Here is a 55401-nt window from a genome sequence, read left to right as displayed (position 1 = left end):
CGACTCACGAAAGCCTTTGCCGCCTTGAACTGCCTACCACGCGCGCGCTGGGTGATGTCGCCCGAGAGCACCACCAGATCCGGCTTCAATTGGGAGGCCAGCCGCGCCAGAGCTTCCACCACCTCAGGCACCTCGGTGCCGAAATGCGGATCGGAGATTTGCAGGATGGCGCTCAAGCCGCGACCTCTGCGGTGGTGCCCGGCTTGAGCAGGTACAACGGTTCGGGCATCACGCGAAACCGCAGCGGCGGTTTCATGCGTGCCACCTCGCCGTCGAACGCCACCTTCATGCGTCGCAGTTGCATCATGCGCGGCGGCTTCACCACCATCTCGTCAAACTCGAAGTGCTCGATGCCCTCGGCGTCGCCCAGTGAACCCAGTGCGCCACGAAGCATGAGGCCGAGCATGCCCAGTGTGCCGATGGGCTTGAGCACCACGGCCGTCACTCGGCCCGTGTCGGTGGCGTCGCCATCGTGTTCACCCGACTGCACTCCCAGTTGTTCCAGTTGCAGGCGGTTGTTGCCCACGAACAGCGTGAGCGTGCGCACCTCGCGCTTGACCCCTTCGAGCTCGATGTTCAGCTTCAGGCGGTTGGGTGTGCGCATCAAGGTGGCGAAAGCCGCTCCCAGCGCCACCAGCCGGTTGCGCCCGAAGCGCGATTTCCAGGCCTCGCGGTCTTCCAGCAATTGAGGGTACAGGCCCACACTGGCATTCACGAGAAACACCTGTTCATTGATGGCCCCGACCTGCACCGGCACGGGATTCGCTTCCAGCAGTTGCGCGGTGGCCTTGGCCGCGTCGAGCGGCAGGCCATGCGTGCGGGCAAAGTAGTTGAAGGTGCCGCGTGGAATCACGCCCATGGCGCAGCCCGAGGCGTGCGCGGCCCGGGCCACGGCGTTGATGGTGCCGTCGCCCCCCACGGCCACGATGGCGGAACGCTCGGCCAGCGCCTGCTTGGCGGCCTTCGCTGCCACGCGCGGCAGTTCGCCAGGCTGGCAATAGATGACTTCGCTGGGCCGGCCAGCAAACTTCAGCGTGGACTCGATGGCCTCACGCGTTCCCTCGCCGTCCTGGCTGCCGGAATGGCCGTTGACGATGAAGCGCAGTGTGGCGGTGGGATCGAGATCGGGCGGAGAGGCCATTCGGGCCAGTTTAGCCCGTGCTGTTCGGGCCAGATGCACCCACTTCACGCCTCCTTCGGGTGATTCGCGCCATTTTTCTGGCGCTTGGTGCCTTTTCTCCCCTGGGTTGATCCGCTTTCCTAATCTCGGAACGAGCAAGGTCAGGGCCACTGCGCGTGTCGAAGAAATGCGCTATCCCGAATCCGCTCCTCTCAGATCACCGGAAGAAGGAAACCCCATGAACAGCCCCGCCACCCAGGCCGGCCTCCCGCAGCAGCACGCCACCGAAGCCGGCAGGCACGACACGCCGGCCGTGCTGTCCGCTCAAGAGGCCAGGAAACTGCTCAGCCTGCCCGGTGTCACCTCGTTCCGGCAGGGTGCGGTACTGATCGTGGTGGACGCCCAGGGCAAGCAATACATCGTGCAAGACCTTGAAGCGCAGGCCTCGCCGCCGCAGGCGAGCCCGGACAACGCAGACGGAACCGACGGCACCGACAGCACGGACGACACAGCGCAACGGGCCGGGCAGGAGACGCCCAAAGAGGCCCCGGCCGACTTGCAGGTGGCCGCCGCCAGCGCAGAGGTGGCTTCAGCCACACTGGCTGAAGTTCACATGGCGCAAGCGCCCGCAGACAGCACGCAGCCGGAGGCCAAGTCCGGTGATCAGACCTGCAAGGGCGACGACAACGCCTGCCCCGTGGTGCGGGATTCAGGCTCCGGCTGGGGCCTGGGGCTGGCAGGCGTGGGCCTGGCGGCCGCCATGGGGGGTGGAGGCGGCTCAGGCGGTGGTTCCGGTGGCGGCACACCGGGCGACACCACCCCACCCACCCCACCGAGCGCGCCCGACCTGGCCGCCGAAGACGACAGCGGGACGAGCGACACCGACGACATCACGGTCTACACCACCGGCCTGACCTTCAGCGGCACGGCCGAAGCGGGCGCCACGGTGCAACTGTTTGTCGACCTGGACGAAGACGGCGTGATGGATGAAGGCGAGGAGCTGGGCACGGGCGTGGCCACGGGCGGGACCTACAGCATCGACACCAGCCTGGCACTGGGCAGCCACAAGGTGCGCGCCATTGCCACCGACCTGGCGGGGAATGTCAGCGAGGCCTCGGGCACCACGGTGGTGACGGTGATTCCGGCGATGGGCTTTGTGATCAATGGGCAGTCGGCAGGGGACGCGAGTGGCAGGTCCGTCTCGTCCGCCGGCGACGTGAACGGCGACGGCCTGGCCGATCTGATCGTGGGGGCGGAATATGCAGCAGGTTATGCCGGGCGCAGCTACGTGGTGTTCGGCAAGGCCGACGGCACGGCGGTGGAGCTCTCGGACGTTGCCGCTGGCATGAACGGCTTCGTGATTAACGGGCAGTCAGCGTTGGACTTGAGCGGGAATTCCGTCTCCTCCGCCGGCGATGTGAACGGCGATGGCCTGGCCGACCTGATCGTGGGGGCTTCCCGAAGCGATCCTGCGGGCATGACGGAGGCCGGTCGCAGCTACGTGGTGTTCGGCAAGACGGGCGGCATGCCGGTGGATCTGTCCGACATTGCCGACAACGAGACCGGTGGCTTCGTGATCAACGGGCAGTCAGACTATGACAACAGCGGCATTTCCGTCGCCTCCGCCGGCGACGTGAACGGCGACGGCCTGGCCGACCTGATCGTGGGGGCTTACCGAAGCGATCCTGCGGGCATGACGGAGGCCGGTCGCAGCTACTTGGTGTTTGGCAAGGCGGGCGGCACGCCGGTGGAGCTGTCCGACATTGCCGACAACCAGACCGGCGGCTTCGTGATCAACGGACAGTCAGACGCTGACAACAGCGGCATTTCCGTCGCCTCCGCCGGCGACGTGAACGGCGACGGCCTGGCTGATTTGATTGTGGGGGCTTACCGCGGCGACCCGGCATCAGGAGGTACCGATGCCGGTCGCAGCTACGTCGTCTTCGGCCAGACGAGCGGCACGGCAGTGGAGCTCTCGACCATCGAAGCCGGCACGGGCGGCGGCTTCGTGATCAACGGTCAGTCAGAGGGGGACCAAAGCGGCTATTCCGTCTCCTCCGCCGGCGACGTGAACGGCGACGGCCTGGCGGACCTGATGGTCGGGGCGTATCAAAGCGTCCCAGCTGCAGGCACCCATGCCGGGCGCAGCTACGTGGTGTTCGGCCAGACGGGCGGCACGGCGGTGGAGCTCTCGACCATTGAAGCGGGCACGGGCGGCGGCTTCGTGATTAACGGGCAGTCAGCGAATGACTACAGCGGCTATTCCGTCTCCTCTGCGGGCGACGTGAACGGCGACGGCCTGGCCGATTTGATTGTGGGGGCGCGGTATGCAGAAGGATATGCCGGGCGCAGCTACGTGGTGTTCGGCCAGACGGGCGGCACGGCGGTGGAGCTCTCGGTCATCGAAGCCGGCACGGGCGGCGGCTTCGTGATCAACGGGCAGTCAGACTATGACAACAGTGGCTGGTCCGTCTCCGCCGCCGGCGACGTCAACGGCGACGGCCTGGCCGATCTGATCGTGGGGGCGCCAGGGGGCGCCCCCGCAACGGATCGCGAATATGCCGGCCGCAGTTACGTCATCTTCGGCAAGACCGACACCGCCGCCGTGAACCTGGGCGACGTGGCCCTGGGTGGCGAAGCCGCCCTGCCCTTTGACTTTGCCGGCACCAGCGACCCAGACACCTGGAGCGGCACCACCGAGAGCGAAACCGCCCTGGGCGGCGCAGGCGACGACACCCTCACCGGCAACGGCGGTGCCGACGTGCTCTACGGCGGGGCCGGCAACGACACCCTGGTGCTCAACGCCGACAACATCGCCCACCTCTCCCAAGGCCTCACCGATGGCCGCCTGGCCCGCGTGGACGGCGGCGGCGGCATCGACACCCTGGCCATCGACGGAGAAAACGTCACCCTCGACCTCACCCAGATCGCCAACCAGGCCGCCGGCGACCCCGAGACCGGCAGCCGCATCGCCAGCATCGAGAAGATCAACCTCATCACCGGCAGCGGCAACAACACCCTGAACCTCTCGGTGGGCGACGTGCTCGACATGGCGGGCATGAACCAGTTCAACGACGGCAATGGCTGGACGGGGCTGGGCGCGAGCGTGCAGCGCCACCAGCTGGTGATCGACGGTGATGCGGGCGATAGCGTCACCTCCAGCGGCTGGACCGACACCGGTGGCACCGTGAGCTATGGCGGGCAAACCTATGCGGTCTACAACAGCACGGCGGCCAGCACGCTGGCGCAACTGCTTGTGGATGTGGACATCACCTACACGGCGGTGGTGATGTGAGCAAGCCATGCGGCTCGGCGGGCGCCTGCGGCTCGGCCGTCTGCACGGGCTCCCAGCCATACATCGTGTTCATCCACTGCCAGGGTTCGCGGGACACCCGCTGTCCGGGCGGCCGTCGAGGTGGGCCAGCAGCACCGGGCCCATGGACCGCAGGATCTGCACCGGCAGGCCAGAGGTGAACCGGTATTGCGCGGCGTCGGGCCCCACCACGTAGGCCGTGATGGTGCCGAAGTGGCGGGGCCCGAGGTAGAAAACGAAGGTGGCCGTGCGGTTCATGGCCTGGCCGCTGCGGCCCTTCACCACCACGCGGTTGTCGCCGGTGCCGGTTTTGCCGCCGGGAGACAGGTCTTCGCCGGTCTTGCTCTGGAAGCTGCCGGCCAGCCGCCGTGCCGTGCCCGCTTCCACCACTTCCGAAAGGGCCTTTTTCAGCGTCTGGGCCACCTCGGGGGGCATGACCCTTTCGCCCTCTGCCGGGATGGACCTCAGCTCGGTTTCCCAGGGCGTGCCCTGGGCGAGTTTCAGGTCGGCGATGCGGTGCATGGGACGGCGCACGCCGCCATTGACGATGATGCCCATCAGTTCGGCCAGCGCGGCGGGCCGATCCCCCGAACTCCCAAGCGCGGTGGCCAGCGAGGGCACGAGGTGGCCAAAGGGGTAGCCCAGGCGCGTCCAGCGGCGGTGGATCTCCAGGAAAGCCTCCACTTCGAGCATGGTGTAGATGCGGGTGTCCTGCGCGTCCTTGGCGCGGGTGCGGAAGAGCCATCGGTACACCGCCTGGCGTTCGCCTGCGCTGGCGGCGATGGCTTCGCTCAGGGTAGCCTGGGGATGGCGCAGGCGGTAGGCCACCAGCCAGAGTTCCAGGGGGTGTACCCGGGCCACATAGCCACGATCGGGCAGGTCGAAGGCGTCGAGGGCGAAGCGTTCGTGCAGGGTGGCCACCCGGTCGGTCGGCGGTGCGTTGTCACCCAGGCGCGTGGCCAGGAAAGCGCTCAGTGCCTCCACCGAGGCCTCCGGCTCCAGGTAGCGGAACACCGCGCTCAGCCGATCGGCGTTGGGCGTCAGGCCGTCGAGCAGCATGGCGCGCAGGTCTTGTGGCGTTCGGTTGTCGGTCTTGCGCCAGAAGCGCCGCAGAAAGGCCTGGCCTTCGCGGTCGGCAAAAAGGGCCAGGTAGGCTTCGCGGCGCGGATCGAGGTCGTCTTCCAGCAGCCTGGCCGTGCTGCCGGGCACCTGGTACATGGTGTGGCGCACGATCTCGCGCATGAGGCGCACGAAGGGCAGGTTGATGGAGGCTTGCATGGACTCCCGCAACGAGGGGTTGCGAGCATCGTCCGAGCGGTTGAAGTTGTGAAAGCTGTGCAGGCCGCCGCCGGTGAAGAACTGCTCGCCCGGGTCGGCGGAAAAGCGCCGCTCCATCGCGGCTTCCAGCATGGCACCCAGGCTGGGGTCGTTGGGGCCGCTGAGGTAATCCACCGCCCAGCGGCCCAGGCTGTCCTGCCGGCTGACTTCGGTGGCCCGCAGCGCCGCCGGCGCCAGTCCGTTCAGCCGGCCGTGCAATTCGGCCACCAGCTCCAGATAGGTGGCCAGCACCCGCAGCTTGGCGGTGGAACCCAGTTCCAGCTTGCTGCCTTCGTTGATGTCCAGCGGCTGCTGCGTGGTGTCGGTCTGCACGCGCACCAGATTGCCCTGCGGTGTGCTCTCCACCAGCGTGAAGCTGTAGCGCACCTCGGAGAGGGTGTTGGGCTGCAGCAGTCGATCGCCCATGAGCTGTTGCGAGCTGGCGAAATCGGCATCGCCCAGGCGACCCAGGTACTCGCTCACCGCTTCCTGCAGCTTGCCGTTCAAGGTGGTGCTGGCCTCGGCGTCGAGCCGGTCGAGGTTGTAGAGCGAGGTGCCGAGCATGCCGGCCAGGCGGGTGCGCACGGCGGTCGTGCCCTTGCTGGCGGTGGAGGGCAGCAGCGGCGGGTCTTTCTCCATGTCGCGGAACACGAGCGTCTGCTTAAGCGCGGCATCGCGCCAGGCGGTGTCGATGATGCCGGCGGCAGCCAGCAGGCGCAGGTGGGCGTCTGTGCTCTGGTCCAGGTCCTTGCGGCCCTGCCCGAGGTACCAGGAGGGGCGGCGGTGCGCGATCATCAGTGCCACCGCCTGGCGCAACACCTGGGCCTGGGCCTCGGTGTCGCCTGACGGGCCGGCCTGGCCCGCGAGCAAGGCCTGGGCGCGTTCGAAATCGGTGCCAAACCACACCCACAGGCCATCACCCAGACCGTGCACCTCGCCGTGGCGCGGCGCAGCCGACAGCGGCACCGTGTTCAGGTAGTCGAGCACCAGTTGCCGCCGCGCGGGCATGGTCTGCGTGCCTTGCTGGTAGGCCCGCACCGAGGCCGAAATCATCTGCCGCAGCTTTTCGCGCGCATCGTGCGTGATGCCGCCAGGCGAATGCCGGTATTTCTCGATCTGGGTGGCCAGCGTGCTGCCGCCGTGGGTGTCGATGTCCGGGTCGATCTGGCTGCCCAGTTGCGACATCACGGCACGCGTGAAGCGCACCCAGTCCACCGCTGGATTCATCTCGGGACGTTCGGTGTCGAGCAGGTCTCGGTTCTCGATGAAGAGCAGGGCCTGCACCACCACCGGCGGGAGGTTTTCGAAGTGCTCGAAGCGGCGATAAGGGTAGCGAAAGGCGTGCAGCGTCTCGCGGCTGCAATCCAGCACTGTCAGGCCGGCGTGCGTCTTCTCGCCGTACGGGGCGAACCAGCCGCGTTCCAGATGAACGCGCAGATCGTTGCTGTGGCGAGCCTGCGCGGCGATGTCGAATCCGCGCTCCTGAAGGCGTGCGGCGAAACCCGGAATGGCGGCGTAGCCCAGGCGCTCGTCGAACGGCCCCTCGTTCGGAAAGCGGATGTGTTCCGCCGGCCCAGGGGCCACGTGGTACCTCAGGCTCGCGGCGTAGCCATTGAGTTCGCGCGCTTGCCAGTGGGAGGACTGCACCTCGCGCCACAGCAGCATGGCGCCCGCAGTGCTCAAAGCCAGCAGGACCAGCAGGGCCACGCGCCAGCGGCGGCTCATGCGTTTCGGACGCTGGTAGCCCGGTGGATCGCCCAGACCCGCCGTGAAAGGCTCCTCACCGAATCGGTGTTCGAACATCGTGAATCCCATGGATGCAAAACACCTGAAAATTTCCTTCGCCGGACGCCATCGCGTCTGAGCATTGTCCCGGTCGTCGCGCCTCAGCCGAGCGGGCTCGGGACAGGCGGTTGCGCCCTTCCGACCGACCAGAGCGTATTGTGATGGCTGTCACAAAGCCGGTCGCCCGAACGTCTGATGAACATGCCCACCGACATCTTTCACCGCCTGCGCCCACGCCTGCACGGCATCGCCTATCGCATGCTCGGTTCCTCGGCCGAAGCTGAAGAGGTGGTGCAGGATGCCTGGCTGCGCTGGCATGAGAGTCACCACGACGAGATCGACAATGCCGAAGCCTGGCTGGTCACCATCACCACGCGCCTGGCCATCGACCGCCTGCGCAGCGCAAAGGTGCAGCGTGAGCACTACGTGGGCACGTGGTTGCCCGAGCCGCTGATGACCGAATCGCCGGTCACGCCCGAGCAGCTGCTTGAACGCGCGGACGACGTGTCGGTGGCTTTCCTTGCCCTGCTGGAACGCCTGGCGCCCGAAGCGCGAGCGGCCTTTCTGCTGCGCGAAGTGTTCGACGCCGACTACGGTGAAGTGGCCCAGGCCCTGGGAAAAAGCGAGAGCGCCTGTCGGCAGATCGTGCACCGTGCCAAGGCGCAGCTGCAGGACGAGCGGCCGCGCCACATCGTCTCGCGCGAGGACCAGCTCCGCCTGTTGCGCGGCTTTGCCGAAGCCGCCTCCAGTGGCCGCTTCGACGAGCTCCAGGGCCTGCTGGCCGAAGATGCGCAGCTCATCGGCGACGGCGGTGGCAAGGTGCCCAGCTTCGGCGTGCCCATCGTCGGCGACCGACGCATCGCGCAGCTCTTCTACGCCACCCATCGGCGCTTCGGCGCGGCGGTGCGTTTCGAGGTGGCGGTGCTCAACGGGCAATGGGGGCTGCTGCGCTTCATCGACGGCGGCCTGGAGTCGGCGCAATCGTTCGAGACCGACGGTCAGCGCATCCTGCGCCTGCACGTGCAGCGCAACCCGGACAAGCTCGCGCGCATCGCCGCCGCGCTGGGGCGCGAACTGGCTGTCACAAAACCCGTGTCCTGAGCGTCTTGTGAGGTGTGTATCCCAACCACCTCATCGGAGACCCATGAACACCCCAAGACTTCCCTGGACCGACCTGTCTCCCAAGGCCTACCACGCCATGGCCGCCGTAGGCGCCACCACCGCGGCTTCCTCGCTCGGCCACCTGCTCATGGTGCTGGTGAAAGCCCGCGTTTCCCAGCTCAACGGCTGTGCTTTCTGCGTCGACATGTATGTGCGCGACCTGCGGCAGCACGGCGAGACCTGGCAGCGCATCAGCAGCCTTGTCACCTGGCGCGAAGCCGGGCTTTACAGCGAGCGTGAGTGCGCCGCCCTGGCCTGGGCGGAAACCCTGACCCGTCTGGTGGACCACCAAGTCAGCCACGACGCCGAGTTTGCTGGGCTTCAGGGCCAGTTCAGTGACCAGGAAATTGTTGAACTGAGCTGGACCATCGCGCAAATCAACGCCTGGAACCGCATGGCCATCGGCATGCGCGCGCCCGTGCCGGAAAAAGACATCGTTTGAACCCATCTGGAGAACACCATGAACATCGTGATCATCGGAGGCACCGGCCTCATTGGAAGCCAACTGGCGAATTTGCTGGAACAGGCTGGCCACGCCGTGACCCGCGCCTCGCCTTCGAGCGGCGTCAACGCCGTCACAGGCGAGGGGCTGAGCACTGCCCTGGCCGGTGCGCAGGTGGTGGTGGATGTGACCAATTCCCCGTCGTTCGAGGACGAGGCGGTGATGCACTTCTTCCGCTCGTCCACGCGCAACCTGCTCGACGCTTGCGCTCGGGCCGGCGTGCAGCATTTCGTGGCGCTCTCGGTGGTGGGCTCCGAGCGTGTGCCCGACAGCGGTTACTTTCGCGCCAAGGTGGCGCAGGAGGCGTTGATTCAGGCCGGGCCGGTGCCGTACACCCTGCTGCGCGCCACCCAGTTCTTTGAGTTTCTGATGCCCATCGCCCAGGTGAACACCGATGGCCAGAAGGTGCGCCTGCCATCGGCGCGGCTGCAACCCCTGGCCTCCGCCGACGTGGCCGCCGCCTTGGCCGACCTGGCGGTGCAGCCACCGGTGAACGGCATGCGCGAGGTGGGTGGACCGGAGGCGATTCCGCTGGATGCCCTGATCCGGCGCGTGTTTCAGGCGCGCAAGGACCCGCGAGAGGTGGTGACCGACGAGAATGCGCGCTACTTCGGCTCGCACATTGGCGATGGCACCCTGGTTCCCGGTCCGGGTGCCCGCCTGGGAAAAATCACACTGGCGCAATGGCTCGGGTAGCAGGACGTGCGGCTCAGTACGTGCGGCTCAGTAGTGCGGCTCAGTAGTGCGGTGGCAGCTCGTCGCGGGGGTCGCGCTGCGTGGGGGATTCGCCGATGTCCCCACGCTGGCGCAGCCGGCTCACCTCGCGCAACAGCAGCTCGATCTGGTCCTGCTGGCGCGCGACCTGCTGGTTCAGCGTGTCGAGCAGGTCGTCGGCATAGCTGACCTTGATTTCCAGCTCGGTGAGCCTTTGCTCCACGTGGTGGGCATGGGGAGATGGGGTGGTGTGGGACGTCATGAGGGTATTGGACTCCATGTCGATTCTCGCGGCGACGTCACGCTGGCGCCCTGCAGGGCCTCATTCGGCTGGCGCCGGCAGTCGGGCTCAGCCGCGGCGCTCAGCGAGCGGCGATCGCCGCGTTCCAGGTGGCCACTGCCGCATCCAGGTCGGGTTCGGCCATGAGCGCTCGCACCACACCCACCGAACCCACCCCGCTGGCGAGCACGCCCGGCAAGCGCTGCAGGTCGATGCCGCCGATGGCCACGCGGGGGTAGCTTCGAAGCAGGCGGGCGTAGACACGGAGACGACCAGTGCCCTGCGGTGCGGTGGCCATGAGTTTGAGCGTGGTGGGAAACACCGCGCCCATGGCAATGTAGCTCGGGCTGTGTCGATCGGCGATCAGCATCTCGGCGTAGCCGTGGGTGCTCAGGCCCAGGCGCAGTCCGGCGTTCCGGATCGCGTCCAGGCCCGCCGGCGTCATGGCTTGCAGGTCTTCCTGCCCCAGATGCACGCCATAGGCGCCGGCGTCGATGGCGGCCTGCCAGTGGTCGTTGATGAAAAGGCGTGCGCCGGTGCCCTGCACACCATCCACGGCCGCGCGCACCTCGGCACGAATGGCCGACGCATCGGGAGACTTGAAGCGCAATTGAACCGTCGGCACGCCGGCGTGTGCCATGCGAACGGTCCACGCCGCATCGGGCATCACGGCGTAGAGACCCAGCGCCTGGGGACATTCCGCAAACGCGTCCGCACGCGGGAAGGGCGCCATGCCGAAATCGACCGGATCGTCGGGCCATTGCTCCGGTTCAAATGCGCCTGTGCGCTGCACCTGGCGCGACCACGCGCGCGCCACGCACAGCGCATCGTCGGGCACGAAGCCCAGCGCCTGAGCGGCCTCAAGTGCGGCGGTGAACACCGCGTCACCGGTCTGCACCGACATGGGTTCGGCATGCGGCTGCACCGGCAAGGCCAGGGCATGGCGATGGGCATTGACGATGGCGGCGGCCATCTGCCGGGAGGGCGTGTTGCTGCTCATGGCGTGTGGTGCCAGAAGGGCGTGCCCATCACGGGCGTGCTGGGCTGGGCGCTGTCCTGCGGCTGCATGGCGCCTGAACGGTAGGCGGCGCGGCCCGCGCGCACCGCGTCGGCAAACGCGCCTGCCATGTCCACCGGCGACTGCGCCAGTGCCACGGCGGTGTTGAGCAACACGGCATCGAAACCCCATTCCATCACGGTGCAGGCGTGCGAGGGCAGGCCCAGACCGGCGTCCACGATCAGCGGCACCGCCAGGCGCTCGCGCAGCAGGCGCATGGCATACGGGTTGACGGGACCTCGGCCGGTGCCGATGGGCGCAGCCCATGGCATCACCGCCTGGCAACCCACGTCCACCAGGCGCTGGCACAGCACCAGGTCTTCGGTGCAGTAGGGCAGCACCTTGAAGCCGTCGTTGATGAGTTGGCGCGCGCAGTCGACCAGGTTCAGCGTGTCGGGCTGCAGGCTGTAGTCGTCGCCAATGAGTTCGAGCTTGATCCATGGCGTGCCGAACACCTCACGCGCCATCTGCGCGGTGGTGATGACCTCTTGCGTGCTGTGACAGCCAGCGGTGTTGGGCAACACCGGCACGGCGAGCTCCTGCAGCAGCTTCCAGAAGGCGGCGCCGGCCTCGGGTTGAGCCGCGCCCTGCCGCCGCAGCGAGGCCGTCAGCATGGCGGGTTGCGCACGTTTCACCGCCGCTTCCAGCATGGCAGGCGAGGGGTAGCGCGAGGTGCCGAGCAGCAGGCGGCTGGCGAAGGTCTCGCCGTAGAGCACCAGCGGGTCTTCGTGGGTGAGTGGGGTGGTCATGTCCATGGTGCGGTGTTCTCCTCAGCCCCCGGTGATGGGCGCGATGATCTCGATGCGGTCGCCTTCGGCGAGCCGGTGCTGCGCGTAGGCAGTGCGGGGCACGAACTGCAGATTGACGGCGGCGGCGAACACGGCGGGGGTTTCCCAGGCCTGTACGGCATCGGCCAGCGTGGCGCCATCAGGCAGTTCTCGGGATTCCTGGTTGATGAGCACGTTCATGCGGAAGTTTCCTCTATCGAATCACCGGCAGCCCGAGGGCCGTCGCCAGCGGCGAGTCGTCGTGGTCCACGATCTCCAGCACCGCGTCCAGCACGGCTGGGGCGATCATGAAGCCGTGGCGGTACAGGCCATTGATCGCCATTCTTCGCGGCGCCGGCAGACGCAGCGCGGGCAGGTTGTCGGGCAGGGTGGGGCGCAGCTGCACACCCAGTTCGATGATGCGCGCTTCGCCGAACCCCGGGTGAACGGTGTAGGCCGCGCTCAACAGCTCCAGGGTGGAGCGCACGCTGGCCGGGCTCAGGTCGTCGGATTCGATTTCGGTGGCCCCGATGACGAAGATGCCTCCCGGCTTGGGCGCGATGTAGAGCGGGTAACGTGGATGCACCAGGCGTGTGGGGCGCGAGAGCGTCACGGCGGGCGCGTGAATGCGCGCCACCTCGCCTCGCACCCCGCGCAGTGCCGCCCATTGCGGCTGCGCGCCCAGGCCCCGGCAGTCGAACAGCCAGGCTCCGGGTCCGGGGTCCACCTCGTCGGGCGTGCGCGGCGTGTGCCAGTGAACCTTGATGCCCAATACCTGCATCTGGTGCGCCAGCCCAGTGAGCAACGCCCGGTTGTCGAGCTGCCCTTCGTCGGGCAGGTACAAACCCTGGGCGAAGCGGTGTTCCAGCGCGGGCTCCAGCGCGGCAATGGCGTTGGCGTCGATGCGTTGAGCCCGGGGCAGCGTGGCCAGGGCGTCGCTGGTGCGGGCAAGCTGGCCTGCGAAGCGTTCGGCCTCGGCCGTGTCCTGCCGGTGCCACAGCACCAGTGTGCCGCTTTGCTGGAAAAACACAGGTTGACTCATGGTGGCCAGCAACTGCGGCCAGCGCGTCAGCGCATATTGGCCCATGCGCACCACGGCCAGCTCGGTCACCGCCGATTCGGCCAGCGGCGCGAGCATGGCGGCGGCCACGCGCGCCGCCGCCAGTTCGGCATCGGGGCTTCCCGCGTCGTACACCTCGACCTGGTGCCCGCGCTGCGCCAGCGCGCAGGCCAGCAGCCGGCCCATGAGCCCGGCGCCCAGCACGACCGCCTGAGGTTTCAGCATGCGCGGCCCCCGGCGCTGCGACAATTCGCGCCATGACAAACAACGAACCCTGGCGCTACACCCGCGTGCTGTCCATTGCCGGCTCCGACAGTGGAGGCGGCGCCGGCATCCAGGCCGACCTCAAGACCTTTGCCGCCCTGGGCTGCTACGGCATGACCGCCATCACCGCGCTGACCGCGCAGAACACGCTGGGCGTGAGTGACATCCATGGCGTGCCGCCTGAACTGCTGAGGGCGCAACTGAGCGCGGTGCTCGACGACATTGGCGTGGACGCGGTGAAGATCGGGATGCTGCACACGCCAGAGATCGTGCGCACCGTTGCCTGGGCCCTGAAGCAGTACGGTGTGCGGCGCGTGGTGCTCGACCCGGTGATGGTGGCGACCAGCGGCGACCGCCTGATCGCGCCCGAAACCGTGCAGGTGCTGGTGGACGAACTGTTCCCGCTGGCCACCGTGGTCACGCCCAACCTGGACGAAGCGGCGCTGTTGCTGGGCCGGCCCATCACCCAGGCGGACGAGCTCGAGGTCGCCGCACGCGATCTGATGACGATGGGTGCGGCGGCGGTGCTGCTCAAGGGCGGGCACCTGCCCGGCCATGAAGTGACGGACTGGCTGGTGAGCGGCCCCGGTGCCGCGCTGCGCCTGGCCTCGCCACGCATCGAGAGCCGCAACACGCATGGCACGGGCTGCACGCTGTCCTCGGCCATCGCGGCGCAGCTGGCGCTGGGCGCGCCGCTGGATCGGGCCGTGGTCCTGGCACGTGACTACATCCTGGAGGCCATTGCGCAGGGTGCAGACGTCTGTACCGGCGCCGGCCACGGCCCCTTGAACCACGGGCATGCACCTCTGGTTCAGGGAAAACAGGCGCGGACCTGATCGCATGGTGTTCAGGCGCTGGCCGTGGCCACTCCGGTGGCCCCGCGCGGGCGCGTGAGCGCGGCGAGCACGAAGGTGACGGCCAGGGTGGGCAGCGCCGAGCCGAATTCGGGTGCGAACCTGGCCAGCAGGTGGTAAGTGGCAATGCCCAGCACCCACAGTGCCGCTGCGCTCCAGTCCACCGTGCGGCCCGGCCCCAGGGCGGCGCCCGTGCCCAGGCGGCCCAGGATCACGCCGTAGAGCGGAACGAACACCGAGCTCAGCAGCAACAGGAACGGCTCCAGCGCGTGCATGGGCAGCAGCAGCGCCAGCACAGTGCACAGCGCGGCAAACCCCAGGCCTGCGGCGCGGATGCTCCAGCGCGGACGCAGGCTGTGCACCGACACCGCGCCCGAATGCGCGTCGCCGTAGGCGTTGTCCATCTCGTCGAGCAGGATCAGGCCGAGCGCGATCAAGCCACCCTGCGCGAGCAGCAGCGCCGCCACCAGCGGGGTGCCGGGCTCCACGGTGCTGACCACCAGCACACCCAGCGCATAGCACCAGATATTGGCCAGGGCGTAGCCCAGCCAGGTGCCGCCCAGCGTGGTGGTGGCGCGCTTTCCATGACGCGCGTAGTCGGCCACCAGCGGCAGCCAGGAGACCGGCATGGCGATCACCAGGTCCATGGCGGAGAACAAACCCATGCCGCCGCTGCCCGGGCGGTTCCAGAACGCGTCAAAGCCCTGCGCCTGCAAGCGCGTGCCGAACTGCCAGGTGAGCCACACCAGCGAAGCGATCACCAGCGGCAGGCCGAAGCGGCTCACGAAACGGCGCACCAGCGTGAGCATGGACCCCGCCATGAGCGCGATCAGCACGCCGCCCCAGAGCAGCGTGGCCATCAGCTTGCCACCGGTGCCATCGAGCAGGCCACCGGGTTCGGACCCCAGCGCCTGCTTGAGGATGGCGACCGTGCCCTCCTGCATGATCACCAGCTCGAAGGTGGTCCAGCCAACGAGCTGTGCGATGTTGAGCAGCACCGGCAGCCTGGCGAATGCGCTGCCGTAAGTGGCGTGCATCAGGCCCGCGCTGGCCAGGCCGGTCTGGCAGCCCAGGCGCGCGGTCCAGGCCAGCAGGCCCGCGCCGATGAGCGAGCCCAGCACGATCGCAATCAGCGCGTCGCGCGTGCCCACGGCGGGCACCAGGTAGGCGCCGATCTGCATCACCAGGAGGCCGGTGCCCAGGCTGAACCACAGCGCGGCGTGTTCGTGGAAGTGGAACACCCGGTTGCCGGGCGCGACGGGCGTCAGCGCCTGGTTGGCGGGTGAAGAAGACGGGTGGGACGCCATCAATGTGCTCCATGCAACGTTGAGGCAGGTGGGCTGGGCCGGCGTGCGTCCCGAACGCTCGTTGGCGGTGGAAGGACTGTCCGGCCTGCTTCCCTGCGCGAGGATTACCTCAACAGGTTCAAAGGGACTTTCTCAGTCGCACCCGGGTTCCTGAGTCCCCCGGTGCAACACCCCTAGCGGATGTGCCTTGCGGCAGTGGGCGAGTATACGGTCAGCGCCTGCGCGGTGGGCGGAGAAGCCGCAGGCCGTTGAACACCACCAGCAGGCTCGCGCCCATGTCGGCAAACACCGCCATCCACATCGACGCATTGTCGAACAGCGCCAGCAGCAGGAACACGAACTTGATGCCCAGGGCGAGCGCGATGTTCTGCCACAGCACCGCGTGCGTGCGCCGCGACAGGCGGATGGTCTCGGGCACCTTGCGAAGATCGTCGTTCATGATGAGCACGTCGGCCGCTTCCAAGGCGGTGTCGCTGCCCGCGCCGCCCATGCCAAAGCCGATCGTGGCCGCACTCAGAGCAGGACCATCATTGATGCCATCGCCCACCATGGCCACCGCGCCTCGTGCTCGCAAGGCGTCGATGGTGTCCAGTTTGTCCTGGGGCAACAGGTTGGCGCGCACGTCGGTGATGCCGACCTGTGCGGCGATGCTGCGCGCGGTGGCGGGGTTGTCGCCGGTGAGCATCACGGTGTCGACACCCAGCGCCCGGAGTTCTTCGATGGCGTGCCGGCTGGAGGCCTTGGTCGTGTCGGCCACGGCGAAGAGCGCGAGCACGCCTGTGGCATCCGCAAGCAGCGTGACCGTGCGGCCCAGCGCCTCGTGTGCCTGCAGGCGCGCTTCGAGTTCGGGTGAGCATTGGCCGCGTTCCTCGATCCAGCGGTGGTTGCCCAGCACATGGGCCTGGCCGTCGAGCGTGCCGCGCACGCCACGCCCCGCCTCGGCGCCGAAGCCTTGCACCGCCTGGACTGGCACCTGCAGGCCGAGTGCGATCGCCTGCGAGACCGGGTGGTCCGAGCGGGCCGCCAGGCTTGCCGCCATGCGCAGCACCGCGTCGGCGGGCAGGCGGTTGGACATCACGTCCTGCGCCACCAGGCGGGGCTTGCCCTCGGTCACGGTGCCGGTCTTGTCCACGGCCACGGTCCGCAGCTTGCGCGCCTCCTCCAGGTACACGCCACCTTTGATGAGAATGCCTCGGCGCGCCGCCGCTGCCAGGCCGCTGACCACGGTGACCGGCGTCGAGATCACCAGGGCGCATGGGCAGGCGATCACCAGCAGCACGAGCGCCTTGTAGATGGCGGTGAGCCAAGGCCAGCCCAGCAGCAGCGGCGTGCCGATGGCCACCGCGAGCGCGAGGAAGAACACCGCCGGTGTGTAGATGGCGGCAAAGCGGTCGACGAAACGCTGCGTGGGGGCCCGCTTGCCCTGTGCCTGCTCCACCGCGTGGATGATCCGCGCGAGCACCGTGTCGCTGGCGGGGCGAGTCACCTCGAACACCAGTTCACCCTGCTGGTTGACGGTGCCGGCGAACACCTCGTCGCCCGGGCCTTTGTCGACGGGCATGCTCTCGCCGGTGACGGGCGACTGGTCCACGGCGCTGTGGCCTTCGGTCACGCGACCGTCGAGTGCAAAACGCTCGCCTGGCCGGATGCGCACACCATCGCCCACCGCCACGGCCTTCGCATCGACCAGCAGCCAGCGGCCATCTGGCTGCCGCACGTCGGCTTGCGGTGGTGTGAGCGCGAGCAGACCGGCGATGGCGTTGCGCGCTCGCTCGACCGAGCGGGCCTCGATCAGTTCGGCCAGCGAATACAACGCCATCACCATGGCCGCCTCGGGCCACTGGCCAATGAGGAAGGCGCCCGTGACGGCGACCGCCATGAGCGCGTTGATGTTGAGCTGGCCGCGACGCAATGCCAGGAGGCCCTTGCGGAACACGGCCGTGCCCGCCAGGGCAATGGCCAGTGCGGCCGCGCCCATGCCCACCATCACCCAGGCCGTGGTCTCTGGTGCGAAGAAATGGATGAGCTCGGACAGCAGCGCGACCCCCAGTGCGGCGACCAGGCGCGTGAGGTCGGCGCGTTGCGCGCGCGCCGTGTCGTCGGGGCGCGGGGGTGCCGAGACCTGTTCGGCCCGGAATCCGGCCGCCTCGATGGCAGCCACCACCGGCGGCCATGAGCCAGCCGGTGCGTCCACCGCGAGCAGGCGCGCAGGCAGATCGAAACGCAAACCCCGCACCTGCCCGAAACCTTCCAGCGCGCGTCGGATCCGTCCTTCCTCCACCGGGCAATCCATGTCCGGGATGCGCAGCAGCAAGGCGTCTGAAGTCCAAGGAGGCGCCAGGGGCGACTGGGCAGGGGCGCACGCTCCGCCACCGCAGTGGCTGGCGTGATCGTGTTCTTCGTGATGGGTGGCGGGCATGCAGGTTCTTTCAGGAATGTCGGTATTGAAATCCCTGTAGTGACTCCAGAGTCAAGTGCTTTCGTCAGGTCCAAAAAAAAGAGCCCCGCCATCGGCGGGGCTCTGGGCAGGCTTGTGGGCCGTTCAGGCCAGCGTATCGGCCCAGATGTTGCGCGCCCAGGCCATGGCGTACTGGCCCTCGAGCTCGCTGGCCGCACTGGACAGACCGCCCGAGCCGGGCACCGTGAGCATGGTCTTCTTCTCGGCGTCGTACCTGTGCACGCTGGCCACGTGGACCACGTCCCTGGCGGTCACGAAGCTGTAGCAGGTGTTGGCGTAGATCGGCAGCGCGGGCGGTTCCTTGCCCTGCAACAGCGAGACCACGGCCGCCGCGCAAGTCTTGCCATGCTGGTTGGCCATGTGGCCTGACTTGGGCATGGCCGGCGCGACCTGGATCGAATCGCCCAGCACGTGGATGTTCTTCTGCGCCTTCGATTCGAAGGTGAGGAAGTCCACCTCGCACCAGCGCGCATTGGCCGTGGCCAGGCCGGTCTTCACGGCGATGTCGCCGGCGCGCATGTTGGGTATCACGTTGGCCACGCCGGCCTTGAAGTCATCGTTGAAATCGAACTTCAGCGTGTTGGTGGCGGCGTCCACATCCACCACCTTGTGCTTGGGTCGGTACTCGATCAGGCCCTTGTAGTGCTCGTCCCAGGCCTTCATGAACAGGCCCTTCTTGGAGGTGATGTCGTCGTTGGCATCGAAAACCACCACCTTGCTCCTGGGCTTGGCCACCTTGAAGTAGCTCGCCACCATACAGGCGCGCTCGTAGGGGCCGGGCGGGCAGCGGTAGGGCGCGAGCGGAATGGACAGCGCGTACACGCCGCCATCGGGCATGGCTTCGAGCTGGCGGCGCAGCGCCAGCGTCTGCGGGCCGGCCTTCCAGGCGTGCAGCACCTTGTCGGCGGCGCCCGGCCTGGCCATGCCGGGCATGGAGTCCATCATGAAGTCGATGCCGGGCGAGAGGATCAGTCGGTCGTAGGGCAGTTCGCCTCCGCTGGCCAGCTTGACCGTGCGCTTGGCCGGGTCGATGCTGGCCACCATGTCGCGCACCACTTTCACGCCGTGGCGTTGGCTCAGGTTGTCGTAGGGCGTGGTGATGTCGGCCATGGTCTTGTGGCCACCCAGCACCAGGTTGGAAATGGGGCAGGAGACGAAGGCCGCGTTGGGCTCGACCAGCGTCACCTCGATGCTGTGGTCCGAGAACAGGCGCACGTACTTGGCGGCGGTGGCGCCACCATAGCCGCCTCCCACGACGACGACCTTGGCCCCGCTGCCGGTGGTGGCGCAGCCACCCAGAAGGCCCAGGCCAGCCACGGCCGAGCCGGCACCCAGAGATTGAACGAATTGACGACGTTTCATGGCGTGGGCTCCTTATTTCTTCTGGGCGGCGAAGTAGGTGGCGATCTGCGCCAGCTGATCGTCGGAGTAGCCCTTGGAGAGCTGGTGCATGATGGTCGCGGGCCGCTTGCCGGCCTTGAAATCCAGCAGTTTCTGCAGCAGGTCGTCTTTGGTCTGGCCGGCCAGCGAAATGGCGCCGGGCGCTGCGCGGCCATCGGTGCCGTGGCAGTTGGCGCAGGCAGCGGCCCACACCTTGACCTGATTCACCTGGGCCTGCGCCCCCAGGGCAGCGGCGCACAACACGCCGCCTGCCAGCCATCTGATTGATTTCCCCATCGTGGTCTCCATTGGATTGGTTGTACAGAACTGCGCTGAAAAATGTAGCAGAGCATCCTCTCACGCAGATCAAAAAAAACCGTTCGGGTTTTCACCAATCCGAATATCAGCAATTACTCATATATTCAATGCGTGACCCGTCAACCTCCAGGAAACCACCGTGTCTGAAGATCTGAGCCAAGTGATCGGGCGTGTGCTGCCCGCGCCGGAGAACCACCTGAGCGCCGAGAAACTGGAGCAGGCCCGAAAGGCTCGACGCGGCTTCATGGGCCGGGCGCTGGCCATGGGCGCGGGCGTGGCTTCCGGTGCCGTGGCGGCCACGCGGGCGCTGGCCGCCGAGGGCGAAAGCGCCATTCTCGAACTGCCGGCCCACACCAAGGGCCTTGGCCAGCCGGTGGCCTCGCCGGGCTACGGCGTACCCAGTCAGTGGGAGGGCAATCTGCAGCGCCGCCAGAGCCCCGGGCTCACGCGTGTACCGCAGGCTTCGGTGAGCTTTGCGCCGCTGCAGGGTCTCTTCGGCATCATCACGCCCAACGGGCTGCACTTCGAACGCCACCACCAGGGCTGGTGGGACATCGACCCTTCAAAGCACCGGCTGATGGTGAACGGCCTGGTCCGGCGCGAGCGCGTCTTCACCATGGACGACCTCATGCGCCTGCCCAGCGTTTCGCGCATCCACTTCATTGAATGCGGCGCGAATTCGGCGCCGGAGTGGGGCAATGTGGCGCTGCCGTCGGTGCAGTACACGCACGGCATGCTGAGCTGCTGCGAATACACCGGCGTGCTGCTCTCCACCTTGCTGGAAATGTGCGGCTACGACAAACAGAAGGGCAGATACGTGCTGGCAGAAGGTGCCGATGGTTCGTCGATGACACGCACCATCGCGATCGAGCGCGCGATGGACGACTGCATCGTGGCCTGGGCCATGAACGGCGAGATGCTGCGGCCTGAAAACGGCTACCCGCTGCGCCTGGTGGTGCCGGGCGTGCAAGGCGTGAGCTGGGTCAAGTACCTGCGCCGTCTCGAAGTGGGCGACATGAAATGGGCCAGCAAGGACGAAGCGGTGCATTACATCGACCACATGCCCGACGGCACGCACCGGCAGTACACCGGGATCCAGGAATGCAAGAGCGTGATCACGACGCCATCGGGCAGCCAGACGCTGCTCGACAAGGGCTACTACAACGTCACGGGCCTGGCGTGGTCGGGACGCGGCAGCATCAAGCGGGTGGACGTGAGCGTGGACGGTGGACGCAACTGGCGCACCGCGCGGCTCGAAGGCCCAGTGCTGCCCAAGGCGCTCACGCGCTTCAACATCGACTGGGTGTGGGACGGCAAGCCCGCCATCTTGCAGAGCCGAGCCATCGACAGCACGGGCTATGTGCAGCCCAAGATCAACCAGTTGCGCGCAGTGCGCGGCACGCGCTCGATCTACCACCAGAACGCCATTCAATCGTGGAAGGTGTCTGAAAACGGCGAAGTGTCGAACGTGCAGGTGTTCTGATGAAACGTCCTCTCCAATCCACCATCCTGCTCGCCGCAACGCTGGCCGCCAGCGCCGCATTTTCGCAAGGCAAGCCCTGGCAAGACATTGGCCGCGATGCCACGAAAGCCGAAGTCAAGGCCTGGGACATCGACGTGCGACCGGACTTCAAGGGTTTGCCCAAGGGCTCGGGCACGGTGGCCAAGGGCGAGCAGGTGTGGGAGGCACAGTGCGCTTCCTGCCACGGCAGCTTCGGCGAATCGAACGAAGTGTTCACGCCCATTGTGGGTGGCACCACCAAGGCCGACATCGAGCGTGGTCGCGTGAAGAACCTCGAACCCGGTAGCAGCTTTCCGCAGAAGACCACCATGATGAAGGTGGCCACGGTCTCCACGCTGTGGGACTACATCAACCGCGCCATGCCCTGGAATGCGCCCAAGACGTTGACCACCGAAGAGGTCTACAGCGTGACGGCCTACATCCTCAGCCTCGCCGAGGTGGTGCCTGCGGACTTCACGCTGAGCGACGCCAACATCGCCGAGGTGCAAAAGCGCATGCCCAACCGCAATGGCATGGTGTTTCACGAGCCGCTGTGGAAGCTCGAAGGCAAGGGCGACGTGAAGAATGTGGCTTGCATGAAGGACTGCCCGGTGGAGGCCACCATCCGGTCTTCGCTGCCGGATTTCGCGCGCGATGCGCACGGCAACATCCAGGAGCAGAACCGGGTGATCGGCCCGGTGCGTGGCGCCGACACCACCAAGCCCCCGCCCACGGCCCCGGTGGGCACCGCCGCACCGCCGCCCATCGTGGTCGCCAGCGCCAAGCCGGCGGTGGGTGACGTGAAGGCGCTGCTCGCGGCCAACAGTTGCACCGCCTGCCACGGCATGAAGCAAAAGGTGGTGGGCCCCGCCTTCAGCGAGATTGCGGCCAAACACAAGGGCCAGGACCGCCTCGAGGCTTACCTGGCGGTCAAGATCCGCGAAGGGGGTGTGGGCGTGTACGGTGCGGTGCCCATGCCGGCACAGCCTCAGCTGAGCGCGGCAGAGGCCGCCACGATTGCGCGGTGGATTGCCGCTGGCGCGAAGTGAAATCTCATGCTTCTCAATATTTGCATTTACTCGTAAACCCCATTTCCCCACCTGGAAGGAGACCGTAACCTATGACCATGAATTCGATCCTGCTGTGCCTGGCAGCGTCCGGCCTGTTCTGGAGCGCAGCGGCGCAAGCCCAGGATGCCGTTGCCGCAAAGGCGCTGGCATCCAGGAGCGCCTGCCTGGCCTGCCACGCGGTCGACAAAAAGCTGGTGGGTCCTGCCTACAAGGACGTGGCCGCCAGGCACAAGGGGCAGGCCGGTGCGCACGAGGTGGTGGCCGCGCGCATCAAGTCGGGCGGCTCTGGCCTGTATGGCCCGGTGCCGATGCCCCCACAACCCCATCTGAAAGACGACGAGCTCAAACTGCTTGCCGGCTGGATCCTGGCCGGCGCACCCGACCGGTAAACTCTTCCCCGTTTCCCATTTTCTGCAGGAGCTCCCCATGAACAATTCACGCCGAGTCGCCCTCAAGACCACCGGGGCGTTCGCCACGCTGGTCTCGCTGGGCATCATCACCCAGAGCCAGGCGCAGGCCGCGGTGGATCGCGCCGGCTTCGAAGTCAAGACGCTGGCCGAGGCGCTCAAGGCCGTGGGCGGCACGCCCGCCAACAGCGACCAGGTCACCGTGGTGGCACCCGACATCGCCGAGAACGGTGCCGTGGTGCCCGTGGGCGCTTCAAGCAAGCTGCCCAACACCACCGAGATCTTTCTCATCGTCGAAAAGAACCCGATGCCGCTGTCTTGCGGGTTCACCATTCCCGCCGGCACCGCACCCGACGTGCAGACCCGTCTGAAGATGGGCCAGAGCAGCAACGTGGTGGCGGTGGTCAGGGCCGATGGCAAGCTGTTCTCGGCCACCAAGGAAACCAAGGTCACGCTGGGCGGCTGCGGCGGCTGATCGCCCCGACTCTCCACGTTCCGAGCAACCCCGTACACAGAATTTCAGGAGTCCATCATGGCCGATCCGATGCGCATCCGCGCCGCCCTCGCCGGTGACGAAACCACCGTCCGCGTGCTCATGTCCCACGTCATGGAGCCCGGCACCCGCCGCGATGCGGCGGGCGCTCTCATTCCCGCTCACTTCATCAAGGACGTCGAAGCCACCCACAACGGCAAGGTGGTGCTGCAGTCGCAGTTCACTGGCTCGGTGGCGCAGAACCCTTTCCTCTCTTTCAAGTTCAAGGGTGCAGCCAAGGGCGACAAGATCGTCGTCAAATGGGTCGACACCAAGGGCGACACGCGCTCCGACGAAGCAACGGTCTCGTAAGCCCCTGTGCAGCGCCAACGGCCAGCCCGCGACGTCTGGCCGTTTCGATTTTTTCACCACCAAAAAGAGGAGACCCCCGATGACCCACCACCTCCGCAAAGGTTTGCTGGCGTTCGCGGCAGCGGCCACCGCACTGGGCACCGCCCACGCTCAGAGCTCGACGGCCGACGGCATTGCCAAATACCGCGAGATGCTGCAGGACGGCAACCCGGCCGAGCTGTTCGAGATGAAAGGGGAGGAGCTCTGGAAAAAGAAGCGGGGTCCGAAGAATGCATCGCTTGAACAGTGCGACCTGGGCAAGGGGCCTGGCGTCATCAAGGGCGCCTTCGTGGAAATGCCGCGTTACTTCGCCGATACCGGCCGCGTGCAGGATCTGGAAACGCGCCTGATCACCTGCATGGAAACCCTGCAGGGCTTCAACGGCGCCGAAATCGCCAAAACACCGTTCGGGCGTGGCGAGATGGCCAACCTGACTGCGCTGGCCACCTACGTGGCCACGGCGTCCAAAGGCATGCGCTTCAACCTGCCGCAATCCCACGCACAGGAAAAGCTGATGTACGAAACCGGCAAGCGCATGTTCTTCACGCGCGGCGGCACGCACGATTTCTCATGCGCTTCCTGCCATGGCAGTGACGACAAGCGCATTCGCCTGCAGGATCTGCCCAACCTGACCAAGAACCCGGGCGACGGCGTCGGTTTCGCTGCCTGGCCTGCCTACCGTGTCTCCAACGCACAGATGTGGGGCATGCAACTGCGCCTGAACGACTGTTTCCGGCAGCAGCGTTTTCCCGAGCCCAAGTTCGGCAGCGAGGCCACCATCGCGCTGGGCGTGTACATGGGTGTGAATGCCAAGAGCGCCGAGTCCATCGTGCCCGCCATCAAGCGCTGAACCGGAGACACCCCCATGAACAAGACCCTGATGTATTCCCTGCTGCCCGTGGCAGCGCTCGTGCTCTCCGGTTGCACGTCCTCGCCCTCGGCGGCCGACGTGGACAAAGCCACCGTCGAGATGCTCAAGAATTCGTTCCAGAACCGCGGCATTGCCACGGTGGACCGCCTGGTGCAGGACGACGCCAACCGCGAATGCGTGGCGGCCGACGTGGCCGGCAAACCGCTGGACGAGAAAACCGCCAAGGCCATCGAGGCCGCCAACATGAAGACCGTGAAATGGCCCGCCGACGGCAAGTTCCTCGGCGACTGGAAAGAGGGCGAGAAGATCGCCCAGAGCGGTCGCGGCATGACGTGGAGCGACAAGGCCGACGCCGCCAACGGAGGCAACTGCTACAACTGCCACCAGATCAGCAAGGAAGAAATCTCCTTCGGCACGCTGGGCCCCAGCCTCTACAACTACGGCAAGCTGCGCGGTGTGACCGATCCCAACGCCGCCAGCGGCAAGGCCATCGTGGAATACACATGGGGCAAGCTGTACAACTCGCGCGCCTACAACGCGTGTTCCCAGATGCCGCGCGTGGGCCACAAAGGCATTCTCAATGAGCAGCAGCTCAAGCATGTGATGGCGCTTTTGCTGGACCCGGCTTCACCGGTGAACAAATAAGCGCACGATCCCGGCCGCTGTGAGCGGCCGGGATCGGCCACCAAAAAAATTTCGCGCAAATATCAGCGAACAATTGTTAAGGGATGGACATGAGTTTCAGCCGCCGTGAATTCATGCAGGTGCTGGCCGTGGCCAGCGCCACCGGCATGGCGCTCAATCAACAAGACGTGCTGGCTGCTTCGCCCGGCGCCGGCGAGCGCCTGTACGAGGTGCCGAAGTTCGGCAATGTCAGCTTCCTGCACTTCACCGACTGCCATGCGCAGCTCACGCCCATCCACTTTCGGGAGCCGAGCGTGAACCTGGGCGTGGCCGAGGCGCTGGGGCGCCCGCCGCACATCGTGGGCGAAAAGCTGCTCAGGCACTTCAACATCCGGCCGGGCACGGCGCAGGCCCATGCCTTCTCGTACCTGAACTTCAGCCAGGCCGCCAAGACCTACGGCAAGGTCGGTGGCTTTGCGCACCTGGCCACCTTGGTCAAACAGATCAAGGCAAGCCGACCGCATGCGCTGCTGCTCGATGGCGGCGACACCTGGCAAGGTTCGGCCACTTCGCTGTGGACCAATGGCCAGGACATGGTGGACGCCTGCAAGCTGCTCGGCGTGAACATGATGACCTCGCACTGGGAGCACACCTTTGGCGCGAAACGCGTGCAGGAAATCGTGGAGAAGGACCTGAAGGGGAACATGGAATTCCTTGCTCAGAACATCAAGACCACCGACTTCGAAGACCTCGTCTTCAAGCCCTACGCGTTGCGCGAAATGAACGGCGTGCAGGTGGGCGTGATCGGGCAGGCCTTTCCCTACACGCCCATTGCCAACCCGCGCTACATGGTGCCCGACTGGACCTTCGGCATCCAGGACGAGCACATGCAGAAAATGGTGGACGAGGTGCGCGGCAAGGGCGCGCAGGTGGTGGTGGTGCTATCGCACAACGGCATGGACGTGGACATCAAGATGGCCTCGCGCGTGCGCGGCATCGACGCCATCCTCGGTGGTCATACGCACGACGGCATGCCGGCCCCCACCATCGTGAAGAACGGCGGCGGCCAGACGCTGGTGACCAATGCCGGCTCCAACAGCAAGTTTCTCGGTGTGCTCGATTTCGACGTGCGCGATGGCAAGGTGCAGGACTTCCGCTACAAGCTGCTGCCCATCTTCTCCAACCTGTTGCCCGCCGATGCCGCCATGCAGGCTCACATCGACAAGGTGCGCGCACCCTACAAAGATAAGCTCGAGGAAAAACTCGCGGTCACCGAAGACCTGCTCTACCGCCGTGGCAACTTCAACGGCTCGTGGGACCAGCTCATCTGCGATGCGCTGATGCAGAACAAGGGCGCTGAGATTGCGTTTTCGCCTGGTGTGCGCTGGGGCACTTCGCTGCTGCCCGGCGACACCATCACCTACGAACGCATGATGGACCAGATGGCGTTGACCTACCCGGCCACATCGCTCAATGAATTCAGTGGCGAACAGATCAAGACCATTCTGGAAGACGTGGCCGACAACATCTTCAACCCCGACCCCTACTACCAGCAGGGTGGCGACATGGTGCGCGTGGGCGGCATGCAGTACACCATGACACCCAACGCACCCATGGGCCAGCGCATCAACAACATGACGCTCAAAGGCAAGCCCATCGAGGCCGGCAAGGTGTACAAGGTCGCTGGCTGGGCTTCGGTGCAGGAAGGCGCCAAGGGCGAGCCGATCTGGGACGTGGTCTCCGGCTACCTGCGCGAGCGCAAGGTGGTCAAGGGCGTGAAGATCAACACGCCACGCATCGTGGGCATGCAGGGCAACCCGGGTCTGGCAGCCTGAACAGCGTCTTCGGGCACGCAAAAAAACCCGCCACCGATGAAGGTGACGGGTTTGAAAAACCTTGGAGCCTGAAGGGCGCTGGAAATCAGAAGTCGTGGCGCACGCCCACGGCGTACAGGCGGCGTTCACGCGCCGTGGCACCCGCGCCGTTTTCCACATCGCCATCCAGCAGGCCGCCATAAAGGCGGGTGCGCTTGGAGAGCGCGTAGGTGGCGCCCAGCGAGAAAGCCTTGCCCTCGCCCGTGGTCACGCCATTGAGTTCGGACTTGCCGCTGGCGAAACCGGCGGACACGTCGAAATTGCCGAAGGGAACGGTCACGCCGAAGGAATAGTCGCGGTCTTCCAGACCGTTGGACTGATCGGTGATCTGGTACTGCCCTGAGACGCGGGCCACGCCGAAGTTGTACGACGCTGCCAGCACGGTGAAGTTGCGGTCCAGCGTGGCGGTGGCATTCTTCTGGTCCTGGTAGCCCAGGCCCACATCCAGCGGGCCGCTGCGGTAACGCAGGTTCAGCGCGGTGATCTCGGAATTGGTCGTGGCAGGCGCCACGTTCTCGTCAAACGCATAACCCACGCTGCCGCTGAAGCCGCCGAAGCTGGGTGAGTCGTAGCGAACCATGTTGCTCGGGCGGCTGGTGAAATCGCTCACGCCCGATGCCGTGCCCACGGCACCGCTCAGGTAAGCGATCTTCGTTGGAGTGAACTCCGAGTCGTACAGGTTGTTCGACACGCCCAGGTCGTAGATGTCCTTGTAGGGGCTGTCCATCAGGCCCAGGCGCACGGCGCCGAAGCCACCGCTCAAGCCCACCCAGGAGGCGCGGCCAAAACGCAGACCAGCGGCGGTGCCATCGTCCACCGTCAAGGCGCTTTCAAGCTGGAAGTTGGCCTTGAGACCGCCCCCCAGGTCTTCCGTGCCACGAAAGCCCAGGCGGCTCGTGGTCAGGTTGCCGCTGAACAGCTGCGTGGTGCTGGTGGTGTCGACCTTGTTGCTGCCAACCGATGCGTCCATGCGGCCATAGATGGTAACGGTGGACTGGGCCGATGCGGTGCCCGCGGCGGCGAGGGTGGCCAGTGCGGCCAGAGCGATGAGGCTCTTCTTCATGTGGATGCTCCGATGAAAGGGATGCAGGGCTCTATGCCCCTGCTTCCTGCACCATGCAGGAAGTGAGGTCCATTTCATCGGAGGGCGGCGAATGCTCTGTGACACCCAGTCACCACAACGGGGTTTGCCCTGAGATACAACACATGACCCTGCAGACCGCGCGGCCTGTCATCTCCATGCCATCAAAATCGCAGCAACTAGAATCATCGGCACCATGACACACGACACCATCGTTCTCGGCGCAGGCATGGTGGGCGTGAGTTGTGCGCTTCACTTGCAGGCCCGGGACCAGGCCGTCGCGCTGGTGGACCGCCGCGCCACCGGCCTGGAAACCTCTTACGGCAACGCCGGCATCATCCAGCGCGAAGCCATCGAACCCTATGCGCTGCCGCGCAACCTGGGCTTCCTGCTGTCGGGCGCCACCAACCGGCGCGTGGACGTGCGCTACCAGCCCGCCGACGCTGCGCGCATGCTCGGGCCACTGTGGTCTTACTACCGCAACTCGGCACCGGGCCCACTTCAAAAAATCTCCCGCGAGTACGAGACGCTGATCGCGTTGTCGCTCGAAACGCATCAGCAGCTCATGAACGATGCCGGAGCGAACGATCTCATCGGCGGCAGTGGCTACGTCATGCTCTTTCGGACCGAGCGCGAACTGCACGCCTTTCATCAAGTGGCCGATGCACGCGCACAGCACGGCGTGCAACACATCAAACTCTCAAGCGCCGATGTGGCCCGCGAGGAGCCGTCGCTGATCGGCAGCTTTGCCGGTGCCGTGCGATGGACCGACCCCGTGGCCATCCGCAGCCCCGGCGAACTGGTGCAGCGCTACGCACAGCTTTTCGAGGAGCGGGGCGGGGCGGTGCATCTGGGTGACGCCATGACGCTGCGCAGAACCGATGCAGGCGGCTGGCAGGTGGACACGGCGAGTGGCGAGACCTTGACCGCAAGGCAGATCGTCATCGCCCTCGGCCCATGGACCACGCAGCTCACCTCACGCTTCGGCTACACCGCGCCCGTCATCCCCAAGCGCGGCTACCACATGCACTACGCGCCCGTGCCGGGCAAGGCGCTGAACAGCACCGTCATCGACGCTGAGTACGGCTACGTCATCGCACCCATGCAGAAGGGCCTGCGGCTCACCACCGGCGCGGAGCTTGCAAACGTGGATGCCCCACGCAACCCGGCCCAGATCGAAGCCGCCGAACAGATCGCCCGCCAGAGCTTCCCATTGGGCGAACGCGTCGACGCGGAGCCCTGGATGGGCACGCGCCCCTGCATGCCGGACATGAAGCCCGTGTTCGGCGCCGTGCCTGGGGTGGCGGGCATGTGGTGCGCGTTCGGGCATGGGCACCAGGGGTTCACGCTGGGGCCGGTGACAGGGGAGTTGCTGGCTGCGATGATGACTGGGGTAGTGCCGAGGGTGGATGTGAGGCCGTTTTCGCCGGCGAGATTCGCGTAATCCGCTTCGGTGCTCTTGCACCAAGCGGATGGCGCTCGCGGATTTCGGGTGAGAACTTTGAACTTGTTCATGGCTACTTCTTATCAAGGGTTGGAGCCTTCTCAAATTCGGGGCGGTTCAGTTGCACGCGTCTGACCCCGCAGGTGTGACCAGTACGCGCGCGCGAGGGCAGCACCACGTCATGCCCGTTCGGAGAGTTTTCGGAGTCCCTAAAGCCCGCCGCGTGCGGGTTTTCTTTCGCCCCGAGGTGGGCCAATTCTTGAAATCGTCTTACATCCGCCCTTACATCGGACGGACAAGAAAAAAGCCCACTACCAATTTGGTAGCGGGCTTTCCTGTATCTACGTGGTGCCGGAGAGATGAATCGAACACCCGACCTTCTCATTACGAATGAGCTGCTCTACCGACTGAGCTACACCGGCAACGCCCGCGATTATAGCCCGGTGTGGTAGCGGGTCACCCGGTCGACCTCGTTCTTCGAACCCAGGATGACGCTCACGCGCTCGTGCAGCTTGCCGGGCTTGATGTCCAGAATCCGCTGTTTGCCGTTGGTGGCGGCGCCGCCGGCTTGTTCCACCAGCCAGCCCATGGGGTTGGCTTCGTACATCAGGCGCAGCTTGCCGGGCTTGTTGGGTTCGCGCTTGTCCCAGGGGTACATGAAGATGCCGCCGCGCGTGAGGATGCGGTGCACGTCGGCCACCATGCTGGCGATCCAGCGCATGTTGAAGTCTTTGCCGCGGGGGCCTTCCTGGCCGGCGAGGCATTCGTCCACGTAGCGCTTCACCGGTTCGTCCCAGTGGCGCATGTTGCTCATGTTGATGGCGAACTCCTTGGTGTCGGCGGGAATCTGCACGTTTTCCCTGGTGAGCACGAAGGAGCCTTGCTCGCGGTCGAGGGTGAACATGGCCACGCCGTCGCCCACGGTGAGCACCAGGGTGGTCTGCGGCCCGTACACGCAGTAGCCGGCGGCCACCTGCTGGGCGCCAGGTTGCAGAAAGTCTTGCTCGCTCACGCCGGCGCTGCCTTCGGGCTTCTTGAGCACGCTGAAGATGGTGCCGATGCTGACGTTGACGTCGATGTTGCTGGAGCCATCGAGCGGGTCGAACAGCAGCAGGTATTCGCCCTGCGGGTAGCGGTTGGGCACCACGTAGATGCTGTCCATTTCCTCGCTGGCCATGGCCGCGAGGTGGCCGCCCCATTCGTTGGCCTCGATCAGCACTTCGTTGGCAATGATGTCGAGCTGCTTCTGCACTTCACCCTGCACGTTCTCGGTGCTGGCCACGCCGAGCACGCCGCCGAGGTCGCCCTTGTTCACGGCCTGGCTGATGCTCTTGCAGGCGCGGGCCACCACTTCGAGGAGCAGGCGGAGTTGCGAGGGGATGTGGCCGTCGACGCGCTGCTGTTCGACGAGGTAGCGGGTGAGGGAGATGCGTTTGGACATGGGGGCTTTCGATCAATCTGCGAGTGCCCGGGTGACGACTTCGCGCAGGTCGTTGCTCAGGTCGGGCTTGGCGGCGACGCGGGCGATGGCTTCGCGGGCGGCGCTGCGGTAGGGCTCGGCCAGCTTCCTCCAGCGGTCGAGGGCGCGGGCGAGGCGGGCGGCCACCTGGGGGTTGAAGGCGTCGAGTTCTGCCACGCGGTCGCTCCAGAAGCGGTAGCCGGCCGCGTCGGTGCGGTGGAAGGCGCCGGGGTTGGCGCTGCAATAGCTGAAGATCACGCTGCGCGCGCGGTTGGGGTTCTTGAGGTTGAAGTCCGGGTGGTTGAGCAACTGGCGCACGGCTGGCAGCACGTGGCCACCGCGGTCGCTGGCGCCGGCTTGCAGGGCAAACCATTTGTCGATGACGAGGGCTTCATGCTTGAACAGGGCATGGAAGCGTTCCAGTGCCTGGCGGGTCAGGGCGTGCTCGCTGGCCACCAGGGCGGTGAGGGCGTTGAAGCGATCGGTCATGTTGGCCGCGGCCTGAAAGTGTTGCCAGGCTTTCTCGGGCCAGCCCAGGCGCGTGTCGTCGCGTGAGGCCAGGCACAGCATGATGAGCGCCAGTCCGGCGAGCGCGCGGCGCCCGGTGCTGCGAGGGTCTGGGCGATAGGCGCCGTTGTCCTTGTGATTTTCAAACGCCCAGGCCCAGTCGTCCTGCAATGCCGTGGCCAATTGGGCGCGCATGGCTTCGCGCACGGCGTGCACGCGCTGCGGGTCCACTTCGGCCAGTTGCTCGGCGATGTAGGTCTCGCTGGGCAGGGTGAGCACCAGTTCCTTGAACGCAGCGTCGAGGTTGTCGTGCCGCAGCACATCGCGCATGGCGCCGAGAAAGGCGCCGTCCAGCGGCTCCTGGGACACCGGGCCCTCGGCCAGGATGGCCTTGAGCGCACGGCGCAGGGCCAGGCGCTGGCCGGCTTCCCAGCGGTTGAAGGGGTCGGTGTCGTGAGCCAGCAGGGTCATGAGCTGGGCGTCGGTGTAGTGGCAGTCCAGCACAACGGGTGCAGAGAAGCCGCGCAGGATCGACGGCACGGGCTCGCTGTCGAGGTTGACGAAGGTGAAGCTCTCGCGCGCCTGCGTCAGCACAAAGGTGCGGCTGCCGGTCTCGGGCTGGTTCCAGTGGGCCAGTTGCAGCGGCAGTTCTGTGCCCTGGGCGTCCAGCAGGCCGAGCGAGATGGGAATCACAAAGGGTTCTTTGGTGCTCTGCCCCGGTGTGGGCTGGCAGCTCTGGCTGAGTGTGAGGGTGTAGCTGCGCGCAGCGGCGTCGTAGCTGCCTTCGGCCAGCACATGGGGCGTGCCGGCCTGGCTGTACCAGCGCTTGAACTGCGGCAGCAGGCGGGCGAGCTCGGAGTCAGGGTTGGCGTCGGCAATGGCCTGGGCGAAGTCGTCGCAGGTGACGGCCTGGCCGTCGTGGCGCTCGAAGTAGAGCTTCATGCCACTGGCGAAGCCTGCTCGACTCGTCAGGGTCTGCATCATGCGCACGACCTCGGCGCCTTTTTCGTAGACGGTGACGGTATAGAAGTTGTTGATTTCGGCGTAGCTGTCGGGCCGCACCGGATGGGCCATGGGGCCGGCGTCTTCGGGGAACTGCGCGGTGCGCAGCACGCGCACGTCTTCAATGCGCTTGACCGCGCGCGCCGACGGCTCGGCGCACAGGTCCATGCTGAATTCCTGGTCGCGGAAGACGGTGAGGCCTTCCTTCAGGCTGAGCTGGAACCAGTCGCGGCACGTCACGCGGTTGCCGGTCCAGTTGTGGAAGTACTCGTGGCCCACGACCGACTCGATGTTGGCGAAGTCGGTGTCGGTGGCGGTCGCGCTGTTGGCCAGCACGTACTTGGTGTTGAAGATGTTGAGGCCCTTGTTCTCCATCGCGCCCATGTTGAAGTCGGCGGTGGCCACGATCATGAAACGTTCCAGATCGAGCGGCAGGCCGAAGCGGGCTTCGTCCCAGGCCACGCTGGCAATCAGCGAGTTCATGGCGTGCTCGGTCTTGTCCATGTCGCCGGGGCGCACATACACCTGCAGCAGGTGCTTGCCCCCGCTGCGCGAAATGATGTGCTGCTCGCGCGCCACGAGCTGGCCGGCGACCAGGGCGAACAGGTAGCAGGGCTTCTTGTGGGGATCGACCCACTTGGCGAAATGGCGACCATCTGGCAGGCCACCTTCTTCCACCAGATTGCCGTTGGACAGCAGCACCGGGTACTTTGCCTTGTCGGCGCGCAGTGTCACCGTGTAGCTGGCCATCACGTCCGGGCGGTCCAGGAAGTAGGTGATGCGGCGGAAACCTTCGGCTTCGCATTGCGTGAAGAAGGTGCCCTGGCTCACATAGAGGCCCATGAGCTGCGTGTTCTTCTCGGGCGCGCAGGTGGTGAAGATCTCCAGGTCGAAGGGTTCGGGTCCTTCGGGCAGGCTTTCCAGCACCAACTGCACACCGTCGATCTTGAACGAGCAGCCCGCGCCGTTGACCAGCACGCGCGCGAGGTTCAGGTCTTCCCCATCAAGTCGCAGCGCCTGGGCCGGCACGTCCGGGTTGCGGCGCAGACGCATCTTGTTGAGCACACGGGTCTTGGCCGGGTCCAGATCAAAGACGAGTTCGACCGTCTCGATCCAGTAGGCCGGGGCGGTGTAGTCTTCGCGGCGAACCACGGTGGTGGGGCCTTCACGCAATGAGCTCATGGGTCAGACGCCTTGTTTGAGTGATGCTTCAATGAAGGGATCGAGGTCGCCGTCCAGCACCTTCTGCGTGGCGGATATTTCGACGTTGGTGCGCAGGTCCTTGATGCGGCTGTTGTCCAGCACGTACGAGCGGATCTGGTGGCCCCAGCCCACGTCGGTCTTGGTGTCCTCCAGCTTTTGCTGTTCTTCCTGGCGCTTGCGCAGTTCGTGGTCGTACAGGCGCGAGCGCAGGCGTTTCCACGCCACGTCTCGGTTGCTGTGCTGGCTGCGGCCATCCTGGCACTGCACCACGATGCCGGTGGGGATGTGGGTCAGACGCACGGCCGAGTCGGTCTTGTTGATGTGCTGGCCGCCCGCACCGCTGGCGCGGTAAGTGTCGGTGCGCACATCGGCCGGGTTGATGTCGATCTCGATCGAGTCGTCGATCTCGGGGTAGACGAAGATGGACGCGAACGAGGTGTGGCGCCCGCCCGAAGAATCGAACGGACTCTTGCGGACCAGGCGGTGCACGCCGGTTTCGGTGCGCAGCAGGCCGAAGGCGTATTCGCCTTCCACCTTGATGGTGGCGCTCTTGATGCCGGCGGTGTCGCCCTCGGTCTCGTCCTCGATGGTGGTCTTGAAGCCCTTGCGCTCGGCGTAGCGCAGGTACTGGCGCAGCAGCATGCTGGCCCAGTCGCAGGCTTCGGTACCGCCAGCCCCGGCCTGGATGTCGACAAAGCAGTTCAGCGGGTCGGCCGGGTTGTTGAACATGCGGCGGAATTCGAGCTTCTCCACCTCGGCCGCCAGCTTGGCCGCCTCGCCTTCGATCGTGAGCAGGCCAGCGTCGTCGCCGTCTTCGCTCGACATGTCGAAGAGCTCGGTGTTGTCTGAGAGTTCGCCGGTGAGCCGGTCCAGCACCAGCACCACGTCTTCCAGCGTCTTTTTCTCGCGGCCCAGGTCCTGGGCACGCTTGGGGTCGTTCCAGACCGTGGGATCTTCCAGGGCCGACTCAACCTCTTTCAGCTTCGATGCCTTGGCATCGTAGTCAAAGATACCTCCGGAGCTCGACCACTCGGGTGGTCAGGTCTTCGAGCTGGCTGCGGATGGTGTTGCTGCGTTCGGCGTCCATGGGGCTTTTCCTGCGGTGCGTGATTCAAAACGGCGATTTTCTCATGGCACGCCCCGCACCGCCGGATCAGAAGCGCCAGGTGGCGCCCAGCATGAAGGCTGCGGTACCCAGGAGCTGCACTTCGACCGCCGCGCTGGGTGAAAGGCGGTAGCCGATCGCGGGAATGATGGCCGGCGCGAAACCGCCCAGGTTGAGCGGCACCTTGTTCTTGTACTTGCCCACGTAGCCATAGATGATGCCCGCGCTCACCGAGGCATACACATTGGGCTGGGCTGCCCAGAAACCGGGCCATGACTTGCCGATGAAGGCGTACGCCGAGGGCTGGCCAAAGGAATTGCTGAACAGGCTGAATCCGCAGAAGCGGCCTTCGGGCAACAGGCGGCTCAGGCTCAGCGCATAGACCTGCTTGTGCTCTTCCGAGTAGGTCCAGTGGTGGGTGTAGGGCGAGAAGAACGCCTCGTACCGGGGGCCTGTGCCACGGGCAGGCTCGTCGAGACCGGGGCACAGGGCTTCCTTCACCCGTCCTTCAGCGTGAACGGGACCGGAGAGCGCAGCGCACAACAGCGCGGCAGACAGCCCGGGGCCGAGGGCTTGAAGTTGTTTCATGGGCATGGCGTCCGAGTATGCATGGAGGGAGCTGAAAGCCGGGTAGCTTCATGAAACAACCCGTACAGCGGCTGGCTACTGGGCGATAAAGCCCTCGATCAGGCGAGCCAGCTCGGCGGGCTGGTCGTGGTGCATCATGTGGCCGGCATCGTTCACCACGGCGTTGTGCAGGTCGGGCACCGCCTGTATGCGCTCCCGGTACTGTGCCAGCGTGAACCGGCCCTTCCACCAGATGGAGAGGCTGTCGTCGCTCGCGGTCACCGACAACACCGGCGCGCTGATGCGGCGGTACAGCTCCAGCGTTTCGTCCACGCGAAAGAGTTGGGCGCTCACCACTTTGTGGGCCGCATCGCCGAGGATTTCCCATTTCCCTTGCGCATTGGGCGCGGCCCATTGGCGCGCCAGCCAGTCGGCCTTGTCCTGCGGCAGGCGCGGGTTGGTCTTCATCAGGCGCTGCGCCACGCCATCGGGCGAGCTGTAGCCGGCCAGCGCCTTGTCACCCCGCCGCAAGGCCTTGATCTCGTCGAGCCACTGGGCATAGCGTCCGGGCGCCTGCGAGGGGCGGGTTTCGGGCATGCCGAAACCTTCCAGGTTGATCAGCCGGCGGATGCGTTGTGGCCGCACGCCCGCGTAGATCATGGCCACGTTGCCGCCCATGCTGTGGCCTACCAGGTCGACCGGCCGCTCGCCCACCACTGCGTCGAGCAGGGCGTCGAGATCGGCCATGTAGTCAGGAAACCAATAGCTGTCGGGTGGAGGGCCTTCGGCCTTGGTGAGGCCGAACCCGCGCCAGTCGGGCGCAAGAATCCAGCGTTCGGCGGCCATTGCATCCACCACGAACTGCCACGAAGCCGACACATCCATCCAGCCGTGCACCAGCACCAGCGGCGCCTGCACGGGGTCGGGCTGGCCCCAGCTTCGAAGGTGACAGGTGAGCTGGCGGATCGGGAGAAACTCGCTGCGCGAGGGCTTCAGGGCTTGGTACATTCGACGGATCATAAAGAACGGGCTGGAGACCACACATGCGCCAGAGTCAAGCCAGAGACAAGCGGGCGAGCCAGGTGGTGAACGCCTACGACGCACTGCACCGGGGCTTCGGCTGGCAGGTGCCCGACCATTTCAATATTGCGCAGGTCTGCATGCGCCGTTGGGCGACCGATGCCGCCGGCGCGGCACAAACGGCCGTGGTCGCCTGCGCGCCGGAGCGACCCGACCGACGTCACACCTATGCCGATTTGCTGGATCAGGCCAACCGCCTGTCCCAGGCGCTGGCCGCGCTCGGTGTTCAGCGCGGTGACCGCGTGGCCATCGTGCTACCGCAGCGCTTCGAGACGGCGGTGGCCTACATGGCGGTGCTGCAGATGGGGGCCGTGGGCATGCCGCTGTCGCAATTGTTTGGCCCGGAGGCGCTTGAATACCGGCTGCACGACAGCGAGGCCGTGGTGGCCATCTGCGACGCCGCTTCCCTGCCCGCCCTGCTGGACGTGCGCGAGAACTGCCCGCTCCTGCGCTGCGTGATCGGAGTCGATGGCGACGGCACGCCCGAAGGCATGCGCGCCGATCTGGACTGGAGTTCGCTGCTGGCACAGGAAAGCGCCGAGTTCGATGCGGTGAACACACTGGCCGAAGAGGCGGCGGTGCTCATCTACACCAGCGGCACCACGGGCAACCCCAAGGGTGCGCTCATTCCGCACCGTGCGCTCATTGGCAACCTGCCCGGTTTCGTGTGCAGCCAGAACTGGTTCGGCTTCGACCCGTTCAATGCCAGGGTGCCGACGAAAGCGGTGTTCTGGTCGCCGGCCGACTGGGCTTGGACCGGCGGGCTCATGGATGCGCTGCTGCCCACGCTGTACTTCGGCCGGCCCATCGTGGCCTGGAACGGCCGCTTCAGTCCGCAGACCGCGTTTGAGCTCATGCAGCGCCACGGCGTCACGCACAGCTTCCTGTTTCCCACGGCACTCAAGGCGATGATGAAGGCCGTGCCCGACGTGCGCGCGCACTACCGCCTGAAACTGCAAGCGCTCATGAGCGCGGGCGAGGCGGTGGGCGATGCGGTGTTCGCCTACTGCCGCGAGCAACTCGGCGTGACAGTGAATGAAATGTTCGGCCAGACCGAGATCAACTACATCGTGGGCAATTGCTCGCGGCTGTACCCCGCCCGGCCGGGCAGCATGGGCAAGGCCTACCCGGGGCATCGCGTGGCGGTGATCGACGATGACGGCCGCGAGTCGGCGGTGGGCACTCCCGGCGAGGTCGCGGTGCATCGTCTGGATGTGCACGGCCACCCCGACCCGACCTTCTTTCTGGGCTACTGGAAGAACGATGTCGCCACGCGGGCGAAGTACACCGGCGATCCGGCCAGCAGCTGGTGCCGCACGGGCGACCTGGCCATCCGCGATGCCGATGGCTATCTCTGGTACCAGGGGCGAGCCGACGATGTGTTCAAGTCGGCGGGGTACCGCATCGGGCCGAGCGAGATCGAGAACTGCCTGGTGAAGCACCCCGCAGTGGCCAATGCGGCCGTGGTGCCCAAGCCCGATGCCGAGCGGGGTGCCCTGGTGAAGGCCTATGTGGTGCTGGCGCCAGGGCATGTGGGGGATGAGGCGCTGGTGAAGGCCCTGCAGTCGCATGTGAAGGGCATGCTGGCGCCTTACGAATATCCGAAGGAGATCGAGTTCATCGCTGCTTTGCCCATGACCACCACGGGCAAGGTCCAGCGGCGGGTTTTGCGATTGCAGGAAGAGTCTCGTGCCCGCGATGGCCTTCGGGCTTGACGCCCGGTGCCGTCGGCGAATGGCTCAGGCAGCCGCTCGCCGGGACCGAGACTGATCCCGCGCCACCTCGATGAACTCCAACACCTCCGCGCGGGGTTGCGAACCACGGCGCCACACCAGCCCCACGTCCACCGTTGGCACGGCATCGCGCAAAGTGCGGGCCTCCACATGTTCTGCGTCCAGCGTCCAGGGCCGGTAAAGGAAATCGGGCAACACCGCCAGCCCCGCGCCCACGCCCACCAGCGAACGCACCGCCTCCAGCGACGAAGTTCGCAGCACCGTGCGCGGCTTCAACTGGTGGCGTGCCCACACACTGCGCATCAGCAGCTCGATGCGGTCGGCCTGCAGCACCACCAGATCGTGCTGCACGCATTCGGCCAGGCCCACCTCGGCCTGCGAAGCCAGCGGGTGGTCGGCTGCCATCCACACGCGGTTGGGTGAACGCGTGAGTGTCTCGGCCACCAGCGCTTGCGGCTCGCCCAGGGCGTTGCTCACCATGATGGCGATGTCGAGCTCGCCATTGATCAACAAGTGTTCGAGAAAAGGGGGCGCGTCCTCCACCACCTGCAGGTCCACGCCCGGACAGGTGCGCCGAAAGCGCGCGAACACCTCCGAGAGGTAGTAGCCCGCCACCAGGCTGGTCACGCCGATGGTGATCGCACCCGCCAGTGGCGTGGCGCCAGGGGACACGCCGCGTGTTGCATCGGCCACTGCGCCGATCACGCGCAGTGCCTTCACCTGAAAGCGATGCCCCTCAGGCGTGAGCCGCATGCCCTTGGGGCTGCGCTCGAACAGCACCAGCCCGAGCTCGTCCTCCAGCTCCAGCACGCTCTTGGTGATGGCCGACTGCGCGATGTTGAGCATGCGCGAGGCGGCGGCCACCGAATCCGATTCGGCCACCGCCAGGAAATAGCGAAACTGCTTGAGCGTGATGTGGCGGTTCATTCGGGTGCGCACCACAGCGGAGCGGCGCCCTGTTGCGGTGCAAAAAAGATATGGGTAAACCCTTGATCTCTATTTTCGAGATAGCTTACCGCAGCAATATTGAATTTTGAAAGCGGGGCGCGGCTTTCTACGATGCGCTGCAGACGGCCTGCCGGGCGGTGGGTCGTGTTTGTTGAAACCGCTCTCAACCTGGAAGGTGATCGACCCATGAAACTCGCACAACGCCCCCTCGCCCGCACCGTCGCGGGTCTCGTGACGACGGCCCTGGCGCTGGCCACCCTCGCGCCGGCCGCCCATGCGCAATCGGCCCTGAAGAAGCTGGGCAAAGGCGAAGGCCAGGTCGATATCGTGGCCTGGGCGGGCTACATCGAACGCGGCCAGACCGACAAGAACTTCGACTGGGTGACCGACTTCGAGAAGAAGACCGGCTGCAAGGTCAATGTGAAAACCGCCGGCACGTCTGACGAAATGGTGGCGCTGATGAACGAGGGTGGCTTCGACCTCGTGACCGCCTCGGGCGATGCCAGCATGCGGCTGATTGCCGGCAAGCGTGTGCAGCCGATCAACGTGGACCTGATCCCCAGCTACAAGACCGTGGATCAGCGCCTGCAGAAGGCCCCCTGGCACTACGTGAACAACACGCACTACGGCACGCCTTACCAGTGGGGCTGGAACGTGCTCATGTACAACACCACGGTCTTCAAGGACAAGCCGCCCACGAGCTGGAGCGTGGTGTTCGAGGAAACCACCTTGCCAGATGGCAAGAGCAACAAGGGCCGCGTGCAGGCCTTCGACGGCCCCATCTACATCGCCGACGCCGCGCTCTACCTGATGAAGAAGAACCCGGCCCTGGGCATCAAGGACCCCTACGAACTCAATGAGGCGCAGTACAAGGCTGCGCTCGACCTGCTGCGCGGCCAGCGCAAGCTGGTCGGCAAGTACTGGCACGACGCCTTCGTTCAGATCGACGACTTCACCAACGAAGGCGTGGTGGCTTCGAGCAGCTGGCAGTTCATGGCCAACATCCTGAAAAGCAAGAACCGCCCGGTGGCCACGGTGGTGCCCACCGAAGGCGCCACCGGCTGGGCCGACACGACGATGATGCACGCCGACGCGAAGAACCCGAACTGCGCCTACATGTGGATGGAGCACTCGCTCAACACCAAACTGCAGGGCGATCTCGCGGCCTGGTTCGGATCGGTGCCTGCGGTGCCCGCCGCCTGCAAGGGCAACAAGCTGCTGGGCGATCAGGGCTGCGCCAACCAGGGCTTCAACAGCTTCGAGAAAATCTCTTTCTGGAAGACGCCCACCAGCAAATGCGCTTCGCAGAACAACGCTTGCGTGCCCTATCACAAGTGGGTGTCCGACTACATCGCGGTCCTCGGAGGCCGCTGAAGCGGCACACCCCCGCGCCGCGCCGCCGGCGCGTCACCCCCTCAAGGGGGCGATGCCTGAGGCCCGGCAAGGCCGGTTCCTCGGCACCTCTGGTTGAAGTTCCTTAACGCGTTGTTGCATATCTATATGACCGTTGCTGTCACCCTTGAAGGCGTGTCCTGCGTGTTCGGCAGTGGCGCACAGACGGTGCGCGCTGTCGATCACGTGGACCTGACGATCGAAGGAGGGGAGTTCTTCACCTTGCTCGGGCCCTCGGGTTCGGGCAAGACGACCTGCCTGCGCATGATCGGCGGCTTTACCCTGCCGACTTCGGGGCGCATCCTGATTGGTGGCCAGGACGTGTCTCACCTGCCACCGTACGCGCGGCCAGTGAACACGGTGTTTCAGGACTACGCGCTGTTCCCTCACATGAACATCCGCGACAACGTGGCCTATGGCCTGATGGTGCAGGGGATGGACCGGGCGCAGCGGCACGCGCGTGCGGAGCAGATGCTGGAACTGGTGCGGCTCTCGGGCGTGGGCACGCGTCGGCCGGGCCAGCTGTCGGGTGGCCAGCGCCAGCGCGTGGCACTGGCACGCGCATTGATCAACCAGCCGCAGGTGCTCCTGCTCGACGAACCGCTTGGCGCGCTCGATCTGAAGCTGCGCGAGCAGATGCAGACCGAACTGAAGGCGCTGCAACGCCAGCTGGGCATCACTTTTCTCTTCATCACGCACGACCAGCACGAGGCGCTGTCCATGAGCGACCGCATCGGCGTGTTCAACAACGGCCGGCTGGAGCAGGTGGATGCGCCGCAAGCGATCTACAACAAACCGGCCACGCGCTTTGTGGCCGAGTTCGTGGGCGCCGCCAATGTGTTCGACGGTGCGCGGGCGCACGAAATTGCCGGCGTGGACAGCGTGATGCTGCGGCCCGAACGCATCCGCCTGGGTGCTGCGACGCAGGCGCGAATCAGCGGCTCGGTGATCGACGCCCAGTACTTCGGCTCGTTTTCTCGCGTGCGGGTGGACTGGTCGGGCGAAGCGGTGGCGGTGGACCTGAACCCCGAGTTGCACCCGGTGCTGCCCACGGCCGGCGACACCGTGCACCTGCACTGGCAGGCCGACGCGGTGCATGCACTGGCAGGCTCAGGAGCCGTGCCATGAACATGGTCATGCCCGTTCCCGCTGCGACGCCGCAAGGCGGGCTTCTGCGCAGGCTCTCCGATCTGCTGTACGCGCGCCGGGGCCTGTTGCTGCTGGCGCTGCTCGGGCCACCTTTGCTGTGGTTCGGTGTGATCTACCTGGGTTCCCTGTTCGCGCTGCTGGCCAACAGCTTCTTCACGCTCGACGAATTCTCCGGCGTCGTGGACCGCTCTCAACTCTCGCTCAACAACTTCCGCGAGATGACCGACCCCGCCAATGTCGATGTGGCGCTTCGCACGGTGGTCATGGCCATCAGCGTCACGCTCGCCTGTGGCCTCATCGCCTTTCCCATTGCCTACTACATGGCGCGCTATGCGCGCGGGCCGCAGAAGGCCATGCTCTACATCGCGGTCATGCTGCCGCTGTGGTCGAGCTACCTGGTGCGGCTGTATGCGTGGAAGCTGCTGCTGGCCAAGGAGGGTGCCATTTCCTGGGTGCTGGCCGAAGTGAACATGACCTGGCTGCTCGACGCGCTACTGGCCACCCCCGGCATTGGTGGCAACTCGCTCTCGTTCTCGCGCCTGGGCACCTTCATCGTCTTTGTCTACATGTGGTTGCCGTTCATGATTCTGCCGATCCAGGCGGCAATCGAACGAATTCCCGGTTCGCTGCTCGAAGCCTCCAGCGACCTCGGTGCGCGCTCGGGCACGACGTTCTGGAAGGTGATCTTCCCGCTCGCCATGCCCGGCATTGCGGCCGGTTCCATCTTCACGTTCTCGCTCACGTTGGGCGACTACATCATTCCGCAGGTGATCGGCGACTCCACGCTGTTCATAGGCCAGGTGGTCTACCGCCAGCAGGGCGTAGCGGGCAACGTGCCCTTTGCCGCCGCGTTTTCGCTTGTGCCGATCGTGGTGATTGGCGTGTACCTGTGGCTGGCCAAGCGCCTGGGAGCATTCGATGCGCTCTGATCCCGCGCGTGCCGGCTGGGGCCTGAAGGTGGCCACCTGGGCTGGAGTGCTGTTCCTGCATGTCCCGCTGGCGCTCATCATCCTCTACGCCTTCAGCGCAGAAGACAAAAGCTACGTGTTTCCACCACCGGCGCTCACCACGCAGTGGTTCGCCGCGGCCTGGGCGCGTGATGACGTATGGGCTGCCATCGGCCTGTCGTTTCGCGTGGCGCTGGTATCCACCGCCGTGGCCCTGGTGCTGGGTACTTTGGCGGCAGCGGGCCTGGCGCGCACGCGCTTCTTTGGCCGCGATGCGATTTCTCTGCTGCTGATTCTGCCGATTGCACTGCCCGGCATCGTCACCGGGATTGCGCTGCGCAGCGCCTACAGCACGATGGAGATACCGTTCAGCTTCTGGACCATCGTCATCGGCCATGCCACCTTCTGCGTGGTCGTGGTCTACAACAATGCCGTGGCCCGGCTGAGGCGCACCAGCCCTTCGCTGATCGAGGCGTCGATGGATCTGGGTGCGGACAGCTTCCAGACCATCCGTTACGTGATCCTGCCGCAGCTCGGTTCAGCCTTGCTCGCGGGCGGCCTGCTGGCATTCGCGCTGAGTTTCGACGAGGTCATCGTCACCACCTTCACCGCCGGTCAGCAGACCACGCTGCCGATCTGGATGCTGCAGGAGCTCATCAGACCACGCCAGCGACCGGTGACCAATGTGGTCGCCGTGGTCATCATCGCGCTCACCTTCATTCCCATCCTGGCGGCGTACTACCTCACGCGCACCGACGAGCAGCCAGCCGGCCGCTGATCCCGAACCCCTTCACCCGACGGAGACCACCATGGGCAAGACACCCGACTTCCAACCCCCTGCCATGTACACCGAGTTGTTCATCGACGGCCAGTTCGTGGCGGGCGAAGGCGAAGCTGAGCGCGTGCTCAACCCCGCCACCGGCGAAGTCATCGTCCAGGTGCCCGAGGCGTCCTTCGAGCAAATCCACAAGGCGGTGCTCGGCGCAAGCCGGGCGTTTGACAGCTGGAGCGAGACCACGCCCATGGAACGCTCGCGCCTGTTGTTGAAGGTGGCCGATGCCATCGAGCAGCGCGCCGAGCAGTTTGCGCGCCTGGAGTCACTCAATTGCGGCAAGCCCTATGCGCGCGCGCTGGAAGACGAGATCCCGGCCATCGTCGACTGCTTCAGATTTTTTGCAGGGGCGGCGCGCTGCATGTCGGGCTCGGTGGCAGGCGAGTACCTGGCGGGTCACACCAGCATGATCCGGCGCGATCCGGTGGGGGTGGTGGGGTCGATTGCCCCATGGAACTACCCGCTCATGATGGCGGCCTGGAAGTGTGCGCCAGCCCTGGCAGCGGGGAACACGGTGGTGCTCAAGCCAAGCGAGCAGACCCCGCTGACCACGCTGCTGCTGGCGCGCGTGGTGGCGGAGATCTTGCCCAGGGGTGTGTTCAACGTGGTGTGCGGGCGCGGACCGAGTGTGGGCCAGCCGCTGGTGGAGCACCCGCTGGTGCGCATGGTCTCGCTCACGGGTGACGTCTCCACGGGCCGCAAGATTCTGCAGGCCGCGACGGGCACCTTGAAGCGAACCCACCTTGAACTCGGCGGCAAGGCGCCGGTGCTCGTGTTTGACGACGCCGACATCGAGGCGGTGGTCGAAGGCATTCGCACCTTCGGCTACTACAACGCTGGGCAGGACTGCACGGCGGCCTGCCGCCTCTATGCCGGCGCCAGGGTGTACGACCGGCTGGTGGCCGACCTGAGCAGCGCGGTCAAGACCATCCAGATGGGCACGCAGGACGAGGCCGGCGTGGAGTTGGGCCCGCTCATCAGCGACCGACAGCGCGACCGCGTGGCCAGCTTCGTCGAGCGCGCACAGATGGTGGGTCACATGGAGGTGACCGCTGGCGGCAAGGTGCGCACGGGCAGCGGCTTCTTCTACGAACCCACGGTGATCGCCGGTGCGCGGCAGGACGACGAGATCGTGCGCCGCGAGGTGTTTGGTCCGGTGGTGTCCGTCACGCGGTTCAACGATCCCGACGAAGCCGTGACCTGGGCCAACGATTCGGAATACGGGCTGGCGTCTTCGGTGTGGACGCAGGACGTCTCTCGTGCGTTCAAGGTGGCCCGCAAACTGCAGTACGGTTGCACCTGGATCAACACCCACTTCATGCTGGTCAACGAAATGCCGCATGGCGGCATGAAGGCCAGCGGCTACGGCAAGGACATGTCGATGTATGCGCTGGAGGACTACACGGTTGCCAGGCACGTGATGTTGAGGCTGTGAGACCCCCCCGCCACGCTGCGCGCGACCCCCTGGGAGGGGGCGACACCTGAAGCCCGGCCAAGCCGGTTCCTCGGTGTCTCAAGCAAGGGGTTGCTACATGCGGGCGGTTCAGCGAGCGGCGGTCTGTGCCGGCTCGGCCACGTAGATCTCCACGCGGCGGTTGGCGGCGCGGCCCTGGGCGGTGCCGTTGTCGGCGATCGGTTCGCGCGAGCCACGCCCGTCGGTGGTGAAGCGGGCGGGGGAGACGCCGCGCGACACCAGGTAGTCGCGTGTGGCGTTGGCGCGGTCGAACGACAGCGGATTGTTGACAGCGTCGCTGCCCGTGCTGTCGGTGTGGCCGATGATGGCCACGGTGGTCACCTGGTTGCTTTGCAGCGTGGTGGCGAACTGGCTGAGCACGCGCGCGAGCGTGGGGTTGACGGCCGAGCGCCCGGTGGCAAAGCCGGCGTCTGCGGGCACATCGAGCTTCAGGCGGTTGTCGGCGGTCTGGCTCACGCCGATGCCGGTGCCCTGGGTGGCCTGTTCCATGGCCTTCTTTTGCTCCTGCATTCGCGTCGACCAGATGTAGCCACCCAGCGCACCCGCGCCCGCGCCGATGACGGCGCCTTGTGTGGCGCCCTTGGAGCCACCCGTGAGGCCGCCCAGGATGGCGCCGCCCAGCGCCCCGATGCCGGCACCCTTGGCCGAGTCGGACTGGGTTTCGCTCATGTTGGCACAGCCAGCCACGGCCATGGCGGCAGCCAGGGCGGAGACGGTGAGACCGCGGGAGAGTCGGGTGGTGATCGTGTACATGGTTTTTTGCTCCACTGCGTTTTGGACAAAGGTCAACGGGATTCTTGAAGATGCCGGCCTGAGAGGCCGAGGCACTCTAAACTTATACCCCTCCTTCTGAAATTCGCAGTAGGAGCTGTCTGACTTTACAAAGATTTTCATGAACTCCATTCCACTCGGCGCCAGCGACTTGAAGGTTTCTCCCGTATGCATGGGCACCATGACTTTCGGGCAACAGGTCGATGAAGCCACCTCTCACCGCATCCTGGACCGCGCACTCGAGCGCGGTCTGAATTTCCTGGACACCGCCGAGATGTATTCGGTGCCCGCGCGCGCCGAGACCTATGGCGCCACCGAGACCATCCTGGGCACCTGGTTCGCGCGCAACCCGGGCGTGCGGCAGAAAGTGGTGCTGGCCTCCAAGGTGGCAGGGCCATCGCGCGGCATGCCCTGGGTGCGCGGCGAGGTGGCTGGCCTCACCAAGGCAGAAATCATCCAGGCCTGCGAAAACAGCCTGCGCCGCCTGCAGACCGACACCATCGACCTCTACCAGATCCACTGGCCTGCGCGCAACGTGCCCATGTTCGGCGCGACGGCTTTCGACCCGACGAAGGACCGGCCATGTGCGTCGATCCAGGAGCAGCTGGAGGCCATGGCCGATCTGGTGCGCGCAGGCAAGGTGCGCGAGATCGGCCTGTCGAACGAATCGCCCTATGGGGTGCATGAATTCGTGCGCGTGGCCGAACAGCAGGGTCTGCCGCGCATCGCCACAGTGCAGAACCCGTATTGCCTGATCAACCGCAGCCACGAGAACGGGCTCGATGAAACCTGCCACCGCCTGGGTGTGTCGCTGCTGGCCTATTCGCCCCTGGGCTTTGGTCTGCTGAGCGGCAAGTACGACGCGACCGGCCTGGTGGGCGATGCCGGGCGCCTGGCGCTGTTCGAGTCCATGCGCAAGCAGCGCTGGGGCCGCGCCGAGGCGCTGGAAACTGCACGCCGATACAACGCCCTGGCGCGTGCGCACGGCCTCGCACCCACGCAATTGGCGCTGGCCTTCTGTTACACCAACTGGCGTGTCGCGAGCACCATCATCGGTGTGACCACGCTCGCTCAGCTCGACGAGTGCCTGGACGCGTGGAGCACGAAGCTCTCCCCTGAGCTTCTGGCCGAGGTCGACAAGATCCGTTTCGAGCACCGCGACCCCGCACAGTGAGTTCCAGCGTGGCGAAGAAGTCCCATGTCAGCGAAACGCCTGCCACCGCCTGGCTCAAGGTGCATAGCGTGGCGTATACCGAGCATCCTTACAAGTACCTGGAACACGGAGGCGCACAGTACAGCGCGCAGGCACTGGGACTGGACCCGTTCGCGGTGGTGAAGACGCTCGTCATGCAGGACGAAGCCGCCAGGCCGCTGGCAGTGCTCATGCACGGCAATCGCACGGTCTCCACCAAGAACCTGTCGCGGCAGATCGGTGCGAAATCGGTTGAGCCCTGCAAGCCGGAGGTGGCCAACCGGCACAGCGGTTTTCTGGTGGGAGGTACTTCGCCTTTTGGGTTGAAGCGCGCCATGCCGGTCTATGTGGAGGCGAGTGTGCTCGCGCTGCCGCGCATCTGGATCAATGGCGGGCGGCGCGGCTACCTGGTGGGTGTCGACCCTGCGGTGCTGAGTGGCCCGCTCGGCGCGAAGCCCGTGAACTGCGCGCTGGCAGAATAGCCAGCCCGGCGTCGCGCCCAGCGCGGCGACCCAGAAAGACAACGAGGAGATTTTCCCTTGGCAACCATCTACCCGCTGCTGGCCACGCTGGCCGCCTACCTCATCGGCTCGCTGTCGTTTGCCGTGCTGGTGAGTCGAACCATGGGCCTGGCCGATCCACGCACCTACGGCAGCAAGAACCCCGGTGCCACCAACGTGCTGCGCTCGGGGAGCAAGGCCGCCGCCATCGTGACGCTGCTGCTCGATGCCCTCAAAGGCTGGGTGCCGGTGGTGGCGGTGCAATGGTGGGGCGAGGCGTGGGGACTGGGCGAGGGCACCGTGGCGCTGGTGGGCCTGGCCGCCTTCCTCGGCCACCTCTACCCGGTGTTCTTCCGTTTTCAGGGCGGCAAGGGTGTGGCCACAGCGGCTGGCGTCATTTTCGGTTTCCAACCCTGGCTGGGCCTGGCCGCGCTGGCTACCTGGGTCATCATCGCGTTTTTCTTCCGCTACTCGTCGCTGGCATCCATCGTCACGGCGGTGTTTGCGCCGGCGTATTTCCTGCTCGGCCACCGCGTGGCGTGGGACGCCCCCGGGGTGCAGGTGCTGGCGCTGGCCGCCATGGGCATGTTGCTGGTCTGGCGCCACCAGGAGAACATCAACCGGCTGATCGCCGGCAAAGAAAGCAAACTGGGAGCGAAGAAATCATGAACCCATCGACACACATCACCCGCATTGGCGTGGCCTCGCGGTACAGCGAGGCGGCGGTGTTCAACGGCGTGGTGTACCTCGCCGGCATGGTGCCCGAACGCGGCGACACCGACATACGCGGACAGACCGAGGATGTGCTGGAACAGGTGCAACAGCGCCTGCTGGAGGCGGGCAGCGACAAGTCGCGCATCCTGCGCGCGCAGATCTTCCTCACCGACATGGCCGAGATCGGCGTGATGAACGAAGTGTGGGACGCGTGGGTGGTGCCAGGTACCGCACCGCCGCGGGCCACAGTGCAGGCCGCGCTGGCGCAGACGAGCTATCGCATCGAGATCGTGGTCACGGCGGCGCAGAAGGCGGCCTGATCAGAACCGGCGTTCGAGGGTGAGCTGGTCGTTGTTGCGCTGCATCTGGAAGCGCGTGAGAAAGCTGTTGCCCAGCAGCACGAAAGGCATGCTTTGCGGCAGCACGATGCCGGGCACGTCATACACCTGGGCCTCGCCCACCCTGATGGACGCCAGTCGAACCTCGTAACCCGCCACCGCGCCATTGGCGGTGCTCACCTTCACCTTGCGGCCCTTCTCATAGGCCAGGTTGATGCGCCGGGCATCCGATTCACTGAGGATCACCACCGTGGCGCCGGTGTCGATCATGAACTGTACTTCGCGGCCATTGATCTGGCCGGGCGGCATGAAGTGGCCTTGCGCGTCGGCGGTGAGCACAATGCGCTGTGCCCCGGTCTCCGCCGCAGCCTTGCCAAGGCTCACGGGCGCATCGCCCACGCGCAACGTCTGTCGCTGGCCGCGGATCTCGATCACCGCTGAATCGCCTTGCGCGCTGAGCAGGCGCACGCCATTGTGGGTTTGTCCGGGCAGCAGAAAGCGGGGCTTGGCGCCGTCAATCACCAGCAACGCCCGCCCGTTGGACAGGCCTGAGAGCGCCACCTGCTGCGCCAGCACCGGCGCGGCCGCGAACAGCCAGCAGGCCAAGGCCAGGAACGCGGCGGCGGCGCGGTGGTGCATCAATCCCTGAAGTTGTTGAAGGAGAGAGGCAGGTCTTTCAGCTCGTTGCGGATCAGGGCCATGGCGGCCTGCAGATCGTCGCGCTTGCCTCCGGTGACGCGCACCGCATCGCCCTGAATCGCGCCCTGCACCTTGAGTTTGCTGCCCTTGAGCACCTGCTGAATCTTCTTGCCGTCCTCGGTACTCACGCCGTTTCTCACTTTGACAACCTGCTTGACCTTGTCGCCGCCGACTTTCTCGACTTTGCCGACGTCGAGGAAGCGTGCATCCACCCCGCGTTTGGTGAGCTTGTTGCGCAGCACGTCGTCGATCTGCTGCAGCTGGAACTCGGCGTCGCCGTGCAGGATGATTTCCTTGTCCTTCTCCTTGAGCTCGATGGCCGCCCCCGTGCCCTTGAAGTCGAATCGCGTGCCGATCTCTCGCGCGACCTGGTCGACTGCATTCTTCACTTCCACAAAATCGGCTTCAAGGACGGTATCAAAGGAGGGCATGGTGGTCTTCTTGGCTCAGGAGGAAAGGGGAATGATGTCGCGATAAAAGTCGATGATCTTCTGCTTGGACGAGCCCATGACGCGCGTGCTCCAGACCAGCTTGCGGTCCTTGTTGTCGGCGATCACCTCGGCGTCGCGCAGCGCCAGCAGTTTTTCGGGCTTGATGTCCAGTCCGCACAGCGTGATGGCCGCCAGCTTCTCGCGCCGTGCCCGCACCCAGGGAAGGAGCGCTTTTACATAGAGCCAGCCGGGCAGGTGGAACATGAACTCGTTGGGGAACTTGACCGCGAAGGACTTCGGGATGCGCTCCATGTGCGGCTGCGCGGCCCAGCTGATGAAGCGTTCATCGGCCACCATGGGTCGAAAACCGAAGTCGGGATGGCGTTCGTAGAGCTCGCGAAACCGCTGGGCGACGTAGGTGCAGCGAGCCGGGTGGAACACCACCACCGACGAGTTGCCGCGTGCGTACTTGCGGCCCTTGGTGGCGCGCCAGATGGCGCGACCGATGCGGCCAAAGGGGATGATGGCGCTTTGCAGCATGAGCACCGTGTCCTGGTCTTTCATGAAGCCCACCGCCTCGCCCATGTCGCCCATGACCACGGTGTCCAGGTCAATGTAGACCACGGGCAGGTCCTGCGGCAGCACGCCATCTTCGAACATGGCCAGCTTGGCCTGACAACCCACCGACTTGAACGGCTTCTGCATGTAGAAGGGCGGAAAGATGCTGGTCTGCACAAAAGGCAGCAGGCCCGCCTTGGGCTCGTCGCAGATGAGAACGAAGCGCGGCACGCTGCGGCTGTGCGCGGCGATGCGTTCGATCAGGTGGTTGATCAGCGTCACCGGGTATTTCGTGCCCCAGCACACCAGCACGCATTGCCAGGTGGGTGGATTGGCGGGCGTCGGGGTGGCTGAATTCATGGGCTGACGGACATGCTTGGAGCCCGGTCCGGGCGCGGGCGGGTGAGACAATCGACGGATGATAGTCGAGAACCAGGTTCCTCTACAGGCCCACAACAGCTTCGGAATCGTGGCGCGCGCACTGCATCTGGCACGGGTGAAGAGCGACGCGGACGTGTCCACGCTCATGGCCAGCAGGGATTGGCCAGGGCTCACGCGCGAGGCACCGCCTTTTGTTCTGGGTGGCGGCAGCAACCTGGTGATCACAGGCGACATCAAGCCGCTGGTGATCAAGGTGGAAATCGGCGGGCGCCGCCTCCTGGAGGAAACCCCCAGGGGCTGGCTGGTGGAAGCGGGTGCCGGCGAGAACTGGCACGACTTCGTGAACTGGACGCTGGAACAGGCTTGGCCCGGGCTGGAGAACCTGGCGCTGATTCCCGGCAGTGTGGGGGCTTCGCCGGTGCAGAACATCGGGGCCTACGGTGTCGAGCTGCAGGACCGTTTCCACTCGCTGGATGCCATCGACCTGCAGACGGGCCGCTCTTTCACGCTGGACGCGGCGCAGTGCGGTTTCGGTTACCGGGATTCGGTGTTCAAGCACGCGCCAGCGGGCGAAAAGGGTCTGGGGCTGGCGGGGCGTGCGCTCATCACGCGCGTGCGCTTCTGGCTGCCCAAGCCCTGGAAGCCGGTGCTGGGCTATGCCGATCTGGAGCGAAAAATGGCCGACACCGGCAGCCCGCATCCCGATGCGAGGCAGATCTTCAACTGGATCTGCGCGATCCGCCGCGCCAAGCTGCCTGACCCGGCGGTGATCGGCAACGCGGGCAGTTTCTTCAAGAATCCCACGGTGAGCGTGGAGCAGTGCGCAGACATCATTGCCCGCGATCCCAAGGTGGTTCATTACCCCATGGCGGACGGCAGCATCAAGCTGGCGGCGGGCTGGTTGATCGACGCCTGCGGCTGGAAGGGCCGGGGCGTGGGGAATGCGGGCGTGTACGAGAAGCAGGCGCTGGTGCTCGTGAACCGGGGTGGGGCGACGGGTGGCGAAGTGATGACTTTGGCCAAGGCCATCCAGACCAGCGTGTACGAGCGCTTTGGCATCCTGCTGGAGCCAGAGCCTGTGGTGGTCTGATTCCTTGTGGGATCGGAGTGACCCGTCACTCCGATCCCGCGAGGTCGACGCACGAAAACGACGAGAAGAGGTTACTCGCCCTCAAGCTTCAACATCTGCGACCCTTCACCCAGCGAGAGCAAACCCGATTTGGCATAGATGCCCAGCTTGGCCCGCGTGTCGGTGATGTCGAGGTTGCGCATCGTCAACTGGCCGATGCGGTCGAGCGGCGAGAACGGCGCGTCTTCCACCTTCTCCATGCTCAAGCGCTCCGGCGCGTAGGTGAGGTTGGGGCTTTCGGTGTTCAGGATCGAATAGTCGTTGCCCCGGCGCAGCTCGACAGTGACCTCACCAGTGACCGCGCGTGCCACCCAGCGCTGCGCCGTTTCGCGCAGCATGATGGACTGGGGATCGAACCAGCGGCCCTGGTACAGCAGACGGCCCAGGCGCAGGCCGTTGATGCGGTACTGCTCGATGGTGTCCTCGTTGTGGATGCCGGACACCAGGCGCTCGTAGGCGATGAACAGCAGCGCCAGCCCCGGGGCTTCGTAGATGCCTCGGCTCTTGGCTTCGATGATGCGGTTCTCGATCTGGTCGCTCATGCCCAGGCCATGGCGCCCGCCGATTTCGTTGGCCTTGAGGATCAGTTCCACGGGGTTGTCGAAAGTCTGGCCGTTCAGCGCGACCGGCTGGCCTTCTTCAAAACGCACGGTCACTTCCTCGGCCCTGACCACGCAGTCCTCGCGCCAGAACGGCACGCCCATGATGGGGTTGACGATGCGGATGCCGCTGTTGAGGTTCTCCAGGTCCTTGGCCTCGTGGGTGGCGCCGAGCATGTTGCTGTCGGTGCTGTAGGCCTTTTCAGCGCTCATCTTGTAGCCGAAGCCGTTGGCCGTCATGAAAGCGCTCATCTCGGCGCGCCCCCCCAGCTCGTCGATGAACAACTGGTCCAGCCAGGGTTTGTAGATTTTCAGGCTCGGGTTGGTCAGCAGACCGTAGCGGTAGAAGCGCTCGATGTCGTTGCCCTTGAAGGTCGAGCCGTCGCCCCAGATGTGGACGTCATCCTCTTTCATGGCCGACACCAGCATCGTGCCGGTCACAGCGCGCCCCAGCGGCGTGGTGTTGAAGTAAGTCACGCCGGCGGTGCTGATGTGGAAAGCGCCACATTGCAGCGCGGCAATGCCTTCGTGGGCGAGCTGTGTGCGGCAGTCGACCAGGCGCGCTTTCTCGGCGCCATAGGCCATCGCCTTGCGCGGGATTTCTTCGTAGTCCGGCTCGTCGGGTTGGCCCAGGTTGGCGGTGTAGGCGTAGGGGATCGCGCCCTTCTGCTTCATCCACAGCAGCGCGGCCGAGGTATCGAGCCCGCCGGAAAAGGCGATGCCGACTTTCTGTTTCGTGGGAAGGTTCTGGAGGATGGTGGCCATGGGGTTCAGCCGAAGTGGCAGATGTAGTGGTAGGGCTCGGTCACGCGGATCTGAAAACTGCTGTTGCCCGGCACGCTGAATTTGTCACCCGGGCCGGACTTCACCCACGTGCTGGTGCCGTCCAGCTGGTATTCGCAGGCACCGGCCACGCACTCCATGACCTCGGGCGCGCCGGTCTTGAAGGTGAGGGTGGCGGGCAGCACCACGCCGACCGATTTTTTCGTGCCGTCGGCGAAGGTGATGCCGTGGCTGACGCACTTGCCGTCGAAATAGACGCTGGCCTGGGTGTTGACGGAGACGCCGTCGAATTGGGTGGTGGTCATGAGGTGAAGCAGAAAAAAGGCGAATCCGCGATTTTAGGCCGGAGGCCTCAGGCCATTCAGATGCGGGTCTGCCAGTCTGAGGCGATGAAACCCACGGTGATGGCGCCATCGTTCCATTGCACGACCGGGCGCTTGATCACGCTGGGGTTCGCCAGTGCCACCGTCCGCGCGCTGGCTGCATCGCTCACGCCAGCCTGGGTGGCAGCGTCGAGTTGCCGCCAGGTGTTGCCCTTGCGGTTGATGATGGTCTCCCAGCCGGCCGCAGCCAGCCAGCGGTCCAGCGCTTCGGCGGGCACGCCCTGCTTCTTGAAATCATGAAACTGGTGATCCACACCGTGGGCGGTGAGCCAGGTGCGGGCCTTTTTCACCGTGTCGCAATTGGGAATGCCGTAAAGGGTGGTCATGCCCTGCATTGTCCGCGATGGGACAATCACCGCATGCTCGACATTCCCGTTCCCGCCCACCCCACCACCCTGGCCGAGTGGCTGGCCCATGCCGAACGCCTGCACCCGGTCACCATCGACATGGGACTCGATCGCGTGCGGCGCGTGGCGCAGCGCATGGGCCTGGCGCTGGATTGCCCGGTGATCACCGTGGCCGGCACCAATGGCAAGGGCTCCACCTGCGCCATGCTGGAGGCGATTTACACCCAGTCGGGCTACCGCACGGGGGTCTACACCTCGCCGCACCTGGTGCATTTCGAGGAGCGCTGCCGCGTGGCAGGCGCGCCGGTGGAACAGGCCGAGCTTCTACCCGCCTTTGCCGAAGTCGAGGTGGCGCGCAAGGGGCAACCGGGCGACGACGGTTCGGGCGAGATCAGCCTGAGCTATTTCGAAATCACCACGCTGGCCATCCTGCGCACGCTTTCCCGAGCTGGTCTGGACGTGGCCATTCTCGAAGTGGGCCTGGGCGGGCGGCTGGACGCGGTGAACATCATCGACGCCGATTGCGCGGTGATCACCAGCATTGCGCTAGACCACATGGCCCTGTTGGGCAACGACCGCGAGGCGATTGGCTTCGAGAAGGCCGGGATCATGCGCACCGGACGCCCCGTGGTGGTGAGCGACCCCGTGCCGCCGCAAAGTGTGCTCGACCGCGCGGTGGAAATCGGCGCCCGTCTGTGGCGCCTGGGGAAAGACTTCCACTTTGCCGGCGACCAGCAGCAATGGGGCTGGGCCATGCACCCCTCGCACGGCGGCCGCCGCTATGCCGGCCTGGCATATCCCGCACTGCGAGGCGCCAACCAGCTGGTGAATGCCTCGGGCGTGCTGGCGGCAGTGGAAGCGCTGCGCGCACGCCTGCCAGTGACGGCTCAGGCCGTGCGCAACGGCATGGCCCTGGTGGAGCTGCCCGGGCGCTTTCAGATCGTGCCCGGCACGCCCACGCTGGTGCTGGACGTGGCGCACAACCCGCATTCGGTGGCGGCGCTGGCTGAAAACCTCGACGCCATGGGCTTCTACCCTGGCACCCATGCCGTCTTCGGCGCCATGGCCGACAAGGACCTGCCGGCCATGCTCGAGCGCATCGCGCCACTCATCGACCACTGGCACGTGACCGACCTGCCGCTGCCGCGCGCCAGCACGGCGGCGGCCCTGGCTGCCATGCTCGACGCCCATCCCGCTGCCGCGCCCGGTGGCAAGAGCCGGGTCGCCGGCTGCCACGCCAACCCCATGGACGCCTTGCGCGCAGCGGTGTCCGCCGCAGACCCCGCTGATAGAATCGTCGTCTTCGGATCGTTCTACACCGTGGGTGGCGTTTTGCAGGACGGTGTGCCCCGAATGTCGGCGAAACACCTGTCCGCCTGAACGCCTCCCGCGCCCCGAGCGCTCCCCCTGCCGCGCCCCCCGCCAGGCCTTTCATGGCGCCACGGTCCCACCCCGAATGTTCAAATCCCGTTCAGGTTCCCAGGGCAATTCCTCGACACCGCCACCCCAGAGCATCGAGGCCGTGCGCCGGCGCGCGCGCCACCGCCTGATCGGTGCGAGCGTGCTGGTGTTGCTGGGTGTGGTGGGGTTCCCGCTGCTGTTCGATACCCAGCCCCGTCCGATTCCGGTGGACATTCCCATCGAAATTCCTGCCAAGACGCTCCCGCCGGTGCCCGCCAAGGCGCCCGCCGCCGCCACGGCGGTGCCGCCCGCTGCACCGGCACCAGCCCCCAGGCCGCCCCCCGAAAGCGTGAATGCGCGCGAGG

At 65.9% G+C, this 55401-nt stretch carries 53 protein-coding genes, 1 tRNA gene and 1 riboswitch (2 of these 55 cut by a window edge); of the genes, 27 read left to right on the top strand and 27 right to left on the bottom strand.

Annotation, left to right across the window (positions count from 1 at the left end; all coding sequences use genetic code 11):
- Together AB7F11_RS01040 and AB7F11_RS01035 are read right to left on the bottom strand one after the other, a co-directional pair.
- A protein-coding gene (locus AB7F11_RS01040) for a metallophosphoesterase family protein (RefSeq protein ID WP_428291483.1) crosses the window boundary here: on the bottom strand, positions 1-176 show its beginning. 619 nt of this gene lie to the left of the window's left edge; 176 of the gene's 795 nt are visible here — the first part of the coding sequence; the start codon lies at positions 174-176; its stop codon lies off the left edge, out of view.
- Positions 173-1141 carry a diacylglycerol/lipid kinase family protein gene (locus AB7F11_RS01035; RefSeq protein ID WP_428291482.1) on the bottom strand — a complete coding sequence of 323 codons (969 nt, stop codon included), beginning with the start codon at positions 1139-1141 and terminating at the stop codon, positions 173-175. Before AB7F11_RS01035 ends, AB7F11_RS01040 begins: the two co-directional genes overlap by 4 nt.
- Before the next feature lie 217 nt (positions 1142-1358).
- Here AB7F11_RS01035 and AB7F11_RS01030 point away from each other — a divergent pair, with 217 nt between their 5' ends.
- Entirely contained in the window at positions 1359-4415 is a 3057-nt protein-coding gene (locus tag AB7F11_RS01030) for a beta strand repeat-containing protein (protein WP_428299804.1), read from the top strand.
- 69 nt (positions 4416-4484) lie between these two features.
- Here the strand turns inward: AB7F11_RS01030 and AB7F11_RS01025 are convergent, their stop codons facing one another.
- Positions 4485-7553, bottom strand: coding sequence for a transglycosylase domain-containing protein (locus AB7F11_RS01025; RefSeq protein WP_428291465.1), 3069 nt, complete (start codon positions 7551-7553; stop codon positions 4485-4487).
- Positions 7554-7730: 177 nt separating this feature from the next.
- On the opposite strand from AB7F11_RS01025, the gene AB7F11_RS01020 reads away from it, so the two are divergent.
- The 3 genes from AB7F11_RS01020 to AB7F11_RS01010 are packed head-to-tail and all read left to right on the top strand — an operon-like array spanning position 7731 to position 9894.
- The gene (locus AB7F11_RS01020) at positions 7731-8636 is read left to right on the top strand and encodes an RNA polymerase sigma-70 factor (RefSeq protein ID WP_428291464.1); all 906 of its coding nucleotides are present in this window, start codon (positions 7731-7733) and stop codon (positions 8634-8636) included.
- 43 nt (positions 8637-8679) lie between these two features.
- Positions 8680-9138 (top strand): carboxymuconolactone decarboxylase family protein, encoded by a 459-nt coding sequence (locus AB7F11_RS01015; RefSeq protein WP_428291463.1) that lies wholly within the window; start codon positions 8680-8682, stop codon positions 9136-9138.
- Positions 9139-9156: 18 nt separating this feature from the next.
- A complete protein-coding gene (locus AB7F11_RS01010; protein WP_428291462.1) occupies positions 9157-9894 on the top strand; it encodes an SDR family oxidoreductase in 738 nt (245 codons plus the stop codon).
- 40 nt (positions 9895-9934) lie between these two features.
- On the opposite strand, the gene AB7F11_RS01005 is transcribed toward AB7F11_RS01010, so the two are convergent.
- The 5 genes from AB7F11_RS01005 to AB7F11_RS00985 all read right to left on the bottom strand — a co-directional run bounded on the left by AB7F11_RS01005 (position 9935) and on the right by AB7F11_RS00985 (position 13301).
- Entirely contained in the window at positions 9935-10174 is a 240-nt protein-coding gene (locus tag AB7F11_RS01005; protein ID WP_428291461.1) for a SlyX family protein, read from the bottom strand.
- A 100-nt stretch (positions 10175-10274) separates the two neighbouring features.
- A complete protein-coding gene (locus tag AB7F11_RS01000; protein WP_428291460.1) occupies positions 10275-11192 on the bottom strand; it encodes a thiamine phosphate synthase in 918 nt (305 codons plus the stop codon).
- Positions 11189-11998, bottom strand: coding sequence for a thiazole synthase (locus AB7F11_RS00995; RefSeq protein ID WP_428291467.1), 810 nt, complete (start codon positions 11996-11998; stop codon positions 11189-11191). Before AB7F11_RS00995 ends, AB7F11_RS01000 begins: the two co-directional genes overlap by 4 nt.
- A 21-nt stretch (positions 11999-12019) precedes the next feature.
- Positions 12020-12217 (bottom strand): sulfur carrier protein ThiS, encoded by a 198-nt coding sequence (thiS, locus tag AB7F11_RS00990; protein WP_428291459.1) that lies wholly within the window; start codon positions 12215-12217, stop codon positions 12020-12022.
- Positions 12218-12230: 13 nt separating this feature from the next.
- Entirely contained in the window at positions 12231-13301 is a 1071-nt protein-coding gene (locus AB7F11_RS00985) for an FAD-dependent oxidoreductase (RefSeq protein WP_428291458.1), read from the bottom strand.
- A 32-nt stretch (positions 13302-13333) separates the two neighbouring features.
- Here AB7F11_RS00985 and thiD point away from each other — a divergent pair, with 32 nt between their 5' ends.
- Positions 13334-14176, top strand: coding sequence for a bifunctional hydroxymethylpyrimidine kinase/phosphomethylpyrimidine kinase (gene thiD / locus AB7F11_RS00980; protein WP_428291457.1), 843 nt, complete (start codon positions 13334-13336; stop codon positions 14174-14176).
- 11 nt (positions 14177-14187) lie between these two features.
- Here the strand turns inward: thiD and AB7F11_RS00975 are convergent, their stop codons facing one another.
- The 4 genes from AB7F11_RS00975 to AB7F11_RS00960 all read right to left on the bottom strand — a co-directional run bounded on the left by AB7F11_RS00975 (position 14188) and on the right by AB7F11_RS00960 (position 19636).
- Positions 14188-15501, bottom strand: a complete 1314-nt coding sequence (locus AB7F11_RS00975; RefSeq protein WP_428291456.1) for a purine-cytosine permease family protein — start codon at positions 15499-15501, stop codon at positions 14188-14190.
- Between the two features lie 73 nt (positions 15502-15574).
- Positions 15575-15686, bottom strand: a riboswitch (TPP riboswitch).
- A 26-nt stretch (positions 15687-15712) separates the two neighbouring features.
- A complete protein-coding gene (locus tag AB7F11_RS00970; protein ID WP_428291455.1) occupies positions 15713-17920 on the bottom strand; it encodes a heavy metal translocating P-type ATPase in 2208 nt (735 codons plus the stop codon).
- Between the two features lie 123 nt (positions 17921-18043).
- Positions 18044-19321, bottom strand: coding sequence for an FCSD flavin-binding domain-containing protein (locus tag AB7F11_RS00965; protein ID WP_428299807.1), 1278 nt, complete (start codon positions 19319-19321; stop codon positions 18044-18046).
- Between the two features lie 12 nt (positions 19322-19333).
- On the bottom strand, positions 19334-19636 hold the full coding sequence (locus AB7F11_RS00960) for a c-type cytochrome (protein WP_428289107.1): 303 nt from the start codon (positions 19634-19636) through the stop codon (positions 19334-19336).
- 160 nt (positions 19637-19796) lie between these two features.
- Between AB7F11_RS00960 and soxC the strand changes: the two genes are divergently transcribed.
- The 8 genes from soxC (at position 19797) to soxB (ending at position 26848) form a co-directional block, all read left to right on the top strand.
- The gene (gene soxC, locus AB7F11_RS00955; protein ID WP_428289108.1) at positions 19797-21140 is read left to right on the top strand and encodes a sulfite dehydrogenase; all 1344 of its coding nucleotides are present in this window, start codon (positions 19797-19799) and stop codon (positions 21138-21140) included.
- Entirely contained in the window at positions 21140-22207 is a 1068-nt protein-coding gene (locus AB7F11_RS00950) for a c-type cytochrome (protein ID WP_428289109.1), read from the top strand. The genes soxC and AB7F11_RS00950 overlap by 1 nt, the downstream gene beginning before the upstream one ends.
- A gap of 71 nt (positions 22208-22278) precedes the next feature.
- Positions 22279-22617 carry a c-type cytochrome gene (locus tag AB7F11_RS00945; protein WP_428289110.1) on the top strand — a complete coding sequence of 113 codons (339 nt, stop codon included), beginning with the start codon at positions 22279-22281 and terminating at the stop codon, positions 22615-22617.
- 37 nt (positions 22618-22654) lie between these two features.
- Positions 22655-23110, top strand: coding sequence for a thiosulfate oxidation carrier protein SoxY (soxY, locus tag AB7F11_RS00940; RefSeq protein WP_428289111.1), 456 nt, complete (start codon positions 22655-22657; stop codon positions 23108-23110).
- A gap of 57 nt (positions 23111-23167) precedes the next feature.
- Entirely contained in the window at positions 23168-23479 is a 312-nt protein-coding gene (soxZ, locus tag AB7F11_RS00935; RefSeq protein ID WP_428289112.1) for a thiosulfate oxidation carrier complex protein SoxZ, read from the top strand.
- Positions 23480-23558: 79 nt separating this feature from the next.
- Entirely contained in the window at positions 23559-24368 is an 810-nt protein-coding gene (gene soxA, locus AB7F11_RS00930) for a sulfur oxidation c-type cytochrome SoxA (RefSeq protein ID WP_428289113.1), read from the top strand.
- 15 nt (positions 24369-24383) lie between these two features.
- Positions 24384-25034 carry a sulfur oxidation c-type cytochrome SoxX gene (soxX, locus tag AB7F11_RS00925; protein ID WP_428289114.1) on the top strand — a complete coding sequence of 217 codons (651 nt, stop codon included), beginning with the start codon at positions 24384-24386 and terminating at the stop codon, positions 25032-25034.
- Between the two features lie 89 nt (positions 25035-25123).
- On the top strand, positions 25124-26848 hold the full coding sequence (gene soxB / locus AB7F11_RS00920; RefSeq protein WP_428289115.1) for a thiosulfohydrolase SoxB: 1725 nt from the start codon (positions 25124-25126) through the stop codon (positions 26846-26848).
- Between the two features lie 85 nt (positions 26849-26933).
- On the opposite strand, the gene AB7F11_RS00915 is transcribed toward soxB, so the two are convergent.
- Positions 26934-27950: a porin gene (locus tag AB7F11_RS00915; RefSeq protein ID WP_428289116.1), complete on the bottom strand. Its 1017-nt coding sequence runs from the start codon at positions 27948-27950 to the stop codon at positions 26934-26936.
- A 214-nt stretch (positions 27951-28164) separates the two neighbouring features.
- Here AB7F11_RS00915 and AB7F11_RS00910 point away from each other — a divergent pair, with 214 nt between their 5' ends.
- Positions 28165-29412: an NAD(P)/FAD-dependent oxidoreductase gene (locus AB7F11_RS00910; RefSeq protein ID WP_428289117.1), complete on the top strand. Its 1248-nt coding sequence runs from the start codon at positions 28165-28167 to the stop codon at positions 29410-29412.
- A gap of 346 nt (positions 29413-29758) precedes the next feature.
- On the opposite strand, the gene AB7F11_RS00905 is transcribed toward AB7F11_RS00910, so the two are convergent.
- The 6 genes from AB7F11_RS00905 to AB7F11_RS00880 form a co-directional block, all read right to left on the bottom strand.
- Positions 29759-29834: transfer RNA gene (locus AB7F11_RS00905), tRNA-Thr, on the bottom strand.
- Positions 29835-29845: 11 nt separating this feature from the next.
- Positions 29846-30853 (bottom strand): class 1 fructose-bisphosphatase, encoded by a 1008-nt coding sequence (locus AB7F11_RS00900; RefSeq protein ID WP_428289118.1) that lies wholly within the window; start codon positions 30851-30853, stop codon positions 29846-29848.
- A 12-nt stretch (positions 30854-30865) separates the two neighbouring features.
- Positions 30866-33562 (bottom strand): aminopeptidase N, encoded by a 2697-nt coding sequence (pepN, locus tag AB7F11_RS00895; RefSeq protein ID WP_428289119.1) that lies wholly within the window; start codon positions 33560-33562, stop codon positions 30866-30868.
- Positions 33563-33565: 3 nt separating this feature from the next.
- A protein-coding gene (gene prfB, locus AB7F11_RS00890; protein WP_428289120.1) for a peptide chain release factor 2 occupies positions 33566-34670 on the bottom strand; the annotation gives its coding sequence in 2 pieces (ribosomal slippage) (positions 33566-34588 and positions 34590-34670; 1104 coding nt in all).
- Positions 34671-34736: 66 nt separating this feature from the next.
- A complete protein-coding gene (locus AB7F11_RS00885) occupies positions 34737-35276 on the bottom strand; it encodes a hypothetical protein (protein ID WP_428299808.1) in 540 nt (179 codons plus the stop codon).
- 75 nt (positions 35277-35351) lie between these two features.
- On the bottom strand, positions 35352-36263 hold the full coding sequence (locus AB7F11_RS00880) for an alpha/beta fold hydrolase (RefSeq protein WP_428289122.1): 912 nt from the start codon (positions 36261-36263) through the stop codon (positions 35352-35354).
- Positions 36264-36298: 35 nt separating this feature from the next.
- Between AB7F11_RS00880 and AB7F11_RS00875 the strand changes: the two genes are divergently transcribed.
- Complete coding sequence (locus tag AB7F11_RS00875) at positions 36299-38050, top strand: acyl-CoA synthetase (RefSeq protein ID WP_428289123.1); 1752 nt, start codon at positions 36299-36301, stop codon at positions 38048-38050.
- A 24-nt stretch (positions 38051-38074) separates the two neighbouring features.
- Here AB7F11_RS00875 and AB7F11_RS00870 read toward each other — a convergent pair whose 3' ends face one another.
- Positions 38075-38995, bottom strand: coding sequence for a LysR substrate-binding domain-containing protein (locus tag AB7F11_RS00870; protein WP_428289124.1), 921 nt, complete (start codon positions 38993-38995; stop codon positions 38075-38077).
- 207 nt (positions 38996-39202) lie between these two features.
- On the opposite strand from AB7F11_RS00870, the gene AB7F11_RS00865 reads away from it, so the two are divergent.
- From AB7F11_RS00865 to AB7F11_RS00845, 5 genes are all read left to right on the top strand, one after another.
- Positions 39203-40390, top strand: a complete 1188-nt coding sequence (locus tag AB7F11_RS00865) for an ABC transporter substrate-binding protein (protein WP_428289125.1) — start codon at positions 39203-39205, stop codon at positions 40388-40390.
- Positions 40391-40516: 126 nt separating this feature from the next.
- Positions 40517-41536, top strand: a complete 1020-nt coding sequence (locus tag AB7F11_RS00860; protein WP_428289126.1) for an ABC transporter ATP-binding protein — start codon at positions 40517-40519, stop codon at positions 41534-41536.
- Complete coding sequence (locus AB7F11_RS00855) at positions 41533-42486, top strand: ABC transporter permease (protein ID WP_428289127.1); 954 nt, start codon at positions 41533-41535, stop codon at positions 42484-42486. The genes AB7F11_RS00860 and AB7F11_RS00855 overlap by 4 nt, the downstream gene beginning before the upstream one ends.
- Positions 42476-43282 (top strand): ABC transporter permease, encoded by an 807-nt coding sequence (locus tag AB7F11_RS00850; RefSeq protein WP_428289128.1) that lies wholly within the window; start codon positions 42476-42478, stop codon positions 43280-43282. Before AB7F11_RS00855 ends, AB7F11_RS00850 begins: the two co-directional genes overlap by 11 nt.
- A gap of 31 nt (positions 43283-43313) precedes the next feature.
- Positions 43314-44771: a gamma-aminobutyraldehyde dehydrogenase gene (locus AB7F11_RS00845; protein WP_428289129.1), complete on the top strand. Its 1458-nt coding sequence runs from the start codon at positions 43314-43316 to the stop codon at positions 44769-44771.
- A 108-nt stretch (positions 44772-44879) separates the two neighbouring features.
- Here the strand turns inward: AB7F11_RS00845 and AB7F11_RS00840 are convergent, their stop codons facing one another.
- Entirely contained in the window at positions 44880-45563 is a 684-nt protein-coding gene (locus tag AB7F11_RS00840; protein ID WP_428289130.1) for an OmpA family protein, read from the bottom strand.
- Positions 45564-45702: 139 nt separating this feature from the next.
- Between AB7F11_RS00840 and AB7F11_RS00835 the strand changes: the two genes are divergently transcribed.
- The 4 genes from AB7F11_RS00835 to AB7F11_RS00820 are packed head-to-tail and all read left to right on the top strand — an operon-like array spanning position 45703 to position 48307.
- Entirely contained in the window at positions 45703-46755 is a 1053-nt protein-coding gene (locus AB7F11_RS00835) for an aldo/keto reductase (protein WP_428289131.1), read from the top strand.
- A gap of 8 nt (positions 46756-46763) precedes the next feature.
- Positions 46764-47255 (top strand): YbaK/EbsC family protein, encoded by a 492-nt coding sequence (locus AB7F11_RS00830; RefSeq protein WP_428289132.1) that lies wholly within the window; start codon positions 46764-46766, stop codon positions 47253-47255.
- Between the two features lie 57 nt (positions 47256-47312).
- On the top strand, positions 47313-47942 hold the full coding sequence (plsY, locus tag AB7F11_RS00825; protein ID WP_428289133.1) for a glycerol-3-phosphate 1-O-acyltransferase PlsY: 630 nt from the start codon (positions 47313-47315) through the stop codon (positions 47940-47942).
- On the top strand, positions 47939-48307 hold the full coding sequence (locus tag AB7F11_RS00820) for a RidA family protein (RefSeq protein WP_428289134.1): 369 nt from the start codon (positions 47939-47941) through the stop codon (positions 48305-48307). The genes plsY and AB7F11_RS00820 overlap by 4 nt, the downstream gene beginning before the upstream one ends.
- On the opposite strand, the gene AB7F11_RS00815 is transcribed toward AB7F11_RS00820, so the two are convergent.
- From AB7F11_RS00815 to AB7F11_RS00805, 3 genes are read right to left on the bottom strand one after another with little or no spacing between them, the layout of a single operon-like run.
- Complete coding sequence (locus AB7F11_RS00815; RefSeq protein WP_428289135.1) at positions 48308-48964, bottom strand: retropepsin-like aspartic protease family protein; 657 nt, start codon at positions 48962-48964, stop codon at positions 48308-48310.
- The gene (locus AB7F11_RS00810) at positions 48964-49455 is read right to left on the bottom strand and encodes a YajQ family cyclic di-GMP-binding protein (protein WP_428289136.1); all 492 of its coding nucleotides are present in this window, start codon (positions 49453-49455) and stop codon (positions 48964-48966) included. The genes AB7F11_RS00815 and AB7F11_RS00810 overlap by 1 nt, the downstream gene beginning before the upstream one ends.
- 15 nt (positions 49456-49470) lie before the next feature.
- Positions 49471-50373, bottom strand: coding sequence for a hypothetical protein (locus AB7F11_RS00805; protein ID WP_428289137.1), 903 nt, complete (start codon positions 50371-50373; stop codon positions 49471-49473).
- A gap of 58 nt (positions 50374-50431) precedes the next feature.
- Between AB7F11_RS00805 and murB the strand changes: the two genes are divergently transcribed.
- Positions 50432-51484, top strand: a complete 1053-nt coding sequence (murB, locus tag AB7F11_RS00800; RefSeq protein WP_428289138.1) for a UDP-N-acetylmuramate dehydrogenase — start codon at positions 50432-50434, stop codon at positions 51482-51484.
- Positions 51485-51555: 71 nt separating this feature from the next.
- Here murB and argG read toward each other — a convergent pair whose 3' ends face one another.
- The 3 genes from argG to AB7F11_RS00785 are packed head-to-tail and all read right to left on the bottom strand — an operon-like array spanning position 51556 to position 53614.
- The gene (gene argG, locus AB7F11_RS00795) at positions 51556-52887 is read right to left on the bottom strand and encodes an argininosuccinate synthase (protein WP_428289139.1); all 1332 of its coding nucleotides are present in this window, start codon (positions 52885-52887) and stop codon (positions 51556-51558) included.
- A 5-nt stretch (positions 52888-52892) separates the two neighbouring features.
- Positions 52893-53210, bottom strand: coding sequence for a pyrimidine/purine nucleoside phosphorylase (locus AB7F11_RS00790; RefSeq protein ID WP_428289140.1), 318 nt, complete (start codon positions 53208-53210; stop codon positions 52893-52895).
- A gap of 56 nt (positions 53211-53266) precedes the next feature.
- Positions 53267-53614, bottom strand: a complete 348-nt coding sequence (locus tag AB7F11_RS00785; protein WP_428289141.1) for an ArsC family reductase — start codon at positions 53612-53614, stop codon at positions 53267-53269.
- 33 nt (positions 53615-53647) lie between these two features.
- Here AB7F11_RS00785 and folC point away from each other — a divergent pair, with 33 nt between their 5' ends.
- Complete coding sequence (folC, locus tag AB7F11_RS00780; protein ID WP_428289142.1) at positions 53648-55015, top strand: bifunctional tetrahydrofolate synthase/dihydrofolate synthase; 1368 nt, start codon at positions 53648-53650, stop codon at positions 55013-55015.
- A gap of 76 nt (positions 55016-55091) precedes the next feature.
- A protein-coding gene (locus tag AB7F11_RS00775; RefSeq protein WP_428289143.1) for an SPOR domain-containing protein crosses the window boundary here: on the top strand, positions 55092-55401 show its 5' portion. The gene runs 383 nt beyond the window's last position; only the first 310 of its 693 coding nucleotides appear in the window; its start codon is at positions 55092-55094; its stop codon lies off the right edge, out of view.

The sequence above is a fragment of the Hydrogenophaga sp. genome (assembly GCF_050250835.1).
GTDB lineage: Bacteria > Pseudomonadota > Gammaproteobacteria > Burkholderiales > Burkholderiaceae_C > Hydrogenophaga.
This window is presented reverse-complemented; position numbering and strand designations above follow the sequence as displayed.

What these genes read in the sequence shown, in the direction of transcription:
- AB7F11_RS00965 (WP_428299807.1), bottom strand. Translation starts at nt 19,321, where the DNA reads ATGAAACGTCGTCAATTCGTTCAATCTCTGGGTGCCGGCTCGGCCGTG.
- AB7F11_RS00910 (WP_428289117.1), top strand. Translation starts at nt 28,165, where the DNA reads ATGACACACGACACCATCGTTCTCGGCGCAGGCATGGTGGGCGTGAGT.
- AB7F11_RS01025 (WP_428291465.1), bottom strand. Translation starts at nt 7,553, where the DNA reads ATGTTCGAACACCGATTCGGTGAGGAGCCTTTCACGGCGGGTCTGGGC.
- soxY (WP_428289111.1), top strand. Translation starts at nt 22,655, where the DNA reads ATGAACAATTCACGCCGAGTCGCCCTCAAGACCACCGGGGCGTTCGCC.
- AB7F11_RS00975 (WP_428291456.1), bottom strand. Translation starts at nt 15,501, where the DNA reads ATGGCGTCCCACCCGTCTTCTTCACCCGCCAACCAGGCGCTGACGCCC.
- AB7F11_RS00865 (WP_428289125.1), top strand. Translation starts at nt 39,203, where the DNA reads ATGAAACTCGCACAACGCCCCCTCGCCCGCACCGTCGCGGGTCTCGTG.
- AB7F11_RS00945 (WP_428289110.1), top strand. Translation starts at nt 22,279, where the DNA reads ATGACCATGAATTCGATCCTGCTGTGCCTGGCAGCGTCCGGCCTGTTC.
- folC (WP_428289142.1), top strand. Translation starts at nt 53,648, where the DNA reads ATGCTCGACATTCCCGTTCCCGCCCACCCCACCACCCTGGCCGAGTGG.
- AB7F11_RS00810 (WP_428289136.1), bottom strand. Translation starts at nt 49,455, where the DNA reads ATGCCCTCCTTTGATACCGTCCTTGAAGCCGATTTTGTGGAAGTGAAG.
- AB7F11_RS01005 (WP_428291461.1), bottom strand. Translation starts at nt 10,174, where the DNA reads ATGACGTCCCACACCACCCCATCTCCCCATGCCCACCACGTGGAGCAA.
- AB7F11_RS00845 (WP_428289129.1), top strand. Translation starts at nt 43,314, where the DNA reads ATGGGCAAGACACCCGACTTCCAACCCCCTGCCATGTACACCGAGTTG.
- AB7F11_RS00785 (WP_428289141.1), bottom strand. Translation starts at nt 53,614, where the DNA reads ATGACCACCCTTTACGGCATTCCCAATTGCGACACGGTGAAAAAGGCC.
- thiS (WP_428291459.1), bottom strand. Translation starts at nt 12,217, where the DNA reads ATGAACGTGCTCATCAACCAGGAATCCCGAGAACTGCCTGATGGCGCC.
- AB7F11_RS00880 (WP_428289122.1), bottom strand. Translation starts at nt 36,263, where the DNA reads ATGTACCAAGCCCTGAAGCCCTCGCGCAGCGAGTTTCTCCCGATCCGC.
- AB7F11_RS00870 (WP_428289124.1), bottom strand. Translation starts at nt 38,995, where the DNA reads ATGAACCGCCACATCACGCTCAAGCAGTTTCGCTATTTCCTGGCGGTG.
- AB7F11_RS01035 (WP_428291482.1), bottom strand. Translation starts at nt 1,141, where the DNA reads ATGGCCTCTCCGCCCGATCTCGATCCCACCGCCACACTGCGCTTCATC.
- AB7F11_RS00820 (WP_428289134.1), top strand. Translation starts at nt 47,939, where the DNA reads ATGAACCCATCGACACACATCACCCGCATTGGCGTGGCCTCGCGGTAC.
- soxZ (WP_428289112.1), top strand. Translation starts at nt 23,168, where the DNA reads ATGGCCGATCCGATGCGCATCCGCGCCGCCCTCGCCGGTGACGAAACC.
- AB7F11_RS00970 (WP_428291455.1), bottom strand. Translation starts at nt 17,920, where the DNA reads ATGCCCGCCACCCATCACGAAGAACACGATCACGCCAGCCACTGCGGT.
- AB7F11_RS00815 (WP_428289135.1), bottom strand. Translation starts at nt 48,964, where the DNA reads ATGCACCACCGCGCCGCCGCCGCGTTCCTGGCCTTGGCCTGCTGGCTG.
- AB7F11_RS01030 (WP_428299804.1), top strand. Translation starts at nt 1,359, where the DNA reads ATGAACAGCCCCGCCACCCAGGCCGGCCTCCCGCAGCAGCACGCCACC.
- AB7F11_RS00840 (WP_428289130.1), bottom strand. Translation starts at nt 45,563, where the DNA reads ATGTACACGATCACCACCCGACTCTCCCGCGGTCTCACCGTCTCCGCC.
- argG (WP_428289139.1), bottom strand. Translation starts at nt 52,887, where the DNA reads ATGGCCACCATCCTCCAGAACCTTCCCACGAAACAGAAAGTCGGCATC.
- AB7F11_RS00860 (WP_428289126.1), top strand. Translation starts at nt 40,517, where the DNA reads ATGACCGTTGCTGTCACCCTTGAAGGCGTGTCCTGCGTGTTCGGCAGT.
- soxA (WP_428289113.1), top strand. Translation starts at nt 23,559, where the DNA reads ATGACCCACCACCTCCGCAAAGGTTTGCTGGCGTTCGCGGCAGCGGCC.
- AB7F11_RS00790 (WP_428289140.1), bottom strand. Translation starts at nt 53,210, where the DNA reads ATGACCACCACCCAATTCGACGGCGTCTCCGTCAACACCCAGGCCAGC.
- AB7F11_RS01020 (WP_428291464.1), top strand. Translation starts at nt 7,731, where the DNA reads ATGAACATGCCCACCGACATCTTTCACCGCCTGCGCCCACGCCTGCAC.
- pepN (WP_428289119.1), bottom strand. Translation starts at nt 33,562, where the DNA reads ATGAGCTCATTGCGTGAAGGCCCCACCACCGTGGTTCGCCGCGAAGAC.
- murB (WP_428289138.1), top strand. Translation starts at nt 50,432, where the DNA reads ATGATAGTCGAGAACCAGGTTCCTCTACAGGCCCACAACAGCTTCGGA.
- AB7F11_RS00900 (WP_428289118.1), bottom strand. Translation starts at nt 30,853, where the DNA reads ATGTCCAAACGCATCTCCCTCACCCGCTACCTCGTCGAACAGCAGCGC.
- soxX (WP_428289114.1), top strand. Translation starts at nt 24,384, where the DNA reads ATGAACAAGACCCTGATGTATTCCCTGCTGCCCGTGGCAGCGCTCGTG.
- AB7F11_RS00985 (WP_428291458.1), bottom strand. Translation starts at nt 13,301, where the DNA reads ATGCTGAAACCTCAGGCGGTCGTGCTGGGCGCCGGGCTCATGGGCCGG.
- AB7F11_RS01000 (WP_428291460.1), bottom strand. Translation starts at nt 11,192, where the DNA reads ATGAGCAGCAACACGCCCTCCCGGCAGATGGCCGCCGCCATCGTCAAT.
- AB7F11_RS00950 (WP_428289109.1), top strand. Translation starts at nt 21,140, where the DNA reads ATGAAACGTCCTCTCCAATCCACCATCCTGCTCGCCGCAACGCTGGCC.
- AB7F11_RS00995 (WP_428291467.1), bottom strand. Translation starts at nt 11,998, where the DNA reads ATGACCACCCCACTCACCCACGAAGACCCGCTGGTGCTCTACGGCGAG.
- AB7F11_RS00885 (WP_428299808.1), bottom strand. Translation starts at nt 35,276, where the DNA reads ATGAAACAACTTCAAGCCCTCGGCCCCGGGCTGTCTGCCGCGCTGTTG.
- AB7F11_RS00960 (WP_428289107.1), bottom strand. Translation starts at nt 19,636, where the DNA reads ATGGGGAAATCAATCAGATGGCTGGCAGGCGGCGTGTTGTGCGCCGCT.
- AB7F11_RS01010 (WP_428291462.1), top strand. Translation starts at nt 9,157, where the DNA reads ATGAACATCGTGATCATCGGAGGCACCGGCCTCATTGGAAGCCAACTG.
- AB7F11_RS00850 (WP_428289128.1), top strand. Translation starts at nt 42,476, where the DNA reads ATGCGCTCTGATCCCGCGCGTGCCGGCTGGGGCCTGAAGGTGGCCACC.
- AB7F11_RS00835 (WP_428289131.1), top strand. Translation starts at nt 45,703, where the DNA reads ATGAACTCCATTCCACTCGGCGCCAGCGACTTGAAGGTTTCTCCCGTA.
- thiD (WP_428291457.1), top strand. Translation starts at nt 13,334, where the DNA reads ATGACAAACAACGAACCCTGGCGCTACACCCGCGTGCTGTCCATTGCC.
- AB7F11_RS00855 (WP_428289127.1), top strand. Translation starts at nt 41,533, where the DNA reads ATGAACATGGTCATGCCCGTTCCCGCTGCGACGCCGCAAGGCGGGCTT.
- AB7F11_RS00875 (WP_428289123.1), top strand. Translation starts at nt 36,299, where the DNA reads ATGCGCCAGAGTCAAGCCAGAGACAAGCGGGCGAGCCAGGTGGTGAAC.
- AB7F11_RS01015 (WP_428291463.1), top strand. Translation starts at nt 8,680, where the DNA reads ATGAACACCCCAAGACTTCCCTGGACCGACCTGTCTCCCAAGGCCTAC.
- AB7F11_RS00915 (WP_428289116.1), bottom strand. Translation starts at nt 27,950, where the DNA reads ATGAAGAAGAGCCTCATCGCTCTGGCCGCACTGGCCACCCTCGCCGCC.
- soxB (WP_428289115.1), top strand. Translation starts at nt 25,124, where the DNA reads ATGAGTTTCAGCCGCCGTGAATTCATGCAGGTGCTGGCCGTGGCCAGC.
- AB7F11_RS00805 (WP_428289137.1), bottom strand. Translation starts at nt 50,373, where the DNA reads ATGAATTCAGCCACCCCGACGCCCGCCAATCCACCCACCTGGCAATGC.